Source organism: Bacillus sp. FJAT-49711 (assembly GCF_018343715.1).
In the GTDB taxonomy this organism is placed as follows: Bacteria; Bacillota; Bacilli; order Bacillales; family Bacillaceae_C; genus Lederbergia.
In genome coordinates this window covers 948,182-1,005,852 of record NZ_JAGYPL010000001.1, presented here as the reverse complement: position 1 = coordinate 1,005,852, position 57,671 = coordinate 948,182, and the positions used below count along the sequence as shown (strand labels likewise).

Below are 57,671 nucleotides of genomic sequence, written 5' to 3'. Positions count from 1 at the left end.
ATTTGGTGTAGCAGGATCGGGAATGCATTTTAATATGTCATTATTTAAAAACGGCGAGAACGCATTTTATGATGTAAACGGCGAATTAAAAATGAGTGAAACGGCGTATCAATTTTTAGCTGGAGTCATTAAACATGCGCCAGGCTTTACAGCTATAACAAATCCAACAGTTAATTCATATAAGAGACTCGTACCAGGTTATGAAGCTCCATGCTATATTGCCTGGTCTGCACAAAATAGAAGTCCACTTGTAAGGATTCCATCTTCAAGGGGATTAAGCACACGGATTGAAGTTCGCAGCGTTGACCCAACAGCGAACCCATACCTTGCAATGGCAGTTCTATTAAAAGCAGGATTGAGTGGGATAGAAGATCAATTAACTCCTCCGCATTCTGTTGATAAAAATATTTACAGCATGAATAAAAGTGAGCGGATGGAGGAGGGAGTCATTGATCTTCCAGCAAATCTTCATGAAGCACTCGATCAATTACAACAAGATGAAATCATTAAAGCCGGCCTTGGAAAACATATTTTTGAAAACTTCGTAGAGGCTAAAGAGATTGAATGGGATATGTTCAGAACGCAAGTCCATCCTTGGGAAAGAGAACAGTATATGAGGATGTATTAAGAATGCTATATAAAGGTTTATTATTGAGGTGAAGGGTGGATATAAACATGTTTTTATCATTCACCCCAAAATCACCCCAAAAAGTTAGCAAAAAAAATATAATCACTTTGAAATGCTGTCCATGTATTTGTCGAATCGGGCAGCATTTTCTTATCAATTTTACTAGATACATGAGAATATACAGTTAGTTGGAATTATTCAGATGTATGAGCAGGAATTGATAGCTCAAAAAATTTCAGATAAAGATATTGAATTCATAGCTAGTGAAAAGCGATGATGAAGATTTTAATAAAATTTTGTGATTCTATTAAAGTATTAAAACCATTACTTTCTAAAAAACTTTACATATTCTTCAACTCGTGGGTTTTAACTTTAAAAAAGCAATTGGAGATCCACTTCCTAATTTAATTACTCAGTCCATAGCTAGTAACACACCACCATCACAAGAGTATAATCTTGAATATCAAATGCTAGTAGAGCAAAGGTCTATTCAATATTGGAAAACAGTCCAAAATAAAGAAGCTTATCAAAGGCATTTAAAACTTAAAAGAGAAGAATGAAATTATGTTAATAAATGCGATAAGATGTCTTAACTCAAGGTGTTTTTTTAGCAGCATTACATTGTGGTACAAAGTTAATAAAAATACTTGAGTATGAGTTTGCAATATAGGCTGCGGGGGTAAAGACGATTGTGGAAAGTAAGAAGATTTTTTAGGATGCAGTTTTTACTCGTAGCAGCTTTGTTTATTTAGTTGAAATTGATAATACCCGACGCATGCAAGATAACTATACAAAGATTAAAAGATATAAGGTAATGTGTAATGACATAAAAAACAAATTTTAACTACTGCCAATTCTGTATTGTTTCACTGTGAGTGAAAATAGGATACAGAAATTGACTTCAACGATGAAAGGGATCTCGGTGGAAGTGATGACTTTTAAAGATATAAATTATTCACCCCCAATTCACTCCAAGTACACCCTAAATATTAATATAAATGATAAAAGTGTTTGACATCATAAAACCTACATTATAAATCAGCCAAGAACTTATTCCGTACGCAAGTTCATCCATGGAAAGAGAACAGTATATGAGGATGCTACTATGTACGAAAACTCTGGCACGAAAGTCAGAGCTTTTTGACTAATTATGAAATACTTTCGATTATTATCATTTGCTCTGCTGTTTTACGTATGATAAAATATATTGTACTTTCAGGTGGTACATATTCTATTGTACAGGGACAGTTTATACCCCTTTGGGAGATAAACTGTCCTTAGGTTTTATTAAAATTTAATCGTCAATTAAAGGGAATACTAGAAAAAATGTTTTGTCGTTTTTGGGAATAGGAGGAGATGTAATTTGAACGATACGGTTGATTATAACGCTCAATTGCGGAGTGATGTAAAAAAATTAGGTAATATTCTAGGCGAAATATTAGTTCATCATGGTGGAATTGAACTTCTTAATAAAGTTGAATCTATTAGAGAATTAACAAAAAGCCTGCGTAAGGAATATTCAGAAAAGACATATACTGAATTAAAAGGTATCATCAGCACACTTGAACCACCCACACGTCAACAAGTAATTAGAGCATTTTCTATATACTTCCATCTAATCAATATTGCAGAACAAAATCATAGAATACGTCGTAGACGTCAATATCAATTAAAAGATGAAGGCGGCCAGTCTTTTTCATTGGAAAATGTAGTATCCAAAGTAAAAGAGTTGAACCTTCCAAATGAAGTGCTTCAACATGTATTAAATGAATTATCCATTGAATTAATTATTACAGCACACCCAACAGAAGCGACTAAGCGAACAGTTCTAGAAATTCAAAAAAGAATATCAACGATTTTACAAAAACTCGATAATCCATTGGTTACGAAGAAAGAACGTCGTAACTATGAAGAAAGCTTATTTAATGAAGTAACGGCCTTATGGCAAACGGATGAATTACGCCATCGAAAGCCAAAAGTTTTAGACGAAGTAAGGAATGGTCTGTATTACTTTGATCAAACATTATTTGATACATTACCTTCCGTTCATCAAGAGCTAGAATTTCAATTGCAGGAAAATATTCCTGAATATGAATTAGAGGTCCCTAACTTTCTCCATTTCGGATCTTGGATCGGCGGGGATCGAGATGGGAATCCAAATGTTACTCCTGAAATCACATGGGAAACTCTGCAAATGCAGAGAAGCCTTGTATTAAAGAAATACACTGAATCAATTACTGAATTAATGAAAAGATTTAGTCACTCAACAGAGAGAATTCATGTAAGCGATGAATTAATTGCAGCCGTTGAACAAGGAGAGCCGAAATATTTAACAGAAGATGAAAAATGGCCAATAGAGTCTGAATTTTATCGGAGAAAATTTGCTATTATTTTAAAACGCCTTGATGAGGTAGGGAAGTCAGATATTGGATATAAGAGTTCAGATGAATTATTAAATGATTTATTTCAAATAATGGAAAGTGCGGAAAGCCATCAACCTGATCATAAAAAGCTAAAAACGATTAGAAAGTTGATAAGGCAAGTACAATTATTTGGTTTCCATCTAGCTACATTAGATATTAGAAATCATAGTGGAGAACATGAAATAGCTGTAAGTGAATTATTAAAAGCTGTAAATATTACTGAAAACTATTCTGAGCTTTCTGAAGAGAAAAAACTTGATATTCTACGGAGGGCATTAAGTGATCCAAGACCACTTCTTCTGCTTGAAGAAGGATACTCTAAAGAAACACTCGCAATTTTGAATGTGTTTAAACTAATTAAGAAAGCTCATAGCGAGTTCGGAAAACGTTCAATCGAAGTATATTTGATTAGTATGACCCAATCGGCAAGTGATTTATTAGAAGTTCTATTACTTGCTAAGGAAGCAGGAATCTATCGACTTTTCTCAGATGGTAGAGTAGAGAGCGACTTGCATGTTGCTCCATTATTAGAGACCATTGATGATTTAATTGCAGGTCCATCAATATTAAAATCTTTATTTGAAATGGATGTTTATCGAAATCATTTAAATAAACGCGGCAATCATCAAGAAATCATGCTTGGATATTCAGATGGAAGTAAGGATGGCGGAACTTTAACAGCTAATTGGAAACTCTTTAAAGCTCAACAAGAAATTCATAATATGGCGAGAGATTTTAATATTCGTCTAAAGTTCTTTCACGGACGGGGCGGTTCTTTAGGTCGTGGTGGCGGTTCTTTAAATACAAGTATTCTCTCCCAGCCTGTTGAAACACTTGGTGATGGTGTAAAAATTACAGAGCAAGGAGAAGTACTGTCTTCTAGATATTTACTTGAAGATATTGCCTATCGTAATTTAGAGCAGGCTGCATCGGCATTATTGGAAGCTTGTTCAAAGGTTGCTTCATTTAATGATCATGCCTTCCTACGCAAAAAAGAATGGGAAGTTGCGATGGAGGAAATCTCCAAACACGCATTGGATAAATATCAATCACTCGTATTTGGTGATGAAGATTTCTTAACATACTTTAATCAGGCTACACCTTTAAAAGAAATAGGAGCTTTAAATATTGGCTCACGCCCGATGAGCAGAAAGAATAGTCAGCGCTTTGAAGATTTACGCGCCATACCTTGGGTTTTTGCTTGGACTCAGTCAAGGCAAATGATCCCTGCTTGGTATGCATCTGGTACAGGATTAGAATCCTTCTTAAATTTAGAAGAGTCAAATCTTGAATTACTGCAAACAATGTACAAACATTGGCCTTTCTTCAAATCTACAATAAATAATTTGCAAATGGCGTTGATGAAAGCAGATATGGCTACTGCCAAAGAATATTTAAGCTTAGTCGAGGATCCGGCAATCGCTAAACGAATTTTTGAAAATATTTCTAATGAATATTACAGAACGAGAAAGGTGCTTTTGCAAATTTCCGGAAACGAAGAGTTGCTTGCGCACACACCAAATATTCAAGAATCGGTTCATAGACGGAACCCTTATGTAGATCCTTTGAATTTCCTACAAGTTGATCTTATTAAAAAATTAAGGGAAACTGATAATCCTTCTGATGAACTCGTAACTGAAGTATTGTTAACGATTAATGGAGTAGCGGCGGGATTAGTCAATACAGGTTGATTTCTGAAAAATAATAAAACCTTGTGGTCTTTTTTGGACCACAAGGTTTTTTGTCATTCTATCATTAAATTTCAAATTTCAATCATAGTCTATTAACTTTTTTAATATAAATGGAATGTAGTTACAATTTGATAAAGGAATGAAGACGATGATTAAAATTGCTGCAAGGTCCTCACTCTCGGTAATCGCTGTATTCTTTATTGTATCCATCATCGCATTCTCGAGTATAAAAATTAGCGCCTTATCTTTTATCGGAACTGAATCATCTAAAACAGATTCCTTTCTCTATGTTTTGTCCTTAGAAAATCACTCTCTTCATTCTGTTATGCCTATTCAGCCAGATAGATCACTTGGGAAAGTGGTACTTGAGATCTTAACTAATATTAATCTTGCAGATATGAGAACATTTTTATTTACGGAAATCCCTGGACTATACGCTTCAAGCCCCAAAATCCTCATTGCGGGACAAGGAACGGATTTTACGAATCTTCCAATTGAATCACCTCCACCTCAGGATTTTGGAATGTATGATGAACCAGATGAATCAGAACTCCCAACAAAAGATGAAGAGAAAGAATTAACAAATGATTATATTGCATATATTTACCACTCTCATACATGGGAATCTTTCTATCCATTAGTCGATGGCAAAAAAGATCCTAGCAGCAGGGAAAAGAATGTTACATTGCTTGGAAAAAGACTTGGAGAAAAACTTGAAGAAAGAGGCATTAAGACATTAGTGGATAATGCAGATATTCAAGAAAAACTCTTGAAAAGAGGAATGAAATACGGTCAATCATACACTATGTCAAGAGAAAGTGTTGTAGAAGCGATGGGACAAAATAAACAGCTGCAGCTAATGTTCGATATTCATCGTGACTCCGCAAGAAAACATGTTACAACAAAAGAAATTAATGGAAAACCATATGCAAAATTATATTTCGTAGTTGGCACGGCACATCCAAACTATGGAAAAAATCTTCAATTTGCGGGCAAACTGAACAAATTGTTGGAAAAGAAATATCCAGGACTATCTAGAGGGGTATTAGATAAATCGAAAACAGAAGGAAATGGCATATACAATCAAGATTTATTCGACCATAATCTTGTTATTGAAATTGGTGGAGTAGATAACAATCTTGAAGAGCTTAATAGAACAGTAGACGCATTGGCAGAAGTAATTAGTAACTATTATTGGGGAGAGGCTATGGAGGCTAGTAAAAATAAATAGAGCCTGAACGATTAGGCTCTATTCCGATCTATTAATGTATCACTTGTCTATAAAGTCCAACGACTTTTCCTAAAATCGAAACATCACGTAAAATAATCGGTTCCATGTTCGAATTTTCCGGTTGGAGACGGAAATAATCTCTCTCTTTAAAAAATCGTTTTACAGTGGCTTCATTTTCTTCCGTCATAGCAACAACGATTTCGCCATTATTGGCGGTGCTTTGCTGGCGCACGATTACGTAATCGCCATCTAATATACCAGCTTCAATCATACTTTCACCAACAATTTCAAGCATGAAAACTTGATCATCTGCGGGTACAAGCTGTTCAGGCAACGGAAAATACTCTTCAATATTTTCAATGGCAGAAATCGGAAGGCCTGCAGTTACCTTACCAACTAATGGAACACTGATTGTATTTTGGCGAGGAATATTATCATTTTCGGGCTGAATAATTTCAATTGCCCTTGGCTTAGTCGGATCTCGTCTTATTAAACCTTTGTTTTCTAATCTAGCAAGATGTCCATGAACAGTAGAACTAGATGCTAGTCCTACAGCTTCCCCAATTTCACGAACGGAGGGCGGATATCCTTTTGATTTAACTTCAAACTTTATAAAATCAAGAATATCTTGTTGTCGTTTCGATAATTTTATCAATTATATTCACTCTCCTTTTTCTCCTAATAACTTAATTTCAGTATACCATGAACTTTCTATGTATACAAACATAAGTTCGAATTTCGCTTGACATCAAACGGGTGTTCGTATTACAATCAATATTAAATAAGAACACACATTCGAAAGAAGGTTATATACATGATTTCAATATGGAAAAAATACTCATATGCTGTTTTATTTATTATTATTACTTTACTAATGGGCTTTTATATATTATTCAGTGGGGATGACAAACATCATACCGATCTCATCATTACCGTCCAAAAAGGTGAAACTTTATGGTCTATTTCTCAAAAAAATGCCGAAAAATATGGAATGTCTACGACAGATTTTATGAAAATATTAGAAAAGGAAAATCAATTAAAGAGTACATCGATAAAAAATGGTGATGAGCTTATCATATCGGGATCATATTTAAAACATAAGGATGATAAGATAGAGTATGCATATGAGGGGAAATGAGGCAGACATCCTATGAAAGCTATTATTTATTGCAGGGTTAGTACGGAAAAGGATACACAGGAAACATCTCTTATTAGACAAGAAGAGGAATTGTTGGATGCAGCAAAGAAGTGGGAAATGGAAGTAGATTCAGTCATTTGTGATCAATCTAGCGGATATGATCTTGACAGACCCGGCATCTTGCAGTTGCTAGAGAAAATTAAGCAAGATTCAATTGACACAGTATTGATTCAAGATGAGACGAGGCTAGGAAGAGGGAATGCAAAAATTGCTTTGCTTCACACTCTTTTTAAAGAAGGGGTAAAATTATTCAACCTTTCACATAATGGAGAGTTGCAGCTTTCTGAGACGGATTCCATGGTTCTGAATATAGTTAGTATGGTGGAGGAGTATCAAAGAAAACTTCATAATATTAAAATCAAGCGTGGAATGAGAAAAGCAATCGAAAGAGGATATCGTCCGGAAAAAAACTTAAAAAAACGAGGGAATTTGGAAGGCAGGGAAAGAAAGGATATTCCTCTTGATGAAATTATCCGCTTGAGAAATAATGGACTTACTTTTAGTGAAATTGCGGCTACGATGAGGGGCTTTGGGTATGATGTATCAAAAGCCACTGTACATAGAAGGTATAAGGAGCATACAATACATAATGAAAATATTGCGGAGAGGGCAGATGATTTGTAGTCTTGCTCTTTTTTTAGTACGATAAATTTTAATCTCAATAAACCTTTTTTAAGGAGTTTTTTTAAATGTTGCCTAAAGATAAACTTATGAGAATCAACCAATTAGCAAAAAAAGCGAAGGAACAAGGACTTACAAAAGAAGAGGCAAAGGAGCAAACTAGCTTACGCTCCGAATATTTAAAGACATTTCGTTCTTCTATGAGAAAGACGATTGAAAATGTGCGAGTGTTTGACGTAACTGGAGAGGATGTAACACCGGAAAAGGTTAAAAAAATTCAAGAACAGAAAAAACTTCATTAACCATTTGTTTACTTAATAAAACCTAGTGTAACTTTCTCAATTTTTTAAAAATAGTTGTTTAATCAATCATTTATCATTATGATAGATATATGCAAAATTAGATAGAAAGGTTGTTGTCAATGTTTGAACAAGTAGATCAATTAGCTGTGAACACAATAAGAACGCTTTCCATTGATGCTATTGAAAAGGCGGGATCTGGTCATCCAGGATTACCTATGGGTGCTGCGCCAATGGCATATACGTTATGGACACGTTTTATGGACCATAATCCTAACAATCCTGCATGGTTTAATCGAGATAGATTTGTTCTTTCGGCTGGACACGGCTCAATGCTATTGTACAGTTTACTGCATTTATCAGGGTATGGAGTCGAAATTGAAGATTTGAAAAACTTCCGTCAATGGGGAAGCCGTACACCCGGACATCCGGAGTATGGCTATACACCTGGGGTAGAAGCAACAACAGGCCCTCTTGGACAAGGTATAGCAATGGCTGTTGGTATGGCCATAGCTGAACGTCATTTAGCCGCAGTTTACAATAAAGACCAATATAATGTTGTTGACCATTATACATATGCACTATGTGGTGATGGGGATTTAATGGAAGGTGTAGCTTCTGAAGCTGCTTCTCTTGCTGGCCACTTAAAGCTAGGAAAAATGATTTTATTATATGATTCCAATGATATTACACTTGATGGAGAATTGGATAAGTCATTTTCTGAAAATGTTGGTGAACGCTTTAAAGCATATGGTTGGCACTATATTAGAGTTGAAGATGGAAATGATATGGAAGAAGTAGCAAAGGCCATTGAAGCCGCAAAAGCCGAAACTTCTAAGCCAAGTCTTATAGAGGTAAAAACGGTTATAGGATATGGCTCTCCAAATAAATCGGGTAAATCAGCTGTTCATGGCAATCCGTTAGGTGAGGCTGAAATGAAGCTGACGAAGGAATATTACAAATGGACATTTGAGGAAGATTTCTATGTTCCTTCGGAAGTATATGAAGTTTTTGAAAAGACTACGATTCAAAATGGAAAAGAGAAAGAATCTGAATGGGAAAAACTTTTGACCGGCTATAAGAATGATTATCCAGAATTAGCTTCACAGCTTGAAGCTGCGATATCTGGAGAATTACCAGACGGCTGGGACAAAGAACTCCCTGTCTTTGAAGAAGGCAAGAGCCTAGCGACCAGGAAGTCAAGCAATGAAGCTTTAAATGGCATTGCTAAAAACTTCCCTCATTTACTAGGAGGAGCTGCCGACTTAGCAGGCTCAAACTATACGATGATTAACGGCGAGACTGATTTAAGCGCTGAAAACTTCTCAGGTAAAAACATTTGGTATGGAGTAAGAGAATTCGGTATGGCTGCAGCAATGAATGGGATCGCACTTCATGGTGGTTTAAAAGCGTTTGGTGGGACATTTTTTGTTTTCTCTGATTATCTGCGTCCTGCTATTCGCCTCGCAGCTCTTATGGAACTACCAGTAACATATGTTTTAACACATGACAGCATTGCTGTTGGCGAAGATGGACCTACACATGAGCCAATTGAGCAGCTTGCTTCGTTGCGTGCAATGCCAGGCTTATCAATCATTAGGCCGGCAGATGCGAACGAGACGGCTGCAGCGTGGCGTCTTGCAATCGAATCAAGCCATAAGCCAACTGTGTTAGTTTTAACTAGACAAAACCTACCAACATTACCAGGAACCGCTGAAAGTGCAAGAGAGGGAGTAGAAAAAGGGGCTTACGTTATTTCTTCTTCTGAAAATAATGTAGATGCCCTATTGCTTGCAACTGGATCCGAAGTAAATCTAGCTGTGGATGCTCAAAAAGCTCTTGCTGAAAAAGGAATACATGTTTCAGTCGTAAGTATGCCTTCATGGGATCGCTTCGAGTCCCAAACGAAGGAATACAAAGAATCAGTTATTCCGCGTTCAGTAAAAAAACGACTGGCAATTGAAATGGGTTCCTCTTTTGGTTGGGATCGTTATACAGGTGACGAAGGCGATGTACTAGCAATTGATAAATTCGGAGCTTCTGCACCTGGAGATAAAGTGATAGAAGAATACGGATTTACGGTCGAAAATGTAGTTTCCAAAGTGGAAAACATGTTGAATAATTAAATTTTAAAAAGGGAGGAAAAAAATTCCTCTCTTTTTTCATCACATTATGCAGGAGATTTCAAATATTTAAAGAATAACCATATTATATTTCATAATCCATACAACTTTAGACAATTATTTTATGAAGCCTCGTCTACAATAGGGGAAAAGGTGACTGAGGAGTGAAGATATATTATGAGAATCTATTTAATTTATTTAATAGAGGATGAATTTGCGGATTTTTTTTATGGCAGAGAGAGTAAATTTGTAGAACTTTTCATCGCCGAACGAAGGCTGCGTGGAAAGAGGAAAGAAATTGTTCAAAAACAAATAAAATATATTACGAAACCATTGCCGTATTTAGATCTACATAAACATCTAGCTCACTCAGTCGAGAATAAGGAGTTTTATATAAAAGGTAAGGTATATTGCGCCAACAACACCTGCGTGCACGAAGGTGCGGAATTAACGATTGGTGAACGATGTTTACAGTTAAAGGCATGGGGAAGCTATGCATGCGAATCTATATTTTTTGAAGTATTAAGGAAATTTAATGGGCGTTTTTTGGCCATGGATATTGAGAATGATCAATATGGTTGGGTAAAACCAATTAAAGAACGAAAATTCGTATGAAAACTACATACATTATTGTATAATAATCGGGTATTTAGTAAACTGAAGTGTAGACAACTTGAAGGAGGAAACAAAGATGTTTTGGTATTTTTTCTGGGCATTTATTGGGATATTAGCAGGAGTGGCACTCGGCTTCTTTATCGCCCGTAAATATATGATGAACTATTTAAAGAAAAACCCACCAATCAATGAACAAATGTTAAAAATGATGATGATGCAAATGGGTATGAAACCATCCCAAAAGAAAATCAATCAAATGATGAGTGCGATGAATAAACAAATGAAGTAATACGATCCATAAGAGGAGAAAAAAACGGAAGCCTATTAAGAAGGCATCCGTTTTTTTACTGGTATTTAAGCTTTTTTCAATAATAGGTATTGATTAATCAGTGTATCGAGTTCCATACTATACTGAAGAGACAATGTCGATGTCAAACCAGTTTGAGCAGCGACTGAAAGTAATTGTTGGCGTTTCGTTTCAATTTTCGAAAGCAGCTGTTTATTTGACATAGTCTATTATCCTTTCTATGATGAGTTCTATTTTTATGTCTTACAAATGTTAAAAAGCAACGGACAGTTTTTATGGATTAATCTATTATCAAAACTATGTATTCATTAGTACGATTAAAGTATAGAAACGTTTCAAAAAAACTTTTATTTTTTAGTTATTATATCAGATAATAACATATTTTGAAATGTTATAACAACTTTTTTATTCGACACAGAAGATTCACAATCGCTAAACGACAGAATGAGTATAATATTTGATAGAATGGATGCAAATGATACTAGGAGTTGTAATGAAATGACTGGAGATATTAATTTGTTTTTAGCTTTTGGAGCGGGTTTCTTAAGCTTCATATCGCCATGCTGCCTGCCGTTATATCCAGCTTTTATATCGTATATTACGGGAATGTCTGTAAGTGAATTAAAAAATGAGCATGCTATGTTCCAACGTAGAAGTATGCTGCATACGCTATTTTTCCTGCTAGGTTTTTCTGTTATATTCATCGTATTAGGTTTCAGCACTTCATATATAGGTCACTTTTTTTCTGAATATCAAAATTTAATTAGACAAATAGGTGCCATTTTTATTGTCATTTTTGGTTTAATGGTAACAGGCATTTTCTCCCCAGAATTTTTAATGAAGGACCGTCGATTTGAATTTAAGCACCGTCCTGCAGGATATGTTGGATCATCATTAATCGGCATGGCTTTTGCCGCGGGTTGGACACCATGTACGGGCCCAATTTTGATGATGGTCATTACTTTAGCAGCTTCTAACCCTGGTTCTGGAGTTTTATATATGATTACCTATACACTTGGATTTGCTATTCCATTTTTTATTCTGTCTTTCTTTATTGGCCGTATGAACTGGATCCGCAAGCATAATGTAAAAATCATGAAGATTGGTGGATATATTATGATTTTAGTCGGAATCCTTCTTTTCTTTGATGGCATGACACTTATTATTAGTATCTTTTCTTATTTTTTTGGCGATTTCGTAGGCTTCTAAATATGGGAAATTTATATTATTCCAAGTTGGAGCATGTAGTTGTATAATTTTTATGTTGAATATATAGAAGTTTTAAGGAATGATGACAATGAAAATTTTAATACCTTCCATCATTGCGATAATGATGAGTGTAGGAGTTATATTTGTTCGGATGAAGGCGTCTCATAAACCGGTTTCAGCGAAAAAGATCATCCTTCCGCCTCTCTTTATGAGCACCGGTGCTTTAATGTTCATCTCCCCATATTTTAGAGTAACAACCTGGGAGCTTTTTGAAGCAACTGTAGCGGGATTGCTTTTTTCAATTTTACTTATTAAAACATCAAAATTTGAAGTGCGTGACAATGCCGTATATATGAAACGATCTAAAGCATTTGCGTTTATTTTAATTGGTTTATTGCTCGTTAGGATAGTAGCTAAATCTATTCTTAGTCAACAAATTGAAGTTGGACAACTAAGTGGTATGTTTTGGATATTAGCATTTGGGATGATTGTCCCTTGGCGTATAGCAATGTTGGTGCAATATAAAAAATTAGTGGCAACAAGTTAAAAAAGCAGCTTTTGGCTGCTTTTTTATTTACTGAGAAAAATTCCTAGCATCAATCCACCAAATGCCAATACAATTCCACAAACATAACTACAAGTGGTATAAAGAATCATACTTTTCCATTTGTTTTCTAAGAGCAATTTCATATTCTCAACCATAAAAGTAGAGTAAGTCGTAAAAGAACCTAAAAAACCAACACCTACAAATAGGGTCACACCAATTGGTGATGCTAAGCCGATAATAAAGCCGAGAAAAAATGATCCTATGGCATTTACGAAAAATGTAGGAAAGGGGAAGTCTGTCATATTAAGTTTTAAAAACTGCCCTATACTAAATCGAGAAATGGCACCAATGAACCCACCAATCGCCACATAAAAAACTGTCATTTACTAAATACCTTCTTCCCCGATTTTCCTGAACCATTTAAAAATCCGGCAAAGGCCAAGACCAAACCACCGATAAAACTGACAAGAAAATAAATAATTACTTGCAAATAATGCTGATCGATCATTAATTGAACAATCTCTGTACTAAATGTGGAAAAAGTGGTAAAGGAACCGATTAAACCGGTTCCTATGGAGATCTGTATGTAAGAAGGGATTTTAGGAAAACGACTATGAAGTCCAGTTAAAAGTCCTAATAAATACGATCCAATCAGATTAACAAATAATGTATCGAAGGGCAGTAAGTGTTCAGAAAATCCAAAGTGAATGGAATTAATAAAAAATCGTAATAAGCTTCCGATTATTCCCCCTATCCCCACTGCCAAATACTTCATTTCCATCACCCTTTATATCCTTTATAAAAATAAATGCTCATATGGAGTAACATCGATGTTCAACTGGGAAAGTTTTTTCTTTAAAAACTTATGGTCCCGTTTTGGAGTCGCTAAAATATAACCTCTTATCAATACGTCTAAATCAATTTTCTTTACCTTTTCCTTAAATGCAAGTTCCCCTATTTTGCCAGCAATCTTTTGTCTAGCAACATCTCTGAACAATTCTGGAACGGGACTCACTAATTCATCCAATAATTCCTTTTTATCTGGCGTCCATAATTTTTTTGTTTTTTCGACATAGTATTCTTCCCAATCCATATCTGATTTTCCATCTTCTTTTGGCAGTCTTTTTAAAAACTTTCGAAACATAAAAAAGCCGCCTATTGCCATTAATGAGATAAGAACAAAGACCCAAAAAAGAATAAACCATAAAAACCAACCGGACAGCATCATTCATTTCACCTCATTTCAAAAAGAACCATTCTAAACTATTATAGCGAATACAAAAACTTAATGACAAGCAACGAATGAATTATCATGCTCTTATTTTATTTTGAAGAAACTAGTTAGAAGGCGAAAGGATGTGTGCTAACTTAAAATACGATAAGGCTAGCCACCACCTAGTTTGGTATAATAGTAGAAAAGTGTTAAAAGGGGTGGTTTGAGTGAAGTTTATACATACTGCGGACTGGCATCTAGGAAAACTAGTGCATGGAATATACATGACGAATGAGCAAAGACATATTTTACATCAATTCGTACAATTAATTGAAGAAGAACAACCTGAAGCGATCATTATTGCAGGTGATCTTTATGATCGATCAGTACCTCCTACGGAAGCTGTCAGTCTTCTCGAGGAAATGTTATTTAAAATAAACGTGGAGTTGAAGATGCCTGTTTTAGCAATATCAGGTAACCATGATAGTGCAGAAAGACTTTCATTTGGATCATCCTGGTATAAACATAGCAATCTTTTTATTAATGGGAAGATTCAAGATTGTTTTAAGCCTATACATATAAATGGTGTAAATTTCTATTTAGTTCCGTATGCAGAGCCTGGAACGATACGGGAATTTTTTCAAGATCAATCAATATCATCCCATGACGATGCCATGCGTCGCCTAATCTATGAAATTGAAAAAACAATAAATCCAAATGAACCAAATATACTTGTGGGACATGCCTTTGTGTTAGGGGGGAAAACGAGTGATTCTGAACGCATTTTGTCGGTTGGGGGATCGGGATGTGTTTCAGTTGAACATTTTTCACCTTTCTCCTATACGGCTCTTGGGCATTTACATAGTCCGGAGGCAATCAAGCATGATTTAGTCCGTTATTCAGGATCGTTGCTTAAATATTCATTTTCCGAAGTCAATCATCAAAAAAGTGTTTCTATTATTGAAATGAATCAAGATGGTAGCTATGAATTAACGAAAAAATCACTTGTCCCGAATAAAGATATGAGAGAAATAAGTGGTTATATGGAAGAATTATTGGATTCAAGTTTCTTCCAACATCAAAAAGTAGATGATTACTTAAAAGTTATATTACTAGATGAAGGTGCTCTAATAGATCCCATTAATAAGTTGAGGCAAATTTATCCTAATGTATTGCATTTAGAAAAAAGAATTGAACAATATGATTTAAGAAATAAACATTCCCTTACTCAGGTTGGATTTGAAAGAAAATCTGAGTTAGATCTATTTTATGATTTTTACAATGAAATGACTACGAGTGAATTCTCAGAAGAAAAAAGGCGGTTAATGACACAAATGATCGACGAGGTAAAAAAAGGGGTGGTACTCATATGAGACCACTTCAATTAATGATGCAAGCTTTTGGTCCTTATGCAGAATCTGAATTAATTGATTTTTCCAAGCTCGAAAATCGTACAATGTTTGTTATTTCTGGAAAGACCGGGTCAGGAAAAACGACTATCTTTGATGGAATAAGTTTCGCCATTTACGGCCGCGCCAGTGGGGATGACAGGTCCGGAACTGATTTGCGCAGCCAATTCGCAAGTGATGATCTTCCAACCGAAATATCACTTGAATTTTCATTAAAAGGGACTACGTATTACATATGGAGATCCCCGCAACAAGAAAAGAAGAAGAGCCGCGGAGAAGGCTACACAATCGTAAATGCGAAAGCGGAATTGTATATTATCGAGCCTACTGGTGATCGAAAGCTGCTTGCAGCGAATGTCAGAGATACGGATGAGAAAGTCAAAGAAATAATTCAACTGGATGCAAATCAGTTCAGACAAATATTGATGATACCGCAAGGAGAATTTCGCAAGCTTCTTACTTCCGATAGCAGGGAGAAAGAAGCGATATTACAAAAGTTATTTCATACTGAACTATACAAACAGATTGAAGAAAAGTTAAGAGAATATGCTAATCATTTGAAAAGGGAAGTTGATCTAGGAGTTGCAGAGAGAAGCAGGCATTTAAAAAATATTGTTTATAGAAATAACGACCAACTGGATAAAGCATTATCAGAAGAGTACCTCAACGATGCACATATTTTATTTCTATTGGATGACTTAATCAAGCAGATGGATGAAGCAATAACATTATGTAAGAGGAATGTGGAAGAACAGAAAATAAAGCGCGATGATGCTAAACGACATGTAGATGCAGCGGAAGAATTATTGAAGCAAATGAATCTTCGCGATCACCTGATTGAACAGAAAAAACTTTTACTAAATAAAGAAGCAGCGGTTGCCAATATAAAAAAAGAAGTCGAAATGGCGCATAAGGCAAATAGACTTCAGCATCAAGAAGATCTTTGTCAAAGATTAAAACTGGATTTAGATCAATACGCATCTAGACTAAATGCTGAAGAAGAGCAATTAAGGAAGTTTGAGCTACAGCTTGAAAAAGCGATGGAGCGTCTTCAATTTGAGGAAAAACAAGGAGATAAAAGGGATCAATTGTACAGCGAGCTTTCTACTCTTAAAAACATGCGAGAAGATGTCATATCTTATGAATCTCGAAAAGCAAATTTTAAGAAAGCAGAAAAGGATCTACAATTATGCCAAAAACAATTACTAGCTAGTAAAAATTTAGTAGACAATCAAAGAAAAGATATACAAGAGCAAGAAAACATTTTAAGGGAATTAGAAGCTCTCAGAATTTCAACTTTTGAAATGGATAAAAAAGCCTCTAGATTAGAAACGGGATTACAATATTTACAAATTATTAATAATTTTATTGAAAAGGAAGCTTCTTTAGAAAAAGAAATAAAACGAAAAAAAGCGGAACTTGATCACGCCAAAAAAGTTGTCGATGATGCTAAAGAGACTTTGAAAACGTTGGAAAACAGGTGGTTTGCCAGTCAAGCAGGACTTCTTGCTGCTTCATTAGCTGACGGACAAGCATGTCCAGTTTGCGGATCTTTAGAACATCCAACTCCTGCAGTTCATTTGAACGTACTTGTTAATGAAAATGATATGAAATCTGCTAAAGAAAATGTTGATTCAGCTATGGAGTCCTTTTCAGTAATTGAAAGAGCTTGGATGAAGATGAGTACAGAGGCAGATATATTAAATGGTCAAATTCAAGAAACATTGCAAAAGACATTAAATGTTATTCCTGATTTTTCACTTGATAAAAAAGATATATTTTTAAATGATTATCAGCAAGAAATAGTGGAAGCAACGAACATTTTAAACGAAAGTAAATTAAAAATAAAGAGAATATCATCCTTAGAGAACATTATTTTGCGTTTAAAGAAAGAAAATGATGAAGAAAATTTAAATCTGGATCATTTAAAAGAAACAGAACGCAAGCTATCCATTTTACATTCAGAATCTGCTTTGATCATTGAAAACCTTAGCCGCAGCATACCAGTGGAACTTAGAGAAAAAGAAAAATATGATCAGAAAGTTATATTGATTGAGAATGAGATCAAAAAAATGGACCATTCATTAAAATTGGCTAGAGAGTATTTTTCGAAAATCACTGAACAAGTGGCTGTGACTAAAGGAACAATTAAAAATCTGCAAGATAATCTGAAATCTGTAACAGAAACATTAAACAGCGAACGAAAAATCTTTTTGAAGAAATTGGAAGAGGAAAGTTTCACATCCTTTACTCATTACCATCAATCCAAAAAGAACAATACCGACATAAATCAACTAGAAGATGTTATAAAAAATTATTATGAGGAATTAAGATCTGTAACGGATAGACTCTCTGATTATGAATTGCAGCTTCAAAACAAAGAAAAGCCGGATTTGGAACAATTGCAAAATGAATTTGAGGAAAGCGAGCGGCTCTACCATTCTTTAGGGGAGCAATTTTCTTACCTTCATGTTCAGTTCGAAAAAAATAAGGAAATTAAGAAAGCAGTTATTACGATCAATCGGCAAATTAAAGATTTAGAGAGTGAATATGAATTGGTTGGCCACTTAGCTGATATTACGAGAGGGCAAAATACATATAAGCTCTCTTTTGAACGCTACGTTCTTGCATCATTTTTAGATGGAATATTAGAAGCGGCAAATCTTCGACTTATTAAAATGACAAACGGAAGATACCAATTAATACGTAAAAAGGACCGATCAAAAGGTAATATACAAAGCGGATTGGAATTACTTGTTTTTGATCAATATACGGGCCAGGAACGCCACGTTAAAACCCTCTCGGGAGGAGAGAGTTTTAAATCTGCTTTGGCGCTTGCACTTGGTCTAGCTGATATTGTTCAGGAATATGCAGGTGGTGTTTCATTGGAAACCATGTTTATAGATGAGGGGTTTGGTACATTGGATCCCGAATCCCTTGATCAAGCAATTGAAGCTTTGATGGATATACAAAGCAGCGGCAGGCTTGTAGGAATCATTTCGCATGTACCTGAGCTAAAAGAAAGAATAGACGCTAGGCTCGAGGTGAAAGCGGACCACAATGGCAGTAAGACTGAATTTCAATTTTTAAGTTGAAGGTGATGAATTGGAGAAAACGTATTTCGTTGTAACACTTATATTTGGCTGGTTTATTTCAGTGAGTCTTGCTGTTTTTACTTATTATGCCTTTAAACTAGGATATTCAATAATTGGAGTAATCATTGCCCTGATCTTTTTAGCGTCTGCCGCTATGAATATAGCAATGTTCCGGAAATGGAAAAAATAGAAAAATAATAAGACCTGCCTTTTTGAGGTAGGTCTTTTAATCGTTTTTTCTTGTTTTTTCATGATTTTTAAGAAATATAATAAAAATGATAACCGCAGCAGTGAACAATACGAACATGATTCCTGATAATAATACGGCAATACTAGTGATTCCCATGGTAAACCCCTTTTCTATCATTGATCACAATAACCATACCATGTTTTGAAAGATATATGTGTTAAATATTTATGAAGCTTAACACATAAAAAACATGGCGGCCAGTAGATACGTGACCGCCAGAAAAAACTATGATATAAAAGAAGAGAATAATTTTACAAGCCCTATTACAATGATCGCCAACGCAAACAATACAACGACAATTACTGCAATTGTCAGCAAAATGTTGGCTAATGAACCAAGAATGCTTGCTGTACTTGATATAATGGTTAATCCAATTAGAGCATATGCAGCTAATATACAAGAAAGATATAATGAGACTTTACCTTCATAAAATTTGTGGCCCATTATGACACCTCCTTAGTAAATATTCTATGTACTAGTAAAAAACATTGTGTAGACAAGAGGTAAAAATAAATAATTGTCCTAGTGGCAACATTTGTGATGATTTTTCGCTTCTTTGTTTTAATTATTTCTGAAAAGGGTAATTTATAAGGAACAAGGAGGCACAAACCTATGAATACGAAAATAATTGGAATTTTTGACAGTCAGCAAGAAGTAGTTGATGAGATAAAAAAATATGAAGCAGAAGGGATAGAAAGAAATAGATTTTCTGTTTTGGCAAAAGATGAAGACAAAACAGACTATCTAACAGAGAAAATGGAAGTGGAAGAGCAACAACCCGCCAATGAAGGAGTATTTGGTGTGTTAGGAGGCTTTTTAGCAGGTATCGGGGGAGGGATTGCAGTCCCAGGAATGGCTAGCCCCGGGACGGGACCTTTTGTAGCAGCAGGTCCTATGGCATCCGCATTCATTGGTAATAACGAGGATTTACGCAATATGTTTTTAACAATGGGAAACGATGAACTAGCGGATCGTTACATGGAAGAGCTAGATGCAGGAAAGATTATCCTTTTTTTAGAAGAATAATAAAAGGAGTACCTTGTGGATGCTTCAGACTGTAGACAAACTCAATGAAATCGAGTTTGTCTACAGTCTTTTTTGATTTGAAATATATAGCTATATAGTGGTGATGGAAAAATGAATTGACCTTTATAAGAACAATGTACTTAAAGTAAAAATCAACAGATGTTAATACAACGTCATATTTGGGATGTTATATTCACTTGGCTAATCATTTTCGTTATCAAAAGAAGAAAAAGAAATATACTCTCGTCAAAAGAAGTCAATAGAACGAGTCTTTGCGGATGCAAAAGAAAAGCATGGTATGCGAGGGATCAGCTTAAGGGGGCTTTCCTGTTCGTCGTCGGAGGATTACTTGACAGGCGAGACCTTGCAGGAAAGTAAGCGACGACTAGGCTTGGCGAATGACTTTGGAAAGCAAGCAACTGGAGCGGAAATTAACGGATTTCACCTTCAATTCTATTTAAAAGTGAAAAAGACACCGAGATGTGGAACTCTCGATGCTTTTATACACAATCTGGGGTACCTTATAGGTTCTTTTTTGGAGGGGATTTCACTTAACTTGCGAAATGACTCTATTTTCCACATAATAAACATAATACTTATCGTTGGATAAAAAATTAAGAAGGGAGTTAACGTCATGACAGATCAACATATTGAAAATAAAATTAGCGAATTTTTGATCGGAAATGTGCCAAATATTACATCTGATTGGATTGAACAAGCGTATACTAGTGGAATCGGGGTTTATGCACAATCTAAGGATTCTGAGGCATATAATCAAATTCGTTCAATGAATAAGGAGTTTATTTTGGCATTAACAAATAGTATATTTGGAAAGGATGCCGCTCTAAACGAATGGGCTTCATCTATCGCATCTACTCGTGCTCTTACTGCAACACCTCTTTATGATGTTATCGTAAATTTTTCATTATTTAGAAGTGTCTACTATTCCTATATTGAAATATTTATTGAAGAGCACGCAAATATCGTATCGGGTAAAATGGTGATTAATTGGATACGGACCGTAAGCAGTAAATTTGACGAGGCGATACAATTAGTTACCAAAAAATACATGAATGACTATGAATATATATTCTCTTCTCAACAAGAAACAATACTTGAATTGGGTACACCCGTCATTAAAATTGATAAAACCATAGGTATAATACCATTAGTAGGAGAGATAGATACATACAGAGCTTCAAAAATACTAGAGACTAGTTTGAAAAAAGCAAGCGAAATGGAGTTAGAATGGATAATTCTTGATTTATCAGGAGTACCTGTAATTGACACGATGGTTGCAAATCAAATATTCCAGCTTGGAGAAACTTTCCGCCTTCTGGACATATCGATGATCCTTACCGGCATGCGACCTGAAATCGCACAAACGAGCATAAGTCTAGGGTTGGACTTCTCCCGCCTGAAAACATTTGCTCATCTTTATCAAGCGATCCATTATTTGCGTGATAATTTATCCATTACAAATAGTTGATATTTGTTATATAGACTTGGAAGGGGAATATTTGGTGAAGAAAATAAGCAAAAAATTTAAAGCTAGCAAGAACCAAATAAAAAGAAGGCGCATAGTTTTGCTTATTCTTTTTTCTCCTATTATTGCTTTTATTATTTTTGGGATATATTCAAATAACCATCAACAAACTGAACCCGAAAAATCGATTATTCCAGAAGAATTTATGCCAATCTACTTCGCGGCAGAAGAAAAGTTTAGGGTTCCCTGGTATTTGCTTGCGGCCATCCATAGGGTTGAAACGATTTTTTCTTCTATGGACCCAATGCTTTCTCCGGTTGGTGCTGAAGGTCATATGCAATTCATGCCTTGCACTTTTGTAGGTTGGTCGCATCCAACATGTACAGATCTTGGACAAGGAGATATTCCAGAAGATGAGAAAGTAAATCCTAAAATAATTGCCAAATATAATGGATATGGAATAGATGCAAATGGTGATGGAAAAGCAGATCCATGGGATATTGAAGATGCGATATTTAGTGCAGCAAATTATTTAGCTAAAAGTGGGGCTGCGGACGGGGATATTAGGAAAGCAATATTTGCTTATAACCATAGTGATCAATATGTAGAAGATGTTATGCACTATGTTGATTTATATAAAAATCTAAAAAAAGAGCAATAAAAAACAGGAGTTATCCTCCTGTTTTTTTTATGAGTTTCTTCGTCCTCTTGCCATTGAACCTAAAATTAGACTTAAAATGAAGACAAGAACTAATGATCCTATTAAGGCCGGAACAATCGGAATGCCAGCTACATCTGGTCCCCAATCACCAAAGATTGCTCCGCCAAGCCATGCTCCAATTATACCTGCGATGATATTTCCAATAATTCCTCCAGGGATATCTTTGCCTAAAATTAAACCTGCAAGCCACCCAATGATGCCACCCACAATAAGGTATAATAAAAAGCCCATTATTCATTCATCTCCTTTAGGATTGTTTCAAGCTTTGATTGTCTAGCTCCAGTGCCTATCGACTAGTAAACTTCTTGTCCTTACGTTGCAACAAATCAACATCGACTGCTATATTTGGACTCATCGTGTTTCCTTCATTACACCCAAAGAATTCAAAGTCATTCATCGATGTGCAAAAGCGCTTCGCTTTATATGAGCTTAGGTTTATTATTACCTGATATACGTAAGGATAAACATTTTAATGAAATTGAAATCTAGAAAAAGATGGGAATATATAATCAAAAAACATAAATGATAATAGCCATGTATAAGAAAATAAACTATTTTATTTTTCTTTATATAAAATTTTTGGTATTATGAATGGTGGAGTTTTTTGTTTGCTCAAAAGTAAGGAACGATAAGAATTCCTTATTGAAATCCATAACTTTCTTATAATTTACTTATGAGTTAAGTTATCATAAGATAGTATTGAGAGAAAGTTTGGCTAGAATAACTTATTTCACTTAATTTTATGAGACTATTTTTTGAAAAGGGGGAATTTACATGGCACAATCTAAAAATGATATTTTTGGTGCTCGCTCTTCCTTCGATATTGGAGGCAAGCGTTATCATTATTACCGCTTGGCTGCACTTGAAGAAGCAGGAGTGGCAAAGGTATCACATTTGCCATATTCCATTAAGGTATTACTTGAATCTGTTCTGAGACAAATGGATGGACGCGTTATTAAAAAAGAGCATGTAGAAGATTTAGCTAAATGGGCGACGGATGAGGTAACAAACGGTGAAGTACCTTTTAAACCATCACGAGTTATTCTTCAAGACTTTACTGGTGTTCCAGCCGTTGTAGACCTTGCTTCACTTAGAAAGGCAATGTCCGATATTGGTGGAGATGCAGAAAAAATCAACCCTGAAATTCCTGTTGATTTAGTTATTGACCATTCTGTGCAAGTTGATACTTATGGGTCTCCTGAAGCACTACAAGTTAACATGGATTACGAATTCGAAAGAAATGCGGAACGTTATGAGTTTTTAAGCTGGGCTCAAAAGGCATTTGATAATTACCGTGCTGTTCCTCCTGCTACAGGGATTGTACACCAAGTTAACCTTGAATATTTAGCTAATGTTGTTCATGCCATCGAAACTCCAAATGGTGATTTTGAAGCATATCCGGATACATTAGTAGGTACTGACTCACATACAACCATGATTAATGGTGTCGGTGTTTTAGGTTGGGGAGTTGGCGGTATTGAAGCAGAAGCTGGAATGCTAGGTCAGCCTTCTTATTTCCCAATTCCTGAAGTTGTTGGGGTTAAATTAACAGGTGAATTGCCAAATGGCGCTACAGCGACAGACTTAGCGCTTAAAGTAACTCAAGTTCTTCGTTCACATGGTGTTGTTGGTAAATTTGTTGAATTTTATGGTTCTGGAGTTGCTAGCCTGCCACTTGCAGACCGTGCTACGATTGCTAACATGGCGCCTGAATATGGGGCTACTTGTGGATTTTTCCCGGTTGATGGCGAGACATTGAATTACTTGCGTTTAACTGGCCGTCCTGAAGAGCAAATTCTTCTTGTGGAAAAATACTTGAAAGAAAATGATATGTTCTTTAGTGTTGAAAAAGAAGATCCAGTATATAAAGATATCGTAGAACTTGATCTATCAGAAATTGAAGCAAATCTTTCAGGACCAAAACGTCCACAAGATTTAATCCCTCTTTCCCAGATGCAAAGTGCTTTCAAAGAAGCTTTGCGAGCACCTGTAGGAAACCAAGGGTTTGGACTTGATCCTGCAGAAATTACGAAAGAAGTTAAAGTATCATTTGATAACGGCGATGAAGAAGTAATGAAGACTGGTGCATTAGTAATCGCCGCTATTACAAGCTGTACAAATACTTCCAATCCTTATGTTATGCTTGGCGCGGGATTGCTAGCGAAAAAAGCGGTAGAAAAAGGATTGCAAGTGCCGAAATATGTAAAAACATCACTTGCACCTGGTTCAAAAGTAGTAACAGGCTATCTTCGTGATGCTGGCTTAATGCCTTATATGTCTCAACTTGGTTTTGACCTTGTTGGTTACGGTTGTACAACATGTATCGGAAACTCTGGTCCATTGAAGGATGAAATTGAAAAAGCAATCATGGAAAGTGACTTGCTTGTTACTTCAGTTCTTTCAGGAAACCGGAACTTCGAAGGAAGAATTCATCCACTTGTTCGTGGAAATTATTTGGCTTCTCCTCCACTTGTAGTTGCTTACGCGCTTGCTGGAACAGTTGATATTGATTTGAATAAAGAGCCGCTTGGAAAAGATAAAGATGGCAATGAAGTATTCATGAAAGATATTTGGCCAACAAGAGAAGAAATTGTTGAAGTCGTTCATAAAACAGTTACTCCTGAATTGTTCCGTAAAGAATATGAGCACGTATTTGATGATAATAAGCGTTGGAATGAAATTAAAACAAGTAATGATCCACTTTATAAATGGGATGATGATTCAACTTATATTCAAAATCCACCGTTTTTCGAGAATTTATCAAATGAACTAGAAACCGTAAAACCTTTAACAGGATTACGTATCGTTGGCAAATTTGGGGATTCAGTTACAACGGACCATATCTCACCAGCAGGTGCAATTGGTAAAGATACTCCTGCAGGAAGATACTTGCTTGAAAAGGGTGTACAACCTCGTGAGTTTAACTCTTATGGTTCAAGACGCGGAAATCATGAAGTAATGATGCGTGGTACATTTGCTAATATCCGCATCCGCAACCAAGTGGCACCTGGAACAGAAGGCGGCTATACAACATACTGGCCAACAGGAGAAGTAAGCTCCATTTATGATGCGTGCATGCGTTATAAAGAGGATGGTACAGGTTTAATCGTATTAGCTGGAAAAGACTACGGAATGGGATCTTCACGTGACTGGGCTGCAAAAGGTACAAACCTTTTAGGTATTAAAACAGTTATCGCAGAGAGCTTCGAAAGAATTCACCGTTCTAATCTTGCGATGATGGGTGTTCTTCCATTGCAGTTTAAAAAAGGTGAAAATGCTGATGTTCTTGGTTTAACTGGTAAAGAAATCATCAATGTTCATGTTGATGAAACAGTAAAGCCTCGTGATATTATTAAAGTTACTGCTGTAGCTGAAGACGGATCGAAGAAAGAATTTGAAGTACTCGTTCGCTTTGATTCTGAAGTAGAGATCGATTACTACCGCAATGGTGGTATCCTACAAATGGTGCTACGTGGTAAGCTAGCTGAATAACTACAAAAGCGCACGCCTAAAACTCGCGATAAATGAGGAACAAACCTAGTCACTTTATCGCAGGGAAATGGTTAAAAGATTTCTAGTTGATAGGCGTTTAGCTAAATGATACATGTAAAACTTTGCCGATTAATTTCGGCAAAGTTTTTTTACATTGTAAAAAGTTAGAAAATTTGGTTTAATCCAGCCTTTTTTTGACAATAGTAATAGTAGAACTTTACAAGGAGTGAAAAAAATGAGAAGACGTGGAAAGAAAACGTTTTTAGATCTTGTTCAAGAGAATAAACAGGCATTGTTAAATGATTCAAAGGCTTTAGAAAGAATTGAAAACAGATTAGATGAAAAGCATATGAGAAGAGCATAACTACGTCATAATTCCCTTCTTTCAGGTAATAGTAATAAGGAAGGGAGGAGAATAAATGAGCAAACCAAAAAGAGGGCCAGAAAATTTTACTCCAGATCATTTAGGTGAACAACAAGTTGCCGTAGATGCGAACAAAGGTAAAAAAATGGCAGATAAATCTGGACAGCATCCCCAATATATTCAAACCAAAGGGGAATAATCATCAAGAAATTCATCTAGAGAAAGGATGGAATATGTGAATAATTATAAACCAAAACCTGATGATCGCAGTGATAATGTTGAAAAGCTACAAGAAATGGTGCATAACACAATAGAAAATATGGAAGAAGCAGAGGCAACAATGGAATTCTCTGATAGTCAGGACCAAGAACATATTAAAGCGAAAAATGAAAGACGCCGTGAAAGTATTGATGGAATGCGCGAAGAAATAAAAGACGAAGCATCAGCTCAACATAAACAAGATTAATAAACCGGCTAAATGCCGGTTTTGTTTATTTACTTTAATTGACTAACAAAGTTGTCCTTTCCCCTTAGATAAACTAACATCAGCTTGTCTAGTTTGGCTAAAATCGCTAACCCCTTGAAAATATAAATAAGCGTCGATAATAGTTAAAATGCGGACGTTTTTTCCCTCAGGACATTACTGCCGGAGGCACGCTGGACACGGGTCAGGAAGGCGTTGCAATGTACATGGATGCACAAAGTGTAGTTGAAGCCACAGATCGTTACTACTAGTGAGTGCAACAGGCCGCTGTACTTTAGCCTTCCTTCTTATTTAGGCGACTACCGTTTTTCAGACCTCACTGTTTTCCTTTATATTAGTCGAAGCGCAAAAAAAAGGAACATCCACTTAAAAGTCAACAACATGTGACAACCACAATGGATTAGATTACTGCGGAGCACAACACTTAATCTGTCTTAATCAGATTCATATTAATTCAACCTTTTTAAACAATGTGATAAAATGAACATATAAATAAGTTAAGGTGGAAAAATGGATGGTTATTTCTGAAACGAAAATAGAAGTCCGTTATGCTGAAACAGATCAAATGGGAATCGTCTATCATGCAAATTACTTAGTTTGGATGGAGATAGGGCGTACAAAATTAATTGAAGAGCTCGGTTTTCAGTATGCGGATTTAGAAAAAGATGGGATTTTGGCGCCAGTAATTGATGTACAAGCTAGTTATATACAGCCCATTAAATATGGAGATATTGTAACAGTTAAAACATGGATAGAAGAATATAATGGCTTAAGAACGACATATGGTTACGAGATTTTTTCATCAAATGGTGATGTAGCAGTTACTGGATACACGAAGCATGTCTGTGTTAGAAGAGAAAATTTCAAACCAGTTTCACTGCGTAAGTTATATCCAGAATGGCATCAAGTATATGTCAATGCCAAAAAGCACGATGAAACTGTGAGGAAATAAGTATGGCATTTGGAATTAATAGAAAAGAGTTGCTTCAGTGGAAACGTGATATTGACCATGGTAAAATTGCATTTATTACTCACTATTGGCTAGATGACCGTTTCCCTGATATAAATACTGTTACAAAAGTAGGTTGCAAGGATTTAAAAAAGCTTTCGGACTGGGGAATTCAATATGGATTGAAAAAAGAATGGATTCATCTTAGAAAAGATGGGTATTCACATTTCGATTTGCTAGGCCAAAAGCAGTTGGAGATTCTCCAGAAGGAAGGTTTAGAAGACCAATTGAAATCATTTTCTCTTTTACAATCATAAAAAGGAGGTTCATTTCATGGATATTCATTTAACTGAGAAAGCAGCAGAATGGTTCCACAATGAGATGTATTTAAAAAAAGGAGACTTTGTTCGTTTTTATGTGAGGTATGGTGGATCGAGTCCAGTTCAACAAGGTTTTTCTTTAGGTGTAAATAAGGAAGACCCGATTGATTTAGGTGTATTGTACGAAAAAGATGGAATCAACTATTTTATTGAACATCGAGATATATGGTATTTTGATGGACATGATTTATATGTGGATTATGACAGAAAACTTGATGAACCTTCATACGAATATAAAAAATAACGGTTGAATGATCAGCCGTTATTTTTTATTATAAAAGAATTTTTGAATTTCTTTACTGCTATGGTTTGTAAATCCTTTACTTTTTGCTACATCAAGTGGGTATACACGATACGTTTTAAAGTTTGTGCTTGCTGAAAATGTTGGGTGGAAGGCGGCTTTTTCAACCGAAGTAACAGAGTCGTTTCCTTTTACTTCTTTTTTGACCGTAATTTCAATCATTCCGCCTATGTCCTTATAATCCCAAATTTGACCTGATAAAAAATTGCCTAATGAATAAACAATAAGTCCTTTTTTACCATCCGGTTTTTTTACCCATTCCATCGGTTGAAGAACATGGGGATGGTGTCCTAAAATAATATCTGCTCCTGCATCCATAAATTCAGCTGCTTGATCTTTTTGAATTTGATTCGGCTGCCTAATATATTCATCTCCCCAATGAAGAGCCAATAAAACAAGGTCGGATTTTGTTTTCGCTTTATTGATATCAGCTGCAACTAGTTTTGGATCCAGCTGATTAACAAGATATTCCTTACCTTGTGGAATTGGTATTCCATTAAAATGGGTTGCATAGGAAAGAACTGCGATTCGAATACCATTTACTGTCATGACTCTCATATTTGCCTTATCTTCAGGGCTTTTATATGTACCAGTATAAGGTAGTTTTTTCTTTTCATAATAGTCAATCGCACTTATTATCCCCCGTTCTCCTTTATCTAACGAGTGATTATTTGCAGTTGTCACCATATCTACTCCTGCGTTCATTAATGCATCGACAACTTCATGAGGACTATTAAAGGATGGATAACTCGTTATGCCAATTTCAGTTCCGCCAGGTATTGACTCTTGATTAGCAATTAGAAAATCTGGTTTTTGCAAAATTGAGTGAACGGGTTCAAACATTGGATTAAAATCATATCCATTATTCGTTTTAGCATCATTATAAACCCAGTCGTGAATCAAAATATCACCAATTCCGCCAATGACTGCCTCTGTTTTGTATCCCTTAGCTGCAATTTCAATGTTTCGTTGATTTTGCACGTTAATACTTTTATTTAACGTTTCTGTAGATTGATTATTTTGGAATAATAGTAAGGTAATGATGCCCGATGATAGTAAAATAATCAATATGACCCCTAATAATATCCTTGTTCTATTCATTGGCATTCAATCTTTCTTTAATATATTTTACATCCATTTTACTTTTGGCTCTGTTTTATCCATTATCCGTTTTATATTCGTTCGATGGCGGACCACAACAAATGATGCTAAGGCTATGGCGACGATAATAAGCGGAATATCCCTAGTGAAGAGTGAATAAATAACGGCGAAAATACCTGCTATAATTGATGATAATGATACATATTTAGTCAATTTTAAACTTAACAGGAATACTGCAACTAATAATATAAAAAGAATTGGTACATAACCTAAAAGGACACCTCCAGATGTTGCTACAGCTTTTCCACCACGAAAACCTGCAAAAATTGGAAACATATGTCCCACTACTGCGAAAACCCCTGCGATAAGTGGATGCATATCAGTCCCGAATAGTTTTGCTAAAACGATGACGATTGTACCTTTTAAAATATCGGCTGCTGTGACGGTGATTCCAGCCTTTTTTCCTAATGTACGAAAAGTGTTCGTACCACCTAGATTTCCACTACCATGCTGTCTAATATCTATTCCATAAAAGACCTTCCCTACTATTAACCCAGAAGGTATAGATCCTATTAAATAAGCTGCAAGTAGTATGAGTGCATATTGCATAAGCATTGCTCCTTTATAAAGTTGTGCCCATTAATTGTACCACGAAGATTCTGCAAAGAAAAAACAAATTCTGCAGAAAATGTCAATCAGAGTATTTAGCTTGCAACAAATCACATACTCCTTTACGATTTATATAAATACTCAATCCTAAAAGGGAGGAATTTGATATGGGCGTTGAAAATCCAAGTCGTCAAGAAATTGGAGAAATTTTGAAAAAAGCGAAACGAATAGCTGTAGTTGGAATAAGCGATAATCCGGCTAGAACATCATATATGGTATCCGAAGCTATGAAAAATGCCGGCTATGAGATTATTCCTGTTAATCCTCTCGTCGATGAAGTATTGGGTTCAAAAGCTGTTGCATCATTAAAAGATATAGAGGGCCATGTAGATATTGTAAATATATTTAGAAGGCCAGAGTTTCTGCCAGATATTGCAAAAGAATTTACTCAAATTGATGCAGACGTATTTTGGGCACAATTAGGAATTGAAAATGAAGAAGCTTATCAATTCTTGAAAGAAAAAGGCTATACCGTCATAATGGACCGCTGCATAAAGGTTGAACACGCAATGACGAAATAAAAATTTTTACGGTGCAAGCACTAAATCGGTGCTTGTTTTTTAATGAATTAATATTTGTGCATTTGCCAAAAACAGATAAACGGTTATAGAATAAGACATACGCGCTTTTTTTTGATAAAATATAACTAGAGGGCGAACGCCTGTTTGATTACTTGTTTTTTGTCTTAGTTGTTGAAAGGGGTATATAAGTGGCGAAAAATATTACAAACTTTGAATATAATGATGATTCAATACAAGTATTAGAGGGACTAGAAGCAGTTAGAAAGCGTCCTGGTATGTACATTGGATCAACAGATTCAAGAGGACTGCATCATTTAGTATACGAAATCGTTGATAATTCCGTTGATGAAGCGCTTGCCGGTCAAGGAAGCGAAATTATTGTAAAAATTCATAAAGACAATAGCATCAGTGTCGAGGATAAAGGTCGGGGGATGCCTACCGGAATGCATCAAACTGGAAAACCGACAACAGAAGTAATTTTTACGGTCTTACATGCAGGTGGAAAATTTGGACAGGGTGGTTATAAAACAAGTGGTGGACTTCATGGAGTTGGAGCCTCTGTTGTAAATGCTCTCTCTGAATGGCTCATAGTCACAATCAAACGTGATGGCCATATATTTGAACAAAAATTCCATCATGGCGGTAAGCCCGAGACAACGCTTGAAAAAATCGGAACGTCAAAGCAAACAGGTACAAAAATTCATTTTAAACCTGATCCATCCATTTTTAGCACAACAATCTTTAATTATGATTTACTTTGTGAAAGATTAAGGGAATCCGCGTTTTTACTAAAGGGATTAAAAATAGAAGTAATAGATCTTCGTCATGATCAGCGGGATGTATTTTATTATGAAAATGGAATTGAAGCATTTGTCGAATATTTAAATGAAGAAAAAGACGTGTTGCACCCAGTTGCTTCTTTTGAAGGAGAAGCAAATGATATTGAAGTGGAATTTGCCTTCCAATTTAATGATGGATTTTCGGAAAATATGCTTTCCTTTGTCAATAATGTAAGAACAAAGGATGGTGGAACCCACGAGGTTGGCGCTAGAACAGCTATGACGAGAATCTTTAATGAATATGCAAGAAAAACTGGCTTATTAAAAGAAAAAGATAAAAATCTAGAAGGCACTGATATAAGAGAAGGTCTTTCCGCCATTGTTTCTGTAAGAATTCCAGAAGGCATGCTTCAATTTGAGGGGCAAACAAAAGGGAAACTTGGTACGTCAGAAGCAAGATCGGCCGTTGATACAGTGATCACAGAGCATTTAACTTATTTTCTTGCTGAAAATCACGACGTTAGTTCATTACTTGCAAAAAAGGCCGTAAAAGCTGCTCAAGCACGAGAAGCCGCTCGAAAAGCACGTGAAGAAGCAAGAAGCGGAAAAAAACGCCGGAAAACAGATGCACTTTTGTCTGGTAAATTAACGCCTGCTCAATCACGCAATCCACAAAAAAATGAATTATACCTTGTAGAAGGTGACTCCGCTGGCGGATCTGCAAAGCAAGGCAGAGACCGGAAATTCCAAGCAGTGCTGCCACTTCGCGGAAAAGTTATCAACACTGAAAAAGCTAAGCTCCAAGATATTTTTAAAAATGAAGAAATCAATACAATTATTCACACAATTGGTGCTGGGGTAGGACCTGATTTTAGTTTGGAAGATGTTAATTACGATAAGATCGTAATTATGACAGACGCTGATACGGACGGAGCTCATATTCAAGTTTTACTTTTGACTTTTTTCTACCGTTATATGAAGCCATTAATTGAGGCGGGGAAAGTATATATAGCGCTTCCACCTCTTTATAAGGTTAGTAAAGGGAGCGGTAAAAAAGAAGTCATTGAATATGCTTGGACAGACGATGAGCTAGCAGGTGTGACGAAAAAAGTTGGAAAGGGCTATATGCTCCAGCGCTATAAAGGACTTGGAGAGATGAATGCCGACCAGCTTTGGGATACAACGATGAATCCGGAGACGAGAACGTTAATTCGTGTTTTGATCGATGATGGGGCAAGGGCAGAAAGAAGAGTGACGACGCTCATGGGTGACAAAGTTGAACCGCGTAGAAAATGGATTGAGAGCAATGTTCAATTTGGCCTAGAAGATGACCAAAGTATATTAGAAAATGATAATTTGACAACGGAAGGGGGATATCCGTTCTCATGAGTTTACAGGAGAAATTTCAAGATTTACCACTTGAAGAAGTGATTGGTGACCGCTTTGGCCGGTACAGTAAATATATTATTCAAGAACGTGCATTGCCTGATGCAAGAGACGGATTAAAACCTGTACAACGCCGGATTTTATTTGCGATGCATATGGAAGGAAATACGGCGGACAAAGGTTTTCGTAAATCTGCAAAAACAGTTGGAAATGTAATTGGTAATTATCACCCTCATGGTGATACATCAGTATATGATGCTATGGTTAGGATGAGTCAGCCATGGAAAGGCCGACAAATGCTTGTGGAAATGCACGGAAATAACGGAAGTGTCGACGGAGATCCTGCTGCTGCTATGCGTTATACAGAAGCTCGTCTTTCCCATGTAGCATCAGAATTATTACGCGATATTGATAAAAGAACTGTTGATTTTGTTCCTAACTTTGATGATACATCGTCAGAGCCAACCGTTTTGCCAGCAAGGTTTCCTAACTTGCTCGTAAATGGTTCTACAGGGATCTCAGCAGGTTATGCGACAGACATCCCTCCTCATCATTTAGGTGAGGTCATTGATGCGGTCATTATGCGAATCGAAAAGCCAATGAGTACTGTTGATGATGCGATGACTGTTTTAAAAGGACCTGATTTCCCTACCGGAGGGATTATTCAAGGAGTCGACGGCATCAAAAAAGCGTATGAAACGGGCCGCGGAAAAACGATTGTTAGAGCAAAAACAGAAATAGAATCCATACGCGGAGGACGCCAACAAATTGTCATTACGGAAATCCCATACGATGTCAATAAAGCGAATCTAGTAAAAAAAATGGATGAATTCCGACTTGACCGTAAGCTTGAAGGAATAGCTGAAGTTCGAGATGAAACAGATCGAACAGGTCTAAGGATTGTCGTAGAATTAAAAAAAGAAGCAGATGCCGATGGTGTATTAAACTATTTATTTAAAAATAGTGATCTTCAAGTAACGTATAATTTTAATATGGTCGCTATTGATAAACGCAGACCTAAACTAATGGGACTTCTTGACCTGCTTGATGCATATATCGGCCATCAAAAAGAAGTAGTGACAAATCGTTCGAGATATGAACTTGAAAAAGCGAAGGAAAGACATCATATAGTTGAAGGGCTAATGAAGGCACTTTCCATTCTGGATGAAGTGATTGCAACTATTCGTGCATCTAAAGATAAACGTGATGCTAAAGATAATCTCATCAAAAAATATGATTTTACGGAAAAACAAGCAGAAGCAATTGTCTCGCTCCAATTATATCGATTGACGAACACTGATATTACAGCTCTTCAGGCCGAAGCAAGCGAGCTGATCAATACGATCGAATATTTAACAGGAATTTTAGAAAGTGAAAAGAAACTTTTAAATTTAGTGAAAAAAGAGCTAAAAGAAATTAAGAAAAAATATGCGGATGCGAGGCGCACCGTAATAGAAGAAAAGGTTTCAGAAATTAAGATTAATCTTGAAGTTATGATTCCAAGTGAGGATGTCATCGTAACCGTGACAAAGGAAGGGTATATTAAAAGGACAAGTATGCGTTCTTATTCAGCTTCAAACGGCCAGGAACTTGCGATGAAAGAATCAGATTGGCTCCTTTTCATGCAAGAAATAAATACAACTGATACTATATTGTTATTTACGAATAAAGGTAATTATTTATTTATGCCTGTCCATGAATTACCAGATATTCGTTGGAAAGATATTGGACAACATATTGCAGCTATAATGCCAATCGCGCGTGATGAAGAGATTATAAAAGCAATTCCGGTTAAAGAATTTACTGAAAACGAGTTCCTCATCTTTTTCACAAAACAAGGAATGGTAAAGAAAACATCGTTAGATTTATATAAAGCCCAACGATATTCACGACCACTCGTTGCGATTAACTTAAAAAATGATGACCAAGTTGTAGATGTGCATATTACGGATGGAACGAAAGACATATTTATTGCGACACATACAGGGTACGGATTATGGTATTCAGAGGATGAAGTAAATCAAGTCGGGGCAAGGGCAGCAGGTGTAAAAGCCATTAATTTAAAAGATCATGATTATGTCGTGAATGGAGAAGTATTCACTGCAGGTGAAAGTGATGTTAGTATCCTTATTGCTACACATAGAAGTGCTATCAAAAAAATGAAGCTGTCTGAATTTGAAAAAGCAAGCAGAGCAAAACGAGGTGTTGTATTATTAAGGGAATTGAAAAATAATCCACACCGAATCATTGGTATGAAAGTTGTAGACAATCGCGATGAATTAACACTTATAACCGAAAAAGGACAAGAAGAAACGATTTATAGTGCGAGCATTAGATATAATGATCGTTATTCAAATGGTTCATTTATAATGGATGTAGCTCAAAGTGGAGAAGCGAAAGTATTGTTTAGAAGTGCTCAAATCGGGGTAGAAGCGGAAGAGAAATGAATAAAATAAGCCTTCAAAAAGTGAAGGCTTATTTTTTATAAAGAAATTTATAAATATACTATTGTATTTATTTTTATTCACAGTATAATAGGAAACATCTAAAATAATTAATGGATTAATACGATAAAAAAATAATCAAATTAAATTTATAATGTAATATGCAAGATCCAAACTTGCAAGTAATATAGGAGTGAAATGAATGAGAGTAGGAATTGTTGGCGCAACTGGATATGGTGGAGCGGAGTTACTGCGCATTTTGCAATCTCACCCACATTTTGAAATTGCAGCTTTATATACATCTTCCAGACAAGGTAGAGAAATTTATGATCATTACCCGCATTTAACAGGGGTTATCCCTTTAACATTAGATGAAATTGATCCTATTAAAATGGCAAAAGACACGGATGTTGTATTCCTGGCAGTTCCTACTGGCATTGCTTCACAATTAGCGCCTGAACTGTTAACTGCGGGATGCATTGTCATTGATTTAAGTGGTGACTTTCGTTTGAAAAATACTGAAGACTATGAATTTTGGTATAAGCGGAATGCTGCACCAAAAGAATGGATTGAAAAAGCTGTATATTCCTTACCTGAATTAAACGGTATTTCAATAAAAGGCAGCCAATTTATTTCTAATCCAGGTTGTTATCCTACTGCCGCCCTTTTAGGTTTGGCTCCATTGGCTAAAGCCAACATTTTAAAAGAAGGTTCAGTCATAATTGATGCAAAATCAGGAGTATCTGGTTCTGGTCAATCTATAAGTCTAGGAAACATATATAGTGAGCTCAATGAAAATTTTAAAATATATAAAGTAAACGAACATCAGCACATACCTGAAATAGAGCAAATACTTAAAGAATTCGGATATGAATCTCCGATTACGTTTCAAACTCATCTTGTCCCAATGACGCGGGGAATTATGACCACTATTTACGGAACAGCCAAAGGGAAAATAACCGAAGATGAATTATGGCAGCTATATCATGAATTTTACATTAACAAACCATTTGTACGTGTAAGGAATAAAGGAATATTCCCAGCTACGAAAGAAGTGGCTGCTTCTAATTTTTGCGATATCGGGATCGCATATGATGAACGTACCGAAAGAATAACAATTGTATCTGTCATAGATAACTTAATGAAAGGAGCTGCAGGTCAGGCGGTGCAAAATGCCAATATATTGTTTGGTTATGAGGAAACCGCTGGTCTGAAATTCAGCCCTGTATACCCATAAACTGTAAAAAAAACATCAAAAGAGGAGTGATTAAATTGCAAATAACGGGTAAAGAAGAAATTATGAAAGTAGAAGAAGGAACAATTATTACCCCACTTGGCTTTTCGGCTGCAGGCCTACATACGAAAGTGAAGCGGAAACGCAATGATTTAGGTTTAATATATTGCGATGTTCCAGCAGAGGCGGCTGCTGTATACACATTAAATCAAATTATTGCTGCTCCTCTAAAAGTAACGAAAGAGAGTTTGGAGCAAGACGGAAAACTCCAAGCCATCGTTGTAAATAGTGGAAATGCGAATGCTTGTACAGGAAATCAAGGTTTATTTGATGCCCATTCAATGAAAAATGCAGTTGCAACTTTGTTGTCAATTCAAAATCATCATGTGGCCGTAGCTTCCACAGGTGTCATTGGTGAGACTATGCCGATGGATAAAATAATTCCAGGCATTGAACATCTTGTTCCTCAAAAAAACAAACAGTCTGCTTACGATTTTAATGAAGCGATTTTAACAACGGATACTTGTATGAAGGCGACTTGTTATGAAACCGTTATTGACGGTGCCAAAATTACAATGGCTGGATCTGCAAAAGGTTCAGGGATGATTGCTCCGAATATGGCGACGATGCTTGGTTTCATTACAACAGATGCGAATATTCCACACATTCATTTACAAGCTGCTTTAAGTGAAGTGACGAATAAAACGTTTAACCGTATTACCGTTGATGGAGATACTTCGACAAATGATATGGTCGTTGTTATGGCGAGCGGATTAGCGGAAAATACTTCGCTCACACCAGAGCATGAGGAATGGGAACATTTTGTCCATTTACTTGAAAAGGTTTGTGAAGATTTAGCCATCATGATTGCGAGAGATGGTGAAGGGGCTACAAAACTAATTGAAGTAAATGTACATGGTGCATTATCTGATGAAGAAGCAGGGAAAGTCGCGAAAACAGTCGTCGGTTCCGACCTTGTCAAAACTATGGTTTACGGATCCGATCCTAATTGGGGAAGGGTCATGATGGCAATCGGAAAAAGCAGGGTGACGTTAGACCCTGAAAAAATCGATATTGCTATTGGGCCATATTCACTATTAGAAAACAGTCAGCCGGCAAATTATGTAGAAGAAACATTAAGCAATTATTTAAAGAACGAAACTGTAGTTATGAATATCCACTTAAATATTGGTTCTGGATATGGAAAAGCGTGGGGCTGTGATTTAACGTATGACTATGTCCGTATTAATGCAAGCTATCGAACATGAAGGGAGGGATTCCGCAATGAAAAAAATCATCGTCATTAAGTGCGGTGGAAGCATGATTGACACTTTATCCAATGACTTTTTTAAAGGGATCAAAAACATGCAAGAGATGGGCTTTCACCCAATTATTGTCCATGGTGGAGGTCCCGCCATCAATGAACTGCTGAATGATCTCCAAATTAATTCTGAATTTGTGAATGGCTTGAGAAAAACAACTCATGAAATTATGAATGTTGTAGAAATGGTTTTATCTGGAAACATTACGAATAAATTAGTGCGTAAGCTTCAAAAACATGGGATTTCATCTATCGGAGTAACTGGCTCCGATGGAGGATTAATGTATGCTGAACCGAAAGATTTGGAGAATTTAGGTTTAGTAGGAGAGGTAACTCGTGTAAACCAACAATTTTTACTAAATTTATTGTCACTCGAAATGGTTCCTGTCATTTCTCCAATCGCGATGGGAATGAATCATGAAGATTATTATAATATCAATGCCGATACAGCAGCTGCTGAAATTGCCGTAGCTGTGAATGCAGAAAAAGTCGTATTTGTAACAGATGTTCCTGGTGTTTTAAAAGATAATGAAATCATTAGTAATGCGACCGCTTCTGAAATTATGGAATTTATTGATGATGGCATCATATCAGGAGGAATGATTCCGAAGGTAATGGCCGCTATACATAGTCTTCGCGGCGGCATGGAAGAAGCAATGATCGTCAGTGGCCATAGTCCGTTATTGGATGGAACGGGTATTATCGGAACAACGATAAAAAGGGAATTGGAGGAAGTGAAATAGAATGAACCATTTATTTGAAAACTATGCAAGATGGGACGTTGAAATCGTCTCTGGACTCGGTACTAAAGTAGTTGACTCTAACGGAAAAGAATATTTGGACTTTACATCAGGTATTGGTGTTTGTAATCTAGGACATTGTCATCCTGTCGTTGTAGAGGCCACAACAAATCAACTACATAAAATCTGGCATACATCTAATTTGTTTAAAAGCACACTTCAAGAGAAAGTTGCTGAAAAACTTACATCTCATTCGATGGGAAGTTCAGTTTTCTTCTGTAATAGTGGAGCGGAAGCAAATGAGGCAGCTATTAAACTAGCCCGTAAATATACGGGTAAATCAAAAATCGTTACATTCCAACAATCTTTTCATGGTCGTACATTTGCCACAATGGCCGCAACTGGCCAAGATAAGGTAAAGCAAGGTTTCGGCTCGATGCTGCAAACTTTTGTACATGTGCCATTCAATGATGTAGATTCGTTAAAAAAGGAAATAGATAACGATACAGCTGCCATTATGCTTGAAATTGTTCAAGGTGAAGGTGGTGTTCACATAGCAAATAAAGAATTCTTAGCTGCTGTTGAACAATTATGCAAGGAATATGGGGCCCTCCTCATCATTGATGAAGTACAGACAGGAATCGGACGCACGGGCAAACCGTTTGCTTACCAGCATTTTAATCTCGCTCCAGATATTATTACTTCAGCTAAAGCGCTTGGAAATGGCATTCCAACAGGTGCAATGATTGGAAAGAATTATTTAAAAACTGCATTTAACCCAGGCAGTCATGGATCAACTTTTGGAGGAAATCCACTTGCTATGTCGGCTGCTCATGCTACATTAGATATTCTGTTTGATGAAGAATTTCTAAATGATGTAACTGAAAAAGGAGAGTATTTTACTTCTAAGCTTGAGGAACTATTATCCCCACTAGAAAATTTTAAATGCATTCGCCATAAAGGCTTAATGTTTGGAATAGAGTTTTCCGTTGAAGTAGGTTCAATGATTAGCTTGTTAAGAGAAAATGGTTTACTTGCATTAGTTGCCGGTCCAAATGTCATAAGATTTTTACCACCTCTTACAGTTACATACGAAGAAATGAATTCAGCACTTGAAATCATTGGCAGTACTTTGCAAAATGTGGAACAAGCAATAGGCTAATATTTTTTTGATTGTTATGTATAAAAATACAACTATGAAAATAAAAATACGATGAGGTGAAGGTGCATGATGGAAGGTATGATCAAGCTGGCTAATGGAGTTACATATACCGGCCATTGGCACGGAGAGAAGACGGAATGCCATGGAGAAATGATCTTTTACACAGGAATGGGCAATTTTATAGAATTCATCTCTGATCCCGCTATAAAAGGAAAAATTGTGCTAGCCACTTATCCTAGTATCCTAAATAGTTTTATGGATAAGGAAAAGCTTGAGAGTGAGGATATTCAGCTTGCTGGACTGGTGATTCAGCAAGAATACGGAGAAGCATCCTTATCAGTTGAAAAATGGTTAAGCGTATTTAAGGAAAAATATATACCTGTTATGACGGGAATGGATACACGGTCGATCATAAAGCAGCTCCTAAAGGAAGGGGAAACCTTTGTTTCCATGAGAGCGAATGAAGTTATTATTACCAATCAAGCAAAAAGTCGTAAATTAATGATGTCATCCCCAGTTCATAAAACAGTTAATTCGAATGGAAAAACCCATATTGTAGTAATGGATTTTGCCTTGAAAAATTCCTTAATAAAATGGCTGCTGGAATCAGGTTACAAGATAACGATCGTTCCTGCTCAAACAACTGCAGCCGATATTAAAAAAATCAACCCAGATGGTGTCGTTTTTTCTGGAGGCACAGGAAATCCCTCAAACTGGAAAGCATTCTTTCCTGAATACTTGAAAATTGCAAAAGAATATCCAACAATTGGTTTTGGTCTAGGTCATCAAATATTAGCAAAAGCATTTGGGGTTCATATTAAAAAAATGAAATGGGGCCATAGAAGCTTCAAACATCCTATTATGCATATGGAAACAAATGAAGTGTATATGTCGAATCAAAATCATGGATATGAAGTATCAGAAGATGGACTTGAGTCTGCTGGATTTAATATATCTTTCCAATCGATTCAAGATCGATCCATTGAAGGTCTTTCTCATAACAACTATCCAATAGCGACATATCAGTTTCATCCCGATGGAAAAAACCAAAAACTTGAAACAATCATCAAATATGCTTTTTCTACTCAGCTGAAGCAAGCAAAAGGAGAAAACATCTATGCCTAAGCAAAAAGGTTTAAAAAAAGTTTTGGTTATTGGTTCGGGTCCAATCATAATTGGTCAGGCAGCTGAGTTTGATTATGCTGGAACTCAAGCATGTGTTGCTTTAAAAGAAGAAGACATTGAAGTCGTTCTTGTAAATAATAACCCAGCTACGATTATGACGGATGAACAATTTGCTGATATCGTTTATTTCGAGCCAATGACTGTTCAATCTATTACAGAAATTATAAAAAAAGAACAACCTGATGCTATTTTAGGTACTCTTGGAGGTCAGACAGGATTAAATTTAACCGTTCAATTATATGAACAAGGTGTTCTAGATCAATATAATGTTAAGGTACTTGGTACGACCCCTGAATCAATCATGCAAGGTGAAGATCGTGAAGCCTTTCGAGCATTAATGCATGAACTAGATGAACCTGTTCCCGACAGCTCTATCATTCATACTGTCAAAGAGGCTATCGATTTTGCTAATCATATCGGTTATCCTGTTATTATTCGTCCAGCCTATACATTAGGCGGCGGCGGCGGCGGAATTGTTTCGACTGAAGAACAATTAATATCCGTCGTAAAAAAAGGTCTTGAAGCAAGTCCAATTACACAATGCTTAATTGAAAAGAGTATTGCTGGTTTTAAAGAATTAGAGTTTGAAATGATTCGTGATGCCAACGATACATGCATTGCTGTATGCAGCATGGAAAACTTCGATCCTGTCGGTGTTCATACTGGGGATTCTATTGTCATAGCTCCTCAGCAAACATTAACGGATAAGGAATATGAAGCCCTATATGCTTCAGCAGTAAAAATTATTAGAGCATTGAAAATTGTCGGTGGCTGTAATATTCAATTTGCACAAGATCCTAACAGCTCACAATATTATTTAATCGAGGTTAATCCACGTTTAAGTCGTTCTTCTGCTCTGGCTTCCAAGGCTACAGGCTACCCTATCGCAAAAATGGCAGCAAAACTGGCACTTGGTTATTATTTACATGAATTGATTAATCCAGTTACAGGTACGACCTTTGCAAGTTCTGAACCGGTTGTTGATTATACAGTCGTGAAAATGCCTAGATGGCCATTTGATAAGTTTATAGAAGCAGACCGAAAACTCGGTACCCAAATGAAGGCAACAGGTGAAATAATGGCGATAGAACGTCATCTTCCTGCTGCACTACAAAAAGCGGTTCGTTCACTTGAAATCAAAACAATTGGACTTGAGCTAACAGGTATATCGTCATACAGTGATGGAGAGCTGTGGGATTCTGTAACCTTACCGGATGACATTCGCTTTTTTTCCATACTCGAACTGATGAGACGTGGTGTAACGAAAGAAGAAATTCATCAAGTAACTAAAATTCAGTATTTCTTTTTAGACCAATTATTGTTATTGGTCAGTTATGAGAAAAAAGCAAAAGCGGTCAATCTAGAGACTATTTCACCGGATTTATTTAAAGAGTTAAAAACACTTGGCTTTTCAGATGAGTGGCTGGCATATGTTTGGGATACTGATTTAAAAATGGTACGAGAAAAACAAAAGAAGTATGAGATTAAGCCTGTTTATAATATGGTTGATTCGTGTGCAGGCGAATTTCCGGCAGCCGCTCCTTATTTTTATTCCACTTGGAAAGGTGAAGGAGATTTAATTTCCGGAGGGAAAAAGCCAAAAATCGCCATTGTTGGTTCTGGCCCAGTACGAATTGGCCAAGGAATTGAGTTTGATTACTGTACCGTACATGGGGTTCTAGCTTTAAAGAAGGCAGGCTATGAAGCTATCTTAATCAATAATAATCCTGGAACGGTAAGTACGGATTTTCAAATTGCTGACCGCTTATATTTCGAGCCACTTCGTGTGGAAGATGTGTTAAATGTACTCGAATTTGAACAGCCAGATGGTGTCATCCTCCAATTTGGAGGGCAAACTTCCATTAATCTTGCAAAGCAATTGGAAGGGAATGGAGTACCTTTACTTTCAATTACTCAAGACCAAATTGATATAGTCGAGGATCGTGAACGTTTTTATCAGCTTCTAAAAGAATTGGATATTCCGCATATCCCAGGATTAACTGCACTAAGCGAGGAAGAACTAGTTGTAAAATCAGCTGAGATTGGTTTTCCTCTTCTCTTAAGACCATCGTACGTTATTGGTGGTCAGGGGATGATAATTATTAACAGTAATCAAGAATTACATGAACATCTAAAGAAAATTTCTTATCCTGTTTTAATTGATGCTTATTATCAAGGAACGGAAATGGAAGTAGATGTATTATCAGATGGAGAAAACATTTTTATTCCCGGTTTTTTTGAACATATAGAAAAAGCAGGAGTACATTCTGGAGATAGCATGGCAGTTACACCGCCGGTTTCTATAAATGACTTTTATCAGAATCAAGCATATGAACATGCGAAAAAAATCGCTTTAAAGCTTCATTTTAAAGGAATTTTTAATGTTCAATTCGTTATTTTTAATGATACAGTGTATGTGTTAGAGGTTAATCCGAGGGCATCACGAACTGTTCCGATTATTAGTAAAATGACGGGAGTCAATGTCATAGAAGAATGCATCAATATTTTAACAGGTGGAAAAGTTAGGGATAATCAAATATCCCAATCGTATTTCGCCATAAAAAACCCCGTCTTTTCAACAGGGAAGCTTGATGGAGTCGATCCACGATTAACTCCTGAGATGAAATCAACAGGCGAGCTAATCGCGTTTGGCAAAACATTTGATGAAGCGTTAGCTAAGGCAATCAAGTGGAATTCAAATAAAGAAACTTCAAAAATAGAAATATATATTGATGTAAAAGAAAATGAGTATGCACTTATTCAAAGTATTTTATTAAAAGAAGGTGTTTCGATCGCAAATGAAAACTATACATTTGCTGATTGGTTGAAACAAAGCGGCGGAGCCATTTTCTTAAGTCTAGGAACGACCAAAAAATCGAAAGAAATGCGGATGCAAGCATCGAATTCTCAGCTTTCAGTCATTACAGAAATGGAAACATTGCTAACGACTATAGCAGCATATAAACTAAACATTGATGAACCATTCTCTATGCAGGAATGGCATAAACAATTAACTAGTAAAGAAAGGGTGATTTGATGGTGACAACAACAGTTAATAGTTTAAAAGGGAAGCATTTATTGAGCTTATTAGAGCTTTCGACAAATGAAATCACTCAATTAATCGATGTGGCTATCGGTTTAAAGAAAATGCAAAAACAAGGGGAACCTCATCAATACTTAAAAGGAAAGACGTTGGCGATGATTTTTGAGAAATCCTCAACTAGAACACGAGTTTCCTTTGAGGTTGGCATGAATCAATTAGGAGGTCACGCGCTTTTCTTAAGCCGTAATGATATTCAACTTGGTAGAGGAGAAACCGTCCCAGATACAGCTAAAACACTTTCAAGATATGTTGATGGGATTATGATACGTGCACATGAACATATGGCTGTTGAAGAATTAGCCGATAATGCAGGTGTACCAGTTATCAATGCGTTAACAGATGATCATCACCCATGCCAAGCACTAGCCGATTTAATGACTCTTTATGAAGTGAAAGGAACATATGCAGGGAAAAAACTAGCTTATGTTGGAGATGGAAACAATGTTGCTCATTCATTAATGATTGCCTGTGCAAAACTTGGAGTAAATTGTTCCATTGCTTCACCAAAGGGATATGAACCTAAAAAGGATATTACAGAACTTGCGATTGAGATCGCTAAAGAAACGGGAGCGCATATAGAAGTGTTAAATGACCCGCAAGCCGCGGCAAGTGGTGCAGATGCTATTTATACGGATGTTTGGACAAGTATGGGATGGGAAGATGAACAAGAAGTCAGATTAAATGCTTTTAAAGCCTTTCAAGTGAACAACGAATTAATGTCTTTTGCAAAAAAAGATGCGATATTCCTTCATTGTTTACCGGCAAAACGTGGAGAGGAAGTAACTGCAGATGTAATTGATGGACCACAATCATATGTATTTGATGAAGCAGAAAATCGACTTCATGTACAGAAGGCTTTAATGGTTGCTTTAATGGGATGAATACAAAAAGATGCATGCTATTATTGATAGCGTGTATCTTTTTATTTATATTTAATTACCATACTAGTATGCAAAATTTAATTTTAATGCTACAATATGAATATCTTTTGCCCCATTGTCATTATACTTTCGTAATTGTTATCAACGAGCAATCAATATATGGAGGAGATTTATGTATGGACGCTAATCTGGCAGAACATATTACTTAGAAGGAAAGTTATGCATGCTGGCTCCAATATGAAAGAATCACAAACAAAGAATGGTATGAAAGTAATTCTTCACTTTGTCGCAGTATAGCAGTATTAGGGAATTCTCATATTTTACAATCTACTCTATTTGAATTAATAGACGGCCTTCAATCAATGCTTGGAAAAGAATTGATCATTTTTAAGAGGACAAATGAAGCTTCAATCATTCTTGGAATATACAATGATACTGATTGGCAAAACGATGGAATAGATACATATAAAATAGATGAATTAAATGAAGAGGGTAATGTTATTCAGTCAGTAAATAATGGTGAATTTGAAAGCCTTTTACTTCTTGGAAAGTCGGACAAAGCTGTACTGTAATTTTAGAGGAGTAGAACAAGTTGAAGAGCTAATAAATAATTGGAGTAAATTAGAAGATAAAATAGATGAGATACGATATGTAAATGTACGGGAACGTTTAAATCTTCAATTGGAAAATGCAAAATCTTGGCGTGATCAGATCAATACTTATTTTTATCGAAAATCAGTTATTGAAGATGAAAGTAATAGAACAATATATTAATAGTGTTTAAAAAAGAGGTTCCTTTTTCAGCATATTGTATATTAAGAGGATGATTGATGGATGAACGATAGGAGGAATATGCGTTGAGAATGGTATTTAGATGGTTTGGTAAAGGCAATGATGGAGTAAGCTTACGTCATATTAAACAAATTCCAGGGGTTGAGGGGATTGTTTGGGCACTTCACGATATACCAGCTGGTGAAGTATGGCCGTTGGACCGAATATTGGAACAGAAAAAACAAGCAGAAGAATATGGATTTCATATCGAAGTGGTTGAAAGTGTCAATGTTCACGATGATATTAAGCTTGGTCTAGCGACTAGAGATAAATATATTGATAATTATATAAAAACAATTGAAAACTTGGCCCAAGCAGGTGTAAAGGTAATATGCTATAATTTCATGCCCGTGTTTGATTGGGTAAGAACCGATTTATATAAACAATTGGAAGATGGTTCCACAGCATTATTTTATGAAGAGGCTAAAGTTGGAGGTATGGATCCATTTGAATTAATTGAAAAAATTGCCCATTACCCCGACTATACGATGCCTGGCTGGGAACCTGAGCGGTTAAAATCGATAAAGCAACTATTTGCGGCTTATAGTAATGTATCCACAGAGCGATTATGGGATAACTTGGAGTATTTTTTAAATAAGATTATACCGGTAGCTGAAAAGCATAATATTAAAATGGCTATTCATCCAGATGATCCGCCATGGGAAATTTTTGGTTTGCCTAGAATTATTACATCTCAAGAAAATATTCGAAAACTGCTAAAACTTATTGACAGCTCATCTAATTGTATAACTTTATGCAGTGGATCATTAGGGTCGAATCCCAAAAACGATATACCGGCCATAATTAAGGAATTTGCTGGCCGCATTCCATTTACCCATATAAGAAACATAAAGGTTTTTGAAAATGGGGATTTTATTGAAACATCGCATCGAACTCAAGATGGGTCGATTAATATTACAAGTATTGTAAAAACTTTTCATGAGAGCGATTTTACTGGCTATGCCCGTCCTGACCATGGAAGACATATTTGGGATGAGGAATGTAGACCTGGATATGGTTTATACGATAGAGCGCTAGGAATTATGTATCTTTGGGGAATATGGGATTCTCTCGTATATGAAAGTAAGCAAAATTCCTTATCATCACAAGTAAAGGATACATTAATCGTTGAAAGGTAAAATAATTAGGAAAAAGGTATTAAAAAATGTATTGATTATTTTGAGAATAAAAGTTATTATATAGTTAAAACTAACATACTAGTAGGTTAGTAACGGGTCAATATTCATTATAGTCGATAATAATTCAACTTATATTGAAAGCGCTTAATTATGCGAAATAACTTGATAGAAATGCATAGGGGGAGACTATGTGCAACAAATTGTCATGAAGACAGAAGCTGAAATATCCAGAAAAAAACAAGATTAATGGTCGTTCTCAGGTCGATTTGGATGGTTTGGCAACTATATTTATTATAATCGTTTATTTAAAATATGGATTGGCGACTTGTAGTAGTATTGCGTTAACGAAATGTGTACGTGAGGAAAGTGTGCTTACATAAAGAGAAAAGAATAAAACTATATCATTTTTATGAAAGCTCTAAATATTATTGAAATACACCAACGTTATTGCTAAAATACAATGTAACTACCATACTAGTATTACTGAAAATAAAAGCATCATACATAGTTTGAAAAGAGGTGATAAAAATTTATTAATAGCAAAAATGAAAGGGGATACAAAGTATCTATGAAGTTAATGGAAAGTAATATTGATCTGAATAAAAAAAAGATCATTCACAAGAAATTAAGAAAGAATAAGGGAGTACTTTATTATATAAAGCGTGATATTATACTCTACCTAATGTTGGTTCTCCCTGTGGCCTATATATTGACATTTAAATATGGATCCATGTATGGCATACAAATAGCCTTTAAAGATTACAACATGTTTGAAGGTATGAGCAAAAGCCCATGGAATAATTTTGAAACATTCAAGCAAATTTTTGCATCAAAACAATTTTTTCAGGTCGTTAGAAACACATTGGTGCTTAATGGACTAGATTTAATTGTGGGATTTCCGGCACCAATCATTTTAGCGATTCTAATAAATGAACTGAGATTTAAAAGGTTTAAGAAGGTAAGTCAGACAATACTGTATCTGCCACATTTCCTTTCCTGGGTTATTATTGGGGGGATTGTTGCTCAGTTGCTTGCACCAACAGGAATGTTAAACTCATTAATTACCCGTACGGGTGGGGATGTTTTACCGTTTCTAACGAACAAATTTGCATGGGTCGGAACTTATACTTTAGTTGGAGTATGGCAGAGTGCAGGATGGGGTACAATTTTGTATCTTGCTGCTATGACTGGAATTGACAAAGAGTTATATGAGGCTGCAGACATTGATGGCGCAGGCAGACTAAAGAAAATTTGGCATGTTACACTGCCGGGAATAAAACCGACGATTGCGATCCTTCTAATCTTGCAGCTTGGTAATATCATGGCTATTAATTTTGACCGTCCATTCAACTTGCAAAACAACCTTGTAATGGACTACGGTGACGTTATTAGTACGTATGTTTACCGTGTTGGTATTCAATCAGCAAATTTTTCAATTGGGGCAGCTGTAGGTTTGTTCCAATCCGTTATTTGCTTAGTATTTTTATTGTCATCCAATTTTATTAGTAAGAAATTGGGGGAACAAGGAATATGGTGAGGTGGGACTGACGATGTCACAAAAATTAAAGAATAGAAGTTTTGACTTTTTTGTAACATTTATTGTTTTACTATCGGTTTTTATATGCCTGGTTCCTTTTCTTTATATTCTGTCGCAATCACTTAGTTCCAATAGGGCGATTATATCCCAGTTAGTTACCATATATCCTATAGACTTTAATATAGAAGCTTATAAAGTAGTATTTACTGACAACGCTATGCTGTACTCGCTATTTTACACTGTGCTATTAGTTATCGTATATGCGTTGCTTGCATTGACAGTCACTGTATTGGCAGCGTTTGCACTGAGTAGAAAAAGGCTGAAAGGTAAAAATGTTTTATTGCTATTGATGGTGTTTACCATGTATTTTAGCGGTGGTTTGATCCCGGATTATATGCTTGTAAAGGATCTGTATCTTTTAAACACTCCATATGCACTGGTTCTTCCAGGTATGATGAGTGTATTCAATATGATTATATTAAAAACGTTCTTTCAGAATTTGCCGGAAAGCCTAGAGGAAGCTGCATACATAGATGGATGCAATGACTTGCAGATACTACTCAAAATCATGTTGCCTCTTTCAAAGCCGGCACTTGCCACAATCGCTTTACTGTATGCGGTATTCAGGTGGAATTATTTCCAGGACGCACTTTTCTATATTACAGACCAAAAGCTGTATACGATACAGCTTAAACTTTACAATGTGATCAATATTTCACAACAAATGGCTGGAGAGAATGTCAATGTGAATCTTCCTTCGGAGGCATTGAAAGCAGCAAGCATTATATTTGGTACAGTTCCGATTCTTCTAGTGTACCCATGGCTACAAAAATATTTTGTATCCGGTATTACGATTGGCGCAATTAAAGGTTGATATGGGGTTGTGAAACAGATTATTTTCATCTGATTCGCAAATTTATATAAAAAATTAAATTTACAAAAGGAGAGGCTCTTTATGAAAGTAAAGAAAATAAAAATAATCTTTGCTTCATTCACCGCTTTGGCACTTGCTGCTTTATTGGTCGGGTGTGAGAGTACATCATCAAGCAATAAGCAAAAAAGTGATACAACAGGGAAAACGACAGAGCATCGAACATTGAAAGTTGAAGTGTTTGACAGAGGCCAACCCGGTCAGCCAGATTTGAATGACAACTACTGGACAAGGTATATTAACGACACTTTTGGCAAGGAGTATAATGCAACAGTTGAGTTTGTTACAGTTCCTAGAAGTGAGGAAGTTGACAAGTTAAATGTATTAATGGCATCCAATCAGGCACCTGATATTTCCTTCACCTATAACCAAGGAGTTGTTTACAACTATGTGCAGCAGGGTGGATTGGCAGACCTTGGTCCGGCTCTTGAACAGTATGGATCTACCCTCACAAAATATCTTGGTGATGAAGTATTAAAGTATGGAAAATTTAACGATAAACAGTTTGCAATCCCGGGAAAGAGAACTGTACTTATAGCTAATAACACATTTATCCGTAAAGACTGGCTCGATAAACTTGGTTTACCTATTCCAACGACTGCAGAAGAGTTCTACAATACCATGGTTGCCTTCAAAGAGAAGAATCCTGGAAATGTACAAGGCGTTATTCCTTATGGTTTTGCACTTCAACCAGCATATCCTGGGCTAGGTTACATACCTGAAGCCTTTAAACCATCCGACCTAACCGAAGAACAGTTCGCTACAACGCAGACATTGAATATGTTCTCGAATTCAAACTGGAATATGCCTGGTTATATAGACGCTGTTAAATATGTGAACAAGATGTATAATGATGGCCTGATCAGCCCTGGTTTCGCCACTGACAAAGATGGAAAACAGTTGGATGCTGATGTTTCCAATGGAAAAGTTGGAGCATTTCAAACGAACTGGGATGGCCCGTACAGAACTGCTCCCGGTACTTTGACCAATCTCAAGAAGAATATTCCTGACGCCGAGCTTATTCCTATTGACCCTTGGGCGAATGATGCAGGGGAATATCCCAAGGCTGGGTACGCTCCAAATGGTATGTATATCATTATTCCTAAGTCAAGTAAAAATGTCGACCTTGCTATACAATATCTCAACTGGATGGCTGACCCCGAGGTAACTATCTTCCTTCAGAATGGTAAGGAAGGTGAAGATTACAACATGGTCAATGGGCTGCCAGTGCAGACAGGCACGACAACTTCAGGCGATAAGATGATGACTGTTGCTAACAACCTCGATTATGATATTCTTTCGAACGGGATTGAGCTAGGCGATCCGGAAAAGAATGCAGCAGCTATCTCAGCAGGATACCCAGGTTTTGAAAAGGAAGCGGAGAATGCATTGAAGATTGGGTCAGTGGGTTACTATGCTCCTTACTACCATTCAATTCCGAATTCTGCGGATGCAAAGAACAATGCACAGCTAACGAGCTTATCCGCTCAGATGCTGGCAAAATTAATAGCTGCTAAGCCAGCTGAAGTAGACGGCCTGTACGAATCATTAGTTCAACAGTATATGGATCAGGGCGGACAGGCGGTTTATGATGAGTTTGTAGAAAATTACAAAACGCAAAATAATAAATAATAAATTGATAGCCATTTGGAAACTGTCTCAATATGAGGCGGTTTCTTTTCAGAACAGCCTATTTGATAAAGCGCGTGAAAAAGATGCAGCTTCGAAATGAACCGAAAAATAAATTAAAAGTGGTACCATTATAGTGGAATTATTATATTAATAAATATGTTTCTGACTAACTTTAAGAATCGGGACATGGGAGATTCCTTGCAAATTCTATTGCTTTGGTCATTCCAGTATTCATTATCTTTTTAATTTTCCAGTGTCATTATGTAAAAGGGACTAGAGGGTACTTTTCAACTGATAGTAATGCTAGTAGAGCGCAAAATAGGGACGTTTAAAATAATATTGTCATGCTTAATTTTTATAGTATAAATAGTGTTTATATTACTTTTCAATGAGTGTTTTTCTTATACTATTTATTAATGGAAAGGCGGAAAATAAAATGTTGAAAATTGGGGTTATTGGAACCGGAGCTATTTCCTCTTCACATATTAATGCATATTTAAGTTTCCCCGAAAGATGTGAAATTGTTGCCTTATGCGATATCTACCCAGAAAAAGCAAAAAGTACAGCAAAGAAATTTAAACTTAATGTTGATATTTATGATAATTACCAGAATATGCTTAATCGAAGTGACATCGATTTAATCTCTGTCTGTACACCACCTTATACACATGCGGATGCGGCAATTGATATATTAAACGCTGGTAAGAATGTAATTGTGGAAAAACCAATGGCTTCTTCCCTTGAGGAATGTGACAGAATGATAGAAGCCGCAAAAAAGAATAATAAAATATTATCTGTAGTCGCACAAAATCGTTTTAGAACCCCTATGATGAAACTGAAAAATCTTCTTGATTCAAAATTAATGGGGCCAATTGTGCATACTCAGGTAGATTCATATTGGTGGAGGGGTCATAGTTATTATGATCTTTGGTGGAGAGGAACATGGGAAAAAGAAGGTGGGGGCTGCACATTAAATCATGCAGTTCATCATATTGATATATTTCAGTGGATGAACGGAATGCCTCAAGAAGTAACGGCTGTTATGAGTAATACATCACATGATAACGCAGAAGTTGAGGATGTTTCGGTAGCTATATGTAAATACGCTGATGGAAGTCTAGCCCAAATCACAAGTTCTGTCATTCACCACGGGGAAGAGCAGCAACTTATTTTCCAAGGGAAAAATGCAAGAGTATCTGTTCCATGGAAAGTAAAAGCATCTAAGTCTCAGGAAAATGGATTTCCTGAGGAAGATAAGGAACTTGAGGAAAAATTAATAGAGACTTATAATGCTCATCCCGAAGTAGAATTTGAAGGACATTCTGGCCAAATTGATAATGTGATGACTGCAATTGAAAAAGGTGAGAGCATCCTTATCGATGGGCTGCAAGGACGTCAGACTCTTGAACTTATTACGGCAATCTATCAATCTGCCAGTTTGGGTGGTACTGTAAAACTTCCATTAGAAAAAAACAGTCCTTTTTATACTAGAGAAGGCATTATGGAAAACGCCATTCATTTCTATGAAAAGAAAACAAGTGTAGAAAATTTCTCTGATAATAAGATTACAACAGGCGGCAATTATTAATTTTACAAGGAGGCACGATAATGAGCAAAAACGATGGCATGAACTATGCGCCGAAAGGAACAAAAATTTCAAGAGTAGTTGAAAAAGGTGAATTCCCTTTTGCTGCTATTGGGCTAGATCATGGTCATATTTATGGTATGGCAAATGGATTAATAGAAGCTGGCGGAGAATTAAAATTTGTGTATGATTCAGACCCTAGAAAAGTACAACGCTTTTGTGAAACATATCCAGGGGTTGTAGCAGCTTCAAAGGAAGAAATTTTCAATGACCCTTCAATCAAACTCATTGCAAGTGCAAGTATTCCTAAAGATCGAGTAACAATAGGGTTAGAGGCTTTAGATCACGGGAAGCATTATTTTGCAGATAAACCTGCTTTTACAAAATTAGAACAACTTGAAAAAGCAAGGGTGAAAGTTGTTGAAACAGGATTAAAATGGGGCATTTATTATGGTGAACGGTTGCACAATGAAGGTGCACTATTTGCCGGTCAGTTAATAGAAGAAGGTGCGATTGGAAAAGTTGTCCAGGTAATGGGGACGGGTCCACATCGCGCCAATCCTAAAGCTAGGCCAGGTTGGTTCTTCGATCCCGAATATTATGGTGGCATATTATGTGATATAGGTAGCCATCAAATTGAACAATTCCTATCCTTTGCTGGTGCAAAAGATGCAGAAGTGCTACATAGTAAAGTAGGTAATTACCACTTCCAAGATTATGAAAAGTTTGAGGATTTTGGTGATGCAACTTTAGTTGCGGATAATGGAACAACATTTTACTTCCGAGTTGATTGGCTTACGCCAGACGGTCTTGGAACTTGGGGAGACGGAAGAGTTATTATTTTAGGTACTGACGGCTATATTGAGGTTAGGAAGTATATTGATATTGCACAAAATAATACATCGAACCATTTATACCTAGTGAACCATCAAGTTGAACAGCATATTGAATGTTCAGGTAAAGTCGGGTTTCCGTTTTTCGGTGATTTTATTTTAGATTGCTTAAATGGAACTGAAAACGCCATGACTCAAGAACATGCATTTAAAGCGGCAGAATTATGTATTGTTGCCCAAAATAAAGCAATGAGAATTAAAACCGAAAAACAAGAAATTGGTAGTTAGGAGAGTGTTAAATCGATAATAATAGAGATTATCGTGCTGCCACAAAATTAGATAAATATAAACTTTTAAATATCATATAGATATGAAATAAATCAATTCAACTCACCTTAATTAGGCATTTGCCATATAATGCAGTAAACACGTAAAAAGGGGAGCTGCATAATGGAAAAGCTGCAAACCGATCAGTTTACCGTATTGATTGCACCACCCGCCACTTCATATGGACCGGTAGATGGAAGGAAATACACCCTTAGTAATTTGGAAACAGGCAATTCCCAGCATTTAACCATTGGTACAAAATACAATGTAAGCCTATATAAAAGTTGTGAAGATATCTTCACCGCCGAATGGCTATCCAAACTTGGTGAGTACGTATTTTCAGGAAGAATTTATATAAGTGGTGGGGAGTACGACGAAGAACAAGCGGTACATCGATTTAACCATTTGCATTCTTTATTGCCTGAAATGATATCTCGTATAATTAAATCTGATTACGAGCTGTTTAAGCATGTTCCTTGGCTTCTTGATGCGCCAATCTTAATCGAATATGTATCAAATTTCCAACAGCTGCGGATGATTAAAAACTATGGTACACCAAGGAAATTTCTATCTTTTCGAGATTAATTAAGTCAAGAAAAGGAATGAGAAATTGACTTCTCATTCCTTTTTTAATTTATTTTTTTTAGCAATTAATGATTGGAATTCCAACTCTAATTCATCTGAAGGCTCAATGCTTAAACGACTTAATACATCCGAAATCTTCGTTTCTAATAAAAGTAATTCATCTTCGTTTGAATTGCGATCTTTGGCGGGACTATATTGTTTATATTTCTCGTATGACCCATTAAAAATGTGAATCTTCTCATTTTCAATGGATAAAATTCGATTAGCGATTGATTGAATGAATCTTCGATCATGGGAAACGAGTAACACTGTTCCTTCATAATCTTGTAAAAGGGACTCCAGTGCTTCCACTGATTCAATGTCTAAAAAATTGGTCGGTTCATCCAAAATTAATGTGTTAATATCACTGACGAATATTTTAGCAAAAGCAACCTTTACCCGTTCTCCACCACTTAAAACTTCTACTTTTTTATAGACATCATCTCTGAAAAAGCGCAATCTTGCAAGTACAGTTCGGATAAAAGCTTCATTTTGCGAAGAGGTTGATTGTACATTTTTCAAAATGGACTCATTAACATTTAAAATATCTAGGTTTTGACTAAAGTAACCAATTTGCATGGATGGAGAGAGTGAAATTCCATCTTCCATATTCATTATTTTCTTGATTAGTGTCGTCTTTCCGCTGCCGTTTTTTCCGATGATGGCCAGCTTATCTCCACCATTTATTTCGAAACTTGCCTTTTTCCAAAGTATTCGATTTTGGATTGAGCCAACAACATCTTTTACTCGTAAAATAGTACGCCCTTTAAATGTTTCTTCGTTAGGCAGCTTCATTTTTACTGGTGGCAAATCCTTTATTTTATCTACTTTTTCCAATTTTTCTAACCGAGTTTCAATCGCTTTCGCCGCTTGTCTTAATTTCTTTTGTTTATTTGCAAAGTATGGTTTTGCTCCAGTGATTCTCGCTTCTGAAGGACTAACTTTTTTTGGAGCTTTTGTCGCGCGAGCGGCTTTTTGTTCCTTTAAAATGAGTGCTTCCTCTAATTGTTTTTTCTTTCGTTCATACTGTTCATAAGCATTTTCTTGTTGTCTTCTTTCCAATTCTTTTTGGGAGAGATAATCTGAATAATTTCCTTTATATTCCTCAACCTTCCCATCATTAATTTCCCATATTTTCGTACATAGAGAATCCAGAAAAGCACGGTCATGAGATACAAGAACAATGGCACCTTGCCATCTTTTCAATTGGCCTTCTAATTTTTCAATATGGAATGTATCCAAATTCGTTGTAGGCTCATCTGCAAAGAGTAGATCCGGTTTTTTTGCAAGTGCTCGGTTAATGTATTCTTGAGTAATCTCACCACCGCTTTTCGTTGTATTTGTGTTCTTTAACTGAGGAAGCAACACATAGTCAGCATACGAAGCAATATTTCCTTCATCTGGCGTTTGTTTTTTAGCAAGGAGCTCTAAAAGAGTCGTTTTCCCACTGCCGTTTCTTCCAACCAAACCAATACAATCCCGATCTTGAATTAACAAATGATCAATATCAATTAATAAGCGGTCTTTAATAAATAGTTTTAAATGATTCGCTTCTAATAAAACCATCATACCATCTCCATTTTTTACAAAGATGGAGACAAAAAAATGCCTCCTATATTCTTCAGAATAGGAGGCACGGGTGCATACCAAATAAAGAGACTACTCCCTATAGGTAAACATGAAGGTACTATCCTATTCTGAAAAACGCGAGTAAGACACCATAAATAAAACAGAATTATTTCCGTTTTTTAAAAATGCCTTCATTCGATTGTTTTCAATAAATAGGATTAGTTCCACATGTAATAAGTTCACCCTTCCGTTTTTACTTAATTTTACTATATGTCAAAGGAATCTTACTGTCAATTCATTGTTGCGTATTTTCTAGATCTAAAAGTATACATCTGATACAAGAGGAGCGCAATAATAGATAATACAATTCCAGAAATATAAGGGAGGCCAATCGCAATTGAAAAGAGCCAGCCACCTAATGGAGGACCTACAATTCTTCCTAAAGAATCAAATGAAGATAATAAGCCCGTTGCACTGCCATGGCCTAATGACGATTTTTTTGTTAATAATGCCGAAACGCTAGGACGAATAACGCCATTTCCAATTCCAAAAATAGATAAGAAAATGGCTGCAGTCGTAAAGCTGTCGACTAGTAAAATTAAGCCAAAGCCTATCGCTGAAATTACAATTCCTAATTGGATAACGGATCCTTCACCATATTTTTTAGTCATTCGTCCAACTAATCCACCTTGAACGATCGCTCCTGCCAGCCCCATAATCATAAATAAATAGCCTAAGGTCACTGTACTCAATCCTGCTTTTTTTGCTGCATAATAAGCAAATGTAGCTTCTAAACCAGAGAGAGAAAGTGAAATAAATAATTGTAAGAAAAACAATATAGATAAAGGTCCATTCAAAGATTGCCATAATGATGTTTTTTCTATATGAGCTTCGTGTTCGTCTTTCTTCTTTAACGATTCTTGTAAAAGGAACCCTACAAGGAAAAAAGTGAGTAGGGAAGATGCACCGGCTATTAAGAATGGAGTATTCAAACTAAATTTTGAAAAAATGCCGCCAATTGCAGGACCAAACACAAACCCAAGTCCAACCGCTGCTCCAATAATTCCCATTCCTTTTCCTCTGTCCTCTGGAGATGTAATATCAGCAACATAAGCCATCACTGTAGGCATATTAGCAGAAGATAAAAATCCCCCGATAATTCTTGCTGCAAACAGCATCCAAAGTTGAGAAGAGAATCCCATTAAGAAAAAAGAAACAGAAAGTCCAAATATCCCAATCATGATAACGGGTTTTCGGCCAATTCGGTCGGAAATCCGTCCCCACATTGGAGCAAAAATAAGTTGCATAAGAGAATAGACGGCCATCAAATATCCTAGTTGTGTTGGAGAAGCTCCGACATTTTCAGCGTAAAAGGGGAGTACTGGTATAATAATACCGAAGCCGACCATGACTAAAAACATGACGGCAAATAAAATCGGTAAAGCTTTTTTAGTTGCGGGCATGGAACTCACTCCGTTTCTTGTTGAATAGGATGCTTTAATAGTTGTTGAATGGTTTCGGTTATAAAAGATAAATCTGCTTCAAGCATTCTTTTTTTATGGTTCATGGCAATGGTTACACCGCTGCTGCATTCATGGATGGGAAGTTCTCTGATTGCATTGTATTTTTCTGTCAACATTTCTTGTTTTCTTTGCATTGATTCGATTGCCTCTTCCAACGGCAAGTGATCAAGGAACATAAAACCAATATCGCCTTCGTAAAATACGCTCTCAGCGTCTGAAAGATTTTTTACAAGTAATAGATAGAACTGTCTGCGACCATATTCATTTATGGAATAAACTTTCCTAGGCGGACGATTTCCATCAAACTCGACAGAAACGTCAATAAACCCTTCCTTACTTAATTTATCTAGTAAAGAGTAGGCAGTTGCTTTCTTCATATTCGAGATGAATGTGAGATTTTTTTCTATAAAATCATGAATTTGGTACCCGTGTTGACTATCTGACATTAGCAAACCAAGGAGAAGTAATGACCGATGATCCATGGCGACCTCCTTAACAATTAAATTGATTAAGTAAATTATAATTATTATACATTTGAATAGTCAAGTTGTG

The 57,671-nt window shown here is 36.2% G+C and carries 55 protein-coding genes (1 of these 55 cut by a window edge); 43 read left to right on the top strand and 12 right to left on the bottom strand.

Features of this window, described 5'->3' with window-relative positions; all coding sequences use genetic code 11:
* From glnA to spoIIP, 3 genes are all read left to right on the top strand, one after another.
* On the top strand, positions 1 to 628 hold the final stretch of the coding sequence (glnA, locus tag KHA96_RS04905) for a type I glutamate--ammonia ligase (RefSeq protein ID WP_213128149.1). The gene continues 710 nt to the left of window position 1, outside the view; the window shows 628 of its 1,338 coding nt (coding positions 711–1,338); the start codon falls outside the window, past its left edge; it ends in the stop codon at positions 626 to 628.
* A 1,363-nt stretch (positions 629 to 1,991) separates the two neighbouring features.
* On the top strand, positions 1,992 to 4,742 hold the full coding sequence (gene ppc / locus KHA96_RS04900; RefSeq protein ID WP_213128148.1) for a phosphoenolpyruvate carboxylase: 2,751 nt from the start codon (positions 1,992 to 1,994) through the stop codon (positions 4,740 to 4,742).
* Positions 4,743 to 4,890: 148 nt separating this feature from the next.
* On the top strand, positions 4,891 to 5,973 hold the full coding sequence (gene spoIIP / locus KHA96_RS04895) for a stage II sporulation protein P (protein WP_213128147.1): 1,083 nt from the start codon (positions 4,891 to 4,893) through the stop codon (positions 5,971 to 5,973).
* 31 nt (positions 5,974 to 6,004) lie between these two features.
* Here the strand turns inward: spoIIP and lexA are convergent, their stop codons facing one another.
* Positions 6,005 to 6,628 (bottom strand): transcriptional repressor LexA, encoded by a 624-nt coding sequence (lexA, locus tag KHA96_RS04890; protein WP_213128146.1) that lies wholly within the window; start codon positions 6,626 to 6,628, stop codon positions 6,005 to 6,007.
* Between the two features lie 159 nt (positions 6,629 to 6,787).
* On the opposite strand from lexA, the gene yneA reads away from it, so the two are divergent.
* The 6 genes from yneA to KHA96_RS04860 all read left to right on the top strand — a co-directional run bounded on the left by yneA (position 6,788) and on the right by KHA96_RS04860 (position 11,118).
* Positions 6,788 to 7,111 (top strand): cell division suppressor protein YneA, encoded by a 324-nt coding sequence (gene yneA / locus KHA96_RS04885; RefSeq protein WP_213128145.1) that lies wholly within the window; start codon positions 6,788 to 6,790, stop codon positions 7,109 to 7,111.
* A gap of 12 nt (positions 7,112 to 7,123) precedes the next feature.
* Positions 7,124 to 7,795, top strand: a complete 672-nt coding sequence (locus KHA96_RS04880) for a YneB family resolvase-like protein (protein ID WP_213128144.1) — start codon at positions 7,124 to 7,126, stop codon at positions 7,793 to 7,795.
* 65 nt (positions 7,796 to 7,860) lie between these two features.
* A complete protein-coding gene (locus tag KHA96_RS04875; RefSeq protein WP_213128143.1) occupies positions 7,861 to 8,094 on the top strand; it encodes a DUF896 domain-containing protein in 234 nt (77 codons plus the stop codon).
* Positions 8,095 to 8,213: 119 nt separating this feature from the next.
* Positions 8,214 to 10,217 (top strand): transketolase, encoded by a 2,004-nt coding sequence (gene tkt / locus KHA96_RS04870; RefSeq protein WP_213128142.1) that lies wholly within the window; start codon positions 8,214 to 8,216, stop codon positions 10,215 to 10,217.
* 174 nt (positions 10,218 to 10,391) lie between these two features.
* Positions 10,392 to 10,829 carry a sporulation inhibitor of replication protein SirA gene (gene sirA, locus KHA96_RS04865; protein ID WP_213128141.1) on the top strand — a complete coding sequence of 146 codons (438 nt, stop codon included), beginning with the start codon at positions 10,392 to 10,394 and terminating at the stop codon, positions 10,827 to 10,829.
* Between the two features lie 76 nt (positions 10,830 to 10,905).
* A complete protein-coding gene (locus tag KHA96_RS04860) occupies positions 10,906 to 11,118 on the top strand; it encodes a YneF family protein (protein WP_213109772.1) in 213 nt (70 codons plus the stop codon).
* 65 nt (positions 11,119 to 11,183) lie between these two features.
* On the opposite strand, the gene KHA96_RS04855 is transcribed toward KHA96_RS04860, so the two are convergent.
* On the bottom strand, positions 11,184 to 11,339 hold the full coding sequence (locus tag KHA96_RS04855) for an aspartyl-phosphate phosphatase Spo0E family protein (protein WP_213128140.1): 156 nt from the start codon (positions 11,337 to 11,339) through the stop codon (positions 11,184 to 11,186).
* 295 nt (positions 11,340 to 11,634) lie between these two features.
* Between KHA96_RS04855 and KHA96_RS04850 the strand changes: the two genes are divergently transcribed.
* On the top strand, positions 11,635 to 12,345 hold the full coding sequence (locus KHA96_RS04850) for a cytochrome c biogenesis CcdA family protein (RefSeq protein WP_213128686.1): 711 nt from the start codon (positions 11,635 to 11,637) through the stop codon (positions 12,343 to 12,345).
* Between the two features lie 79 nt (positions 12,346 to 12,424).
* Entirely contained in the window at positions 12,425 to 12,892 is a 468-nt protein-coding gene (locus KHA96_RS04845; protein ID WP_213128139.1) for a CcdC family protein, read from the top strand.
* Positions 12,893 to 12,915: 23 nt separating this feature from the next.
* Here the strand turns inward: KHA96_RS04845 and KHA96_RS04840 are convergent, their stop codons facing one another.
* Genes KHA96_RS04840 through KHA96_RS04830 form a run of 3 tightly spaced genes read right to left on the bottom strand, consistent with a single transcriptional unit; the run spans position 12,916 to position 14,117 of the window.
* Positions 12,916 to 13,275 (bottom strand): fluoride efflux transporter FluC, encoded by a 360-nt coding sequence (locus tag KHA96_RS04840; protein WP_213128138.1) that lies wholly within the window; start codon positions 13,273 to 13,275, stop codon positions 12,916 to 12,918.
* Positions 13,272 to 13,673, bottom strand: a complete 402-nt coding sequence (gene crcB / locus KHA96_RS04835; protein WP_213128137.1) for a fluoride efflux transporter CrcB — start codon at positions 13,671 to 13,673, stop codon at positions 13,272 to 13,274. Before crcB ends, KHA96_RS04840 begins: the two co-directional genes overlap by 4 nt.
* Positions 13,674 to 13,688: 15 nt before the next feature.
* Complete coding sequence (locus KHA96_RS04830) at positions 13,689 to 14,117, bottom strand: DUF2621 domain-containing protein (protein ID WP_213128685.1); 429 nt, start codon at positions 14,115 to 14,117, stop codon at positions 13,689 to 13,691.
* 215 nt (positions 14,118 to 14,332) lie between these two features.
* On the opposite strand from KHA96_RS04830, the gene KHA96_RS04825 reads away from it, so the two are divergent.
* Genes KHA96_RS04825 through KHA96_RS04815 form a run of 3 tightly spaced genes read left to right on the top strand, consistent with a single transcriptional unit; the run spans position 14,333 to position 18,799 of the window.
* The gene (locus KHA96_RS04825) at positions 14,333 to 15,478 is read left to right on the top strand and encodes an exonuclease SbcCD subunit D (RefSeq protein WP_213128136.1); all 1,146 of its coding nucleotides are present in this window, start codon (positions 14,333 to 14,335) and stop codon (positions 15,476 to 15,478) included.
* Positions 15,475 to 18,609: an AAA family ATPase gene (locus KHA96_RS04820; RefSeq protein ID WP_213128135.1), complete on the top strand. Its 3,135-nt coding sequence runs from the start codon at positions 15,475 to 15,477 to the stop codon at positions 18,607 to 18,609. The genes KHA96_RS04825 and KHA96_RS04820 overlap by 4 nt, the downstream gene beginning before the upstream one ends.
* A 10-nt stretch (positions 18,610 to 18,619) precedes the next feature.
* Entirely contained in the window at positions 18,620 to 18,799 is a 180-nt protein-coding gene (locus tag KHA96_RS04815; protein ID WP_213128134.1) for a hypothetical protein, read from the top strand.
* Between the two features lie 285 nt (positions 18,800 to 19,084).
* Here the strand turns inward: KHA96_RS04815 and KHA96_RS04810 are convergent, their stop codons facing one another.
* On the bottom strand, positions 19,085 to 19,303 hold the full coding sequence (locus KHA96_RS04810) for a hypothetical protein (RefSeq protein ID WP_213128133.1): 219 nt from the start codon (positions 19,301 to 19,303) through the stop codon (positions 19,085 to 19,087).
* A gap of 168 nt (positions 19,304 to 19,471) precedes the next feature.
* On the opposite strand from KHA96_RS04810, the gene KHA96_RS04805 reads away from it, so the two are divergent.
* From KHA96_RS04805 to KHA96_RS04795, 3 genes are all read left to right on the top strand, one after another.
* The gene (locus KHA96_RS04805; protein WP_213128132.1) at positions 19,472 to 19,885 is read left to right on the top strand and encodes a general stress protein; all 414 of its coding nucleotides are present in this window, start codon (positions 19,472 to 19,474) and stop codon (positions 19,883 to 19,885) included.
* A gap of 634 nt (positions 19,886 to 20,519) precedes the next feature.
* Entirely contained in the window at positions 20,520 to 21,374 is an 855-nt protein-coding gene (locus KHA96_RS04800) for an STAS domain-containing protein (RefSeq protein ID WP_213128131.1), read from the top strand.
* Between the two features lie 43 nt (positions 21,375 to 21,417).
* A complete protein-coding gene (locus tag KHA96_RS04795; protein WP_481748220.1) occupies positions 21,418 to 22,032 on the top strand; it encodes a lytic transglycosylase domain-containing protein in 615 nt (204 codons plus the stop codon).
* Positions 22,033 to 22,059: 27 nt separating this feature from the next.
* On the opposite strand, the gene KHA96_RS04790 is transcribed toward KHA96_RS04795, so the two are convergent.
* Positions 22,060 to 22,323, bottom strand: a complete 264-nt coding sequence (locus KHA96_RS04790) for a GlsB/YeaQ/YmgE family stress response membrane protein (RefSeq protein WP_213128130.1) — start codon at positions 22,321 to 22,323, stop codon at positions 22,060 to 22,062.
* Between the two features lie 543 nt (positions 22,324 to 22,866).
* On the opposite strand from KHA96_RS04790, the gene acnA reads away from it, so the two are divergent.
* From acnA to KHA96_RS04755, 7 genes are all read left to right on the top strand, one after another.
* Complete coding sequence (acnA, locus tag KHA96_RS04785) at positions 22,867 to 25,584, top strand: aconitate hydratase AcnA (RefSeq protein WP_213128129.1); 2,718 nt, start codon at positions 22,867 to 22,869, stop codon at positions 25,582 to 25,584.
* Positions 25,585 to 25,819: 235 nt separating this feature from the next.
* Positions 25,820 to 25,948: an FbpB family small basic protein gene (locus KHA96_RS04780; RefSeq protein WP_213128128.1), complete on the top strand. Its 129-nt coding sequence runs from the start codon at positions 25,820 to 25,822 to the stop codon at positions 25,946 to 25,948.
* A gap of 55 nt (positions 25,949 to 26,003) precedes the next feature.
* Positions 26,004 to 26,147, top strand: a complete 144-nt coding sequence (locus KHA96_RS04775; protein WP_213128127.1) for an acid-soluble spore protein N — start codon at positions 26,004 to 26,006, stop codon at positions 26,145 to 26,147.
* Between the two features lie 27 nt (positions 26,148 to 26,174).
* Positions 26,175 to 26,414, top strand: a complete 240-nt coding sequence (gene tlp, locus KHA96_RS04770) for a small acid-soluble spore protein Tlp (protein WP_213128126.1) — start codon at positions 26,175 to 26,177, stop codon at positions 26,412 to 26,414.
* 532 nt (positions 26,415 to 26,946) lie between these two features.
* Positions 26,947 to 27,384 carry an acyl-CoA thioesterase gene (locus KHA96_RS04765; protein WP_213128125.1) on the top strand — a complete coding sequence of 146 codons (438 nt, stop codon included), beginning with the start codon at positions 26,947 to 26,949 and terminating at the stop codon, positions 27,382 to 27,384.
* 2 nt (positions 27,385 to 27,386) lie between these two features.
* Positions 27,387 to 27,698, top strand: a complete 312-nt coding sequence (locus tag KHA96_RS04760; RefSeq protein WP_213128124.1) for a hypothetical protein — start codon at positions 27,387 to 27,389, stop codon at positions 27,696 to 27,698.
* Positions 27,699 to 27,714: 16 nt separating this feature from the next.
* Entirely contained in the window at positions 27,715 to 28,005 is a 291-nt protein-coding gene (locus KHA96_RS04755) for a HesB/YadR/YfhF family protein (RefSeq protein ID WP_213128123.1), read from the top strand.
* Between the two features lie 18 nt (positions 28,006 to 28,023).
* Here the strand turns inward: KHA96_RS04755 and KHA96_RS04750 are convergent, their stop codons facing one another.
* Complete coding sequence (locus KHA96_RS04750; RefSeq protein ID WP_213128122.1) at positions 28,024 to 29,163, bottom strand: CapA family protein; 1,140 nt, start codon at positions 29,161 to 29,163, stop codon at positions 28,024 to 28,026.
* A gap of 27 nt (positions 29,164 to 29,190) precedes the next feature.
* A complete protein-coding gene (plsY, locus tag KHA96_RS04745) occupies positions 29,191 to 29,772 on the bottom strand; it encodes a glycerol-3-phosphate 1-O-acyltransferase PlsY (protein ID WP_213128120.1) in 582 nt (193 codons plus the stop codon).
* 167 nt (positions 29,773 to 29,939) lie between these two features.
* On the opposite strand from plsY, the gene KHA96_RS04740 reads away from it, so the two are divergent.
* The 19 genes from KHA96_RS04740 to KHA96_RS04650 all read left to right on the top strand — a co-directional run bounded on the left by KHA96_RS04740 (position 29,940) and on the right by KHA96_RS04650 (position 53,988).
* The gene (locus KHA96_RS04740; RefSeq protein ID WP_213128119.1) at positions 29,940 to 30,353 is read left to right on the top strand and encodes a CoA-binding protein; all 414 of its coding nucleotides are present in this window, start codon (positions 29,940 to 29,942) and stop codon (positions 30,351 to 30,353) included.
* 200 nt (positions 30,354 to 30,553) lie between these two features.
* Positions 30,554 to 32,521, top strand: coding sequence for a DNA topoisomerase IV subunit B (gene parE / locus KHA96_RS04735; protein WP_481748219.1), 1,968 nt, complete (start codon positions 30,554 to 30,556; stop codon positions 32,519 to 32,521).
* Positions 32,518 to 34,965, top strand: coding sequence for a DNA topoisomerase IV subunit A (parC, locus tag KHA96_RS04730; protein ID WP_213128117.1), 2,448 nt, complete (start codon positions 32,518 to 32,520; stop codon positions 34,963 to 34,965). The genes parE and parC overlap by 4 nt, the downstream gene beginning before the upstream one ends.
* 199 nt (positions 34,966 to 35,164) lie before the next feature.
* The gene (argC, locus tag KHA96_RS04725; RefSeq protein WP_213128116.1) at positions 35,165 to 36,199 is read left to right on the top strand and encodes an N-acetyl-gamma-glutamyl-phosphate reductase; all 1,035 of its coding nucleotides are present in this window, start codon (positions 35,165 to 35,167) and stop codon (positions 36,197 to 36,199) included.
* A 62-nt stretch (positions 36,200 to 36,261) separates the two neighbouring features.
* Positions 36,262 to 37,464: a bifunctional glutamate N-acetyltransferase/amino-acid acetyltransferase ArgJ gene (argJ, locus tag KHA96_RS04720; protein ID WP_213128683.1), complete on the top strand. Its 1,203-nt coding sequence runs from the start codon at positions 36,262 to 36,264 to the stop codon at positions 37,462 to 37,464.
* A 16-nt stretch (positions 37,465 to 37,480) separates the two neighbouring features.
* Positions 37,481 to 38,260 carry an acetylglutamate kinase gene (gene argB, locus KHA96_RS04715; RefSeq protein WP_213128114.1) on the top strand — a complete coding sequence of 260 codons (780 nt, stop codon included), beginning with the start codon at positions 37,481 to 37,483 and terminating at the stop codon, positions 38,258 to 38,260.
* Position 38,261: 1 nt separating this feature from the next.
* Entirely contained in the window at positions 38,262 to 39,419 is a 1,158-nt protein-coding gene (locus KHA96_RS04710; RefSeq protein ID WP_213128113.1) for an acetylornithine transaminase, read from the top strand.
* Positions 39,420 to 39,488: 69 nt separating this feature from the next.
* The gene (locus tag KHA96_RS04705; RefSeq protein ID WP_213128112.1) at positions 39,489 to 40,544 is read left to right on the top strand and encodes a carbamoyl phosphate synthase small subunit; all 1,056 of its coding nucleotides are present in this window, start codon (positions 39,489 to 39,491) and stop codon (positions 40,542 to 40,544) included.
* Positions 40,537 to 43,641, top strand: a complete 3,105-nt coding sequence (locus KHA96_RS04700; RefSeq protein ID WP_213128111.1) for a carbamoyl phosphate synthase large subunit — start codon at positions 40,537 to 40,539, stop codon at positions 43,639 to 43,641. Before KHA96_RS04705 ends, KHA96_RS04700 begins: the two co-directional genes overlap by 8 nt.
* Entirely contained in the window at positions 43,641 to 44,588 is a 948-nt protein-coding gene (argF, locus tag KHA96_RS04695; RefSeq protein ID WP_213128110.1) for an ornithine carbamoyltransferase, read from the top strand. Before KHA96_RS04700 ends, argF begins: the two co-directional genes overlap by 1 nt.
* Positions 44,589 to 44,833: 245 nt before the next feature.
* Positions 44,834 to 45,160, top strand: coding sequence for an alpha-glucuronidase family glycosyl hydrolase (locus KHA96_RS04690; RefSeq protein ID WP_213128682.1), 327 nt, complete (start codon positions 44,834 to 44,836; stop codon positions 45,158 to 45,160).
* Positions 45,132 to 45,362 carry a hypothetical protein gene (locus KHA96_RS04685; protein ID WP_249315263.1) on the top strand — a complete coding sequence of 77 codons (231 nt, stop codon included), beginning with the start codon at positions 45,132 to 45,134 and terminating at the stop codon, positions 45,360 to 45,362. The genes KHA96_RS04690 and KHA96_RS04685 overlap by 29 nt, the downstream gene beginning before the upstream one ends.
* 83 nt (positions 45,363 to 45,445) lie before the next feature.
* Positions 45,446 to 46,558: a mannonate dehydratase gene (gene uxuA / locus KHA96_RS04680; protein WP_213128108.1), complete on the top strand. Its 1,113-nt coding sequence runs from the start codon at positions 45,446 to 45,448 to the stop codon at positions 46,556 to 46,558.
* A gap of 568 nt (positions 46,559 to 47,126) precedes the next feature.
* Complete coding sequence (locus tag KHA96_RS04675; protein WP_213128107.1) at positions 47,127 to 48,095, top strand: ABC transporter permease; 969 nt, start codon at positions 47,127 to 47,129, stop codon at positions 48,093 to 48,095.
* Positions 48,096 to 48,108: 13 nt separating this feature from the next.
* Positions 48,109 to 48,969 carry a carbohydrate ABC transporter permease gene (locus KHA96_RS04670; RefSeq protein WP_213128106.1) on the top strand — a complete coding sequence of 287 codons (861 nt, stop codon included), beginning with the start codon at positions 48,109 to 48,111 and terminating at the stop codon, positions 48,967 to 48,969.
* An 81-nt stretch (positions 48,970 to 49,050) separates the two neighbouring features.
* Positions 49,051 to 50,658, top strand: coding sequence for an extracellular solute-binding protein (locus tag KHA96_RS04665; protein ID WP_213128105.1), 1,608 nt, complete (start codon positions 49,051 to 49,053; stop codon positions 50,656 to 50,658).
* Between the two features lie 436 nt (positions 50,659 to 51,094).
* Entirely contained in the window at positions 51,095 to 52,246 is a 1,152-nt protein-coding gene (locus KHA96_RS04660) for a Gfo/Idh/MocA family protein (protein ID WP_213128104.1), read from the top strand.
* Positions 52,247 to 52,266: 20 nt separating this feature from the next.
* On the top strand, positions 52,267 to 53,364 hold the full coding sequence (locus KHA96_RS04655) for a Gfo/Idh/MocA family protein (protein ID WP_213128103.1): 1,098 nt from the start codon (positions 52,267 to 52,269) through the stop codon (positions 53,362 to 53,364).
* Between the two features lie 162 nt (positions 53,365 to 53,526).
* Positions 53,527 to 53,988 (top strand): staygreen family protein, encoded by a 462-nt coding sequence (locus KHA96_RS04650; protein ID WP_213128102.1) that lies wholly within the window; start codon positions 53,527 to 53,529, stop codon positions 53,986 to 53,988.
* Between the two features lie 33 nt (positions 53,989 to 54,021).
* On the opposite strand, the gene KHA96_RS04645 is transcribed toward KHA96_RS04650, so the two are convergent.
* The 3 genes from KHA96_RS04645 to KHA96_RS04635 form a co-directional block, all read right to left on the bottom strand.
* Positions 54,022 to 55,593 carry a Vga family ABC-F type ribosomal protection protein gene (locus KHA96_RS04645; protein WP_213128101.1) on the bottom strand — a complete coding sequence of 524 codons (1,572 nt, stop codon included), beginning with the start codon at positions 55,591 to 55,593 and terminating at the stop codon, positions 54,022 to 54,024.
* A 293-nt stretch (positions 55,594 to 55,886) separates the two neighbouring features.
* Positions 55,887 to 57,059, bottom strand: coding sequence for an MFS transporter (locus tag KHA96_RS04640; RefSeq protein ID WP_213128100.1), 1,173 nt, complete (start codon positions 57,057 to 57,059; stop codon positions 55,887 to 55,889).
* A 5-nt stretch (positions 57,060 to 57,064) separates the two neighbouring features.
* Positions 57,065 to 57,601 carry a PadR family transcriptional regulator gene (locus tag KHA96_RS04635; RefSeq protein ID WP_213128099.1) on the bottom strand — a complete coding sequence of 179 codons (537 nt, stop codon included), beginning with the start codon at positions 57,599 to 57,601 and terminating at the stop codon, positions 57,065 to 57,067.
* Positions 57,602 to 57,671: the final 70 nt, after the last annotated feature.

Coding starts and splice junctions, on each gene's coding strand:
- spoIIP (WP_213128147.1), top strand. CDS start 4,891: ATGATTAAAATTGCTGCAAGGTCCTCACTCTCGGTAATCGCTGTATTC.
- yneA (WP_213128145.1), top strand. CDS start 6,788: ATGATTTCAATATGGAAAAAATACTCATATGCTGTTTTATTTATTATT.
- KHA96_RS04880 (WP_213128144.1), top strand. CDS start 7,124: ATGAAAGCTATTATTTATTGCAGGGTTAGTACGGAAAAGGATACACAG.
- KHA96_RS04875 (WP_213128143.1), top strand. CDS start 7,861: ATGTTGCCTAAAGATAAACTTATGAGAATCAACCAATTAGCAAAAAAA.
- tkt (WP_213128142.1), top strand. CDS start 8,214: ATGTTTGAACAAGTAGATCAATTAGCTGTGAACACAATAAGAACGCTT.
- sirA (WP_213128141.1), top strand. CDS start 10,392: ATGAGAATCTATTTAATTTATTTAATAGAGGATGAATTTGCGGATTTT.
- KHA96_RS04860 (WP_213109772.1), top strand. CDS start 10,906: ATGTTTTGGTATTTTTTCTGGGCATTTATTGGGATATTAGCAGGAGTG.
- KHA96_RS04855 (WP_213128140.1), bottom strand. CDS start 11,339: ATGTCAAATAAACAGCTGCTTTCGAAAATTGAAACGAAACGCCAACAA.
- KHA96_RS04850 (WP_213128686.1), top strand. CDS start 11,635: ATGACTGGAGATATTAATTTGTTTTTAGCTTTTGGAGCGGGTTTCTTA.
- KHA96_RS04845 (WP_213128139.1), top strand. CDS start 12,425: ATGATGACAATGAAAATTTTAATACCTTCCATCATTGCGATAATGATG.
- KHA96_RS04840 (WP_213128138.1), bottom strand. CDS start 13,275: ATGACAGTTTTTTATGTGGCGATTGGTGGGTTCATTGGTGCCATTTCT.
- crcB (WP_213128137.1), bottom strand. CDS start 13,673: ATGGAAATGAAGTATTTGGCAGTGGGGATAGGGGGAATAATCGGAAGC.
- KHA96_RS04830 (WP_213128685.1), bottom strand. CDS start 14,117: ATGCTGTCCGGTTGGTTTTTATGGTTTATTCTTTTTTGGGTCTTTGTT.
- KHA96_RS04820 (WP_213128135.1), top strand. CDS start 15,475: ATGAGACCACTTCAATTAATGATGCAAGCTTTTGGTCCTTATGCAGAA.
- KHA96_RS04810 (WP_213128133.1), bottom strand. CDS start 19,303: ATGGGCCACAAATTTTATGAAGGTAAAGTCTCATTATATCTTTCTTGT.
- KHA96_RS04805 (WP_213128132.1), top strand. CDS start 19,472: ATGAATACGAAAATAATTGGAATTTTTGACAGTCAGCAAGAAGTAGTT.
- KHA96_RS04800 (WP_213128131.1), top strand. CDS start 20,520: ATGACAGATCAACATATTGAAAATAAAATTAGCGAATTTTTGATCGGA.
- KHA96_RS04790 (WP_213128130.1), bottom strand. CDS start 22,323: ATGGGCTTTTTATTATACCTTATTGTGGGTGGCATCATTGGGTGGCTT.
- acnA (WP_213128129.1), top strand. CDS start 22,867: ATGGCACAATCTAAAAATGATATTTTTGGTGCTCGCTCTTCCTTCGAT.
- KHA96_RS04780 (WP_213128128.1), top strand. CDS start 25,820: ATGAGAAGACGTGGAAAGAAAACGTTTTTAGATCTTGTTCAAGAGAAT.
- KHA96_RS04775 (WP_213128127.1), top strand. CDS start 26,004: ATGAGCAAACCAAAAAGAGGGCCAGAAAATTTTACTCCAGATCATTTA.
- tlp (WP_213128126.1), top strand. CDS start 26,175: ATGGAATATGTGAATAATTATAAACCAAAACCTGATGATCGCAGTGAT.
- KHA96_RS04765 (WP_213128125.1), top strand. CDS start 26,947: ATGGTTATTTCTGAAACGAAAATAGAAGTCCGTTATGCTGAAACAGAT.
- KHA96_RS04760 (WP_213128124.1), top strand. CDS start 27,387: ATGGCATTTGGAATTAATAGAAAAGAGTTGCTTCAGTGGAAACGTGAT.
- KHA96_RS04755 (WP_213128123.1), top strand. CDS start 27,715: ATGGATATTCATTTAACTGAGAAAGCAGCAGAATGGTTCCACAATGAG.
- KHA96_RS04750 (WP_213128122.1), bottom strand. CDS start 29,163: ATGAATAGAACAAGGATATTATTAGGGGTCATATTGATTATTTTACTA.
- plsY (WP_213128120.1), bottom strand. CDS start 29,772: ATGCAATATGCACTCATACTACTTGCAGCTTATTTAATAGGATCTATA.
- KHA96_RS04740 (WP_213128119.1), top strand. CDS start 29,940: ATGGGCGTTGAAAATCCAAGTCGTCAAGAAATTGGAGAAATTTTGAAA.
- parC (WP_213128117.1), top strand. CDS start 32,518: ATGAGTTTACAGGAGAAATTTCAAGATTTACCACTTGAAGAAGTGATT.
- argC (WP_213128116.1), top strand. CDS start 35,165: ATGAGAGTAGGAATTGTTGGCGCAACTGGATATGGTGGAGCGGAGTTA.
- argJ (WP_213128683.1), top strand. CDS start 36,262: ATGAAAGTAGAAGAAGGAACAATTATTACCCCACTTGGCTTTTCGGCT.
- argB (WP_213128114.1), top strand. CDS start 37,481: ATGAAAAAAATCATCGTCATTAAGTGCGGTGGAAGCATGATTGACACT.
- KHA96_RS04710 (WP_213128113.1), top strand. CDS start 38,262: ATGAACCATTTATTTGAAAACTATGCAAGATGGGACGTTGAAATCGTC.
- KHA96_RS04705 (WP_213128112.1), top strand. CDS start 39,489: ATGGAAGGTATGATCAAGCTGGCTAATGGAGTTACATATACCGGCCAT.
- KHA96_RS04700 (WP_213128111.1), top strand. CDS start 40,537: ATGCCTAAGCAAAAAGGTTTAAAAAAAGTTTTGGTTATTGGTTCGGGT.
- argF (WP_213128110.1), top strand. CDS start 43,641: ATGGTGACAACAACAGTTAATAGTTTAAAAGGGAAGCATTTATTGAGC.
- KHA96_RS04675 (WP_213128107.1), top strand. CDS start 47,127: ATGAAGTTAATGGAAAGTAATATTGATCTGAATAAAAAAAAGATCATT.
- KHA96_RS04670 (WP_213128106.1), top strand. CDS start 48,109: ATGTCACAAAAATTAAAGAATAGAAGTTTTGACTTTTTTGTAACATTT.
- KHA96_RS04665 (WP_213128105.1), top strand. CDS start 49,051: ATGAAAGTAAAGAAAATAAAAATAATCTTTGCTTCATTCACCGCTTTG.
- KHA96_RS04660 (WP_213128104.1), top strand. CDS start 51,095: ATGTTGAAAATTGGGGTTATTGGAACCGGAGCTATTTCCTCTTCACAT.
- KHA96_RS04655 (WP_213128103.1), top strand. CDS start 52,267: ATGAGCAAAAACGATGGCATGAACTATGCGCCGAAAGGAACAAAAATT.
- KHA96_RS04650 (WP_213128102.1), top strand. CDS start 53,527: ATGGAAAAGCTGCAAACCGATCAGTTTACCGTATTGATTGCACCACCC.
- KHA96_RS04645 (WP_213128101.1), bottom strand. CDS start 55,593: ATGGTTTTATTAGAAGCGAATCATTTAAAACTATTTATTAAAGACCGC.
- KHA96_RS04640 (WP_213128100.1), bottom strand. CDS start 57,059: ATGCCCGCAACTAAAAAAGCTTTACCGATTTTATTTGCCGTCATGTTT.
- KHA96_RS04635 (WP_213128099.1), bottom strand. CDS start 57,601: ATGGATCATCGGTCATTACTTCTCCTTGGTTTGCTAATGTCAGATAGT.